Below are 53,037 nucleotides of genomic sequence, written 5' to 3'. Positions count from 1 at the left end.
GGTGAAGTCCTTGGAGAAAAAGTCAGGAGCGTCTTCAGGGAAAGCGTAGTCGTTACCGGGCCATCAAGCAGGCTTGCCGGTCGCGCGACCTGAGGCAAAGCGTGCGGCGTCCGCGCCACTGGCGGCCAGCGTAAGCGCCAGCACCATGCCGAATGACACCATCGCCGGCACCGCGGCGGCCGAGAACAACGCCGGGCCGCTCCATTGCATGGCAATCAACTGGCCGCCGATCACCGGGCCGATGACAGAGCCGATGCGGCCCACGCCCAGGCTCCAGCCGATGCCGGTGGCCCGCAGCGTGGTGGGGTAATACGTGGCGGCGAGCGCATTTACCGCAGGCTGTCCGCCGACGATGCAGAAGCCGGCCACGAACACCACCGTCACCAGCACGGGCAGCGCAGCCGCCACATGGCCGATCCACCCGACGGTGACGCAGGCGACCAGGAAGCACACGGCCAGCACGCGCACAAAGCCGAGGCGATCGATCAATCGGCCCAGCGTGAGCGTGCCGATCACACCGCCCACCTGCAGCGCGGTCGCCACCAGCACAGCGGTATCCGTGGGGTAACCGGCATCGCGAATCAGCGTCGGCAGCCAGTTCGACAGGAAGTACAGGTCGATCAGGTTCATGAAGTTGATGACCCACAGCACGAGCGTGACCTTGGCGCGGCCTTCCGTGAACAGCGCGGAGACCGGCATGCCACGCGCGGCTGCCTCGGGCACCACGAATTGCGTTTGCGCGTTCACCTGCAGTTGCGGCGCCAGCTTGCTCAGCCACCGAGCCAGACGCTGATGGCGCGTTTGTGGATCGCCCTTGAGCACCAGGTATTGCAGGGATTCCGGCAGCCACAGCACCATCATCACGCCAATGGCGAGGGGCACCAGCCCGCCCACCAGGAACACTGCCTGCCACCCAAAGCGTGAGAGCAGCGCCGCGCTCACAAAGCCGCCAAGTGCCGCGCCCACGGTAAAGCCGCACGACACCAGCATCATCCACGTGACGCGAGAGCGTGCGGGGCTGAACTCACCGGCCAGCGCCATTGCGTTGGGCATGATGCAACCCAGGCCCAGACCCGTGATGAAGCGAAGAACGAGCAGCGCCTCCACCGTTGCCACCTGCGTTGTGGCCAGCATGCACGCCGCAAAAAAGAACGTGGCGACGATCAGTACCGGCCGCCGCCCGAAGCGGTCGCCCAGCACGCCAAACACCAGCGAGCCGACCAGCATGCCGAACAGCCCCGCGCCGAATACCGGCCCGAGGCTCGCCTTGGTGATGTTCCAGTCCTTGATGATGGCTGGCGCCACATAACCCATGGCCTGCACGTCGAAGCCGTCGATGATCAGGCACAGCCCGCAGATGGCCAGCAACAGAATCTGAAAGCCGCCAACCTTGCCCTGATCGATCAGCCGGACGAGGTCGATGGGCGTTGACGATGTGTCACGTGCGGCGTGGGCAGGGCGCATGGTGGTCTCCGGTGGCGGGGTCGCCGCTCAGTTTTGGATTCTTGGTATGCGCGTATTGTCCGGATCGGATGAGAATTTGGAATATCAATGCGAGAATGCATGCTATTGATATTGTGAATGTCGAGGCGTCGTCATGCTGAATCTGCGGGATGTGGACCTGAACCTGCTGGTGCTGTTTCAGGAAATCCTGCGCGAAAAGCGCATCTCCGTCGTGGCCGAGCGGCTGGGCCTGTCGCAGCCGGCGGTCAGCAACGCGCTGTCGCGCCTGCGCCGGACCTTTGATGACGAACTCTTCGTGCGCACGCCGCGCGGCATGATGCCGACCGCACTTGCCGAGCAACTGGCCGAACCGGTGGCCACGGCGCTCGACACGTTGCAACGCGCCTTCGGCCAGCGCACGCACTTTGAAGCCGGCACGTCCACGCGCACCTTCACCATTGCCATGAGCGATGTGGGCGAGGTGTATTTCATGCCGGTGCTGGCGCAGTTGTGTGCTGAGCAGGCGCCCGGCGTGCGTATCGACACGCTGCGTGCGGGCGGGTTCGACATGAAGGCCGAAATGGAGGCCGGCGCCATCGACCTTGCCATTGGCGCGTTCGATGATCTTTCCGGCGAGAGCATCTTCCAGCGCCGCCTGTTCCAGCAGGATTACGTGACGATGTTCCGGCGCGGCCATGCGCTGTCGGAAGGCAGGCTCACGCTGGAACGCTTTCGCGCCGCGTCGCATCTGGTGGTGGCGAGTTCGGCCAGCCCTTACAACGCCATCGGGCCGCTGCTGGACAAGGCGGGGATCACGCAGTCGGCGCGTTTTTCAGTGCCGCACTTCGTGGCGGTGCCGTACATCGTCAGCACGACCGATCTGGTGGTGACGGTACCGCGCAAGCTGGCCGAGCGGGCAGCGCCGCCGTTCGGGCTCGAGTTCGTTGCGCCGCCGCTCAAGCTTCCGGCACTGCAGACCAATGTGTTCTGGCACCGGCGCTTCCATCAGGACGCCGGCAACCAGTGGCTGCGCAACCTTGTCGCGCAGCGCTTTGCAGAGCTGGAACGCTAGGCATCAGCTTGCCCAGGCCGTGCGCTGCAGTCTTCCGCGGGATGACCGGTAGGCTTGCCTAGCCTGGTCTTCTCCTTGCGCCTGGGCCATCACCCTGCATCCGACTGAGCGCTCTGCAGGATCAGCCGGTCCGTCTTATCCTCTGCGTTGTCTTTCGCATCTGAGCCTGTGCGCTCAGCATTCCATTCCCACCGTATTGGAGTCGATCACATGCGTTACAACCGACTGGGCCGGACCGGCCTGTTTGTTTCTGAGCTATGCCTCGGCACGATGACCTTCGGCGGCAGCGATGGCATCTGGCAGCACATCGGCGATTTGCAGCAAGCCGATGCCGAGCGCCTGATCGGGCGCGCCCTCGACGCCGGCATCAATTTCATCGATACGGCGGATGTGTACGCCAATGGCGTCGCCGAGCAGTTGACGGGGCAGGCGCTCAAGAACCTGAAGGTGTCGCGCGACAGCGTGGTCGTCGCCACCAAGGTGTTCGGGCAGACCGGCGACAGCGTGAACGCGCGCGGCGCCTCGCGGTTCCACATCATGGACGGCATCAAGGCGAGCCTGAAGCGCATGCAGCTTGACCATATCGATCTTTATCAGATCCATGGTTTCGATCCCGCCACGCCGATCGAAGAAACCGTGCGTGCCCTCGACACGCTGGTCCAGCATGGCCACGTGCGCTATGTGGGTGTATCGAACTGGGCGGCGTGGCAGATCGTCAAGGCGTTGGGCATTGCCGAGCGGCTGGGCTGCGCTCGCTTCGAAAGCCTGCAGGCCTATTACACAGTTGCCGGCCGCGACCTGGAGCGCGAGTTGGTGCCGATGCTCAAGAGCGAAGGCCTGGGCCTGATGGTGTGGAGCCCGCTGGCCGGTGGCCTGCTCAGCGGCAAGTACACACGCGAGCAGCATGGCGAGCAGGACAGCCGCCGCAACAAATTCGATTTCCCGCCGGTGGACCGGGCACGTGCCTACACGTGCGTGGATGCCATGCGCGTCATGGCCAATGCGCGCAGCGTGTCGGTCGCGCAGATTGCGCTGGCGTGGCTGCTGCATCAGCAGGCAGTGACCACCGTGATCGTCGGTGCCAAGAAGATCGAGCAGCTCGACGACAACATCGCGGCCACCAAGGTTGAACTGACGGCGGAAGAACTCGCGCAGCTCGACGAGCTGAGCAAACTCCCGGCCGAATACCCGGGCTGGATGCTGGAGCGGCAAGGGGAGTACCGGCGTGGCCAGCTTGCCGGAATGCGGCAAGCTGTGCGCTAGTCTGCCGGCTCAAATCGTTCGCCTTTGAACACGCGGCGCGGATTGCCGCGCTCCACCTTGTGATGGAGCGCGCGCCGTTGCGCACGCTGCGCCGCATCGGCCGCCGCGTTATCGTTTTGGCGGAGCGCGTTCCTCTTCGCGCCCACCCCAGCCGCAAGTACGATCAAGCGGAAGCGTTGGAATGATGAAACGTGATGACGCTCAGGTTGCCGTTGCCGCCGGCAATGCAAGCCGCGCCGCCGCCAGCGCTTCACGCAATACCGCCATGTCGCCGATATGGTTCGCGAGCAGCAGGATGAGCTGCGAGTTGAGCATCGCGCTGTGCTCCTCGTCGAGGTTGCGGTGTGCGTCGATCAGCGCTTCGTAAAAGTCATCGGGGCGCGGCAGGTTCGGTTGCGTATTCAGCGGCATGGCGATCGGTGATCGGTATTCAACTCACGCGGAGACAGTGGCATGCGGCTCTGCTGCCGGCGCCGTTTGCCCGGTGGCGCGAAGCAACGCAGCGGCCAGCTTGGCAGCCTCAAGCGCGCGCCAGCGTGCGCAGACGTGCTGATCTGGGCGGATCAGGTAGGTCGTGCCGGGGCGTGCGTCATAGCGTTGTGCGACCAGGCCATCGATGTCTTCCAGCGCCGTCACGTTGGCTGAAGCGGTGCCGATGCCGCCGGCCGGGAAGACTGCCAGCGTACGAAGCGGTAGCGCTTCGACGCGTTCTCCGGCACCGCAGAAACGCAGCGCCGTGAAGCCGCTGTGCAGATGACCGAGGAGCCAATCGGCGCGGCCATCGGCGGTGCGCACCGGCGCGTCGAGTGCGACAGCGCCGGGTACGAGCGTGCAGGCAAAGGGCGCTTCATCTTCGGTCTGCAATGCAGAGCCCTCGAGCACTGTCGGCGTAGACAACCGTCCGCTGTTGACCAGGGTTCGCGCAAACGGATAGTGCTTGGCCAAGCGCAGTGTGGCATCGCGAAAGAGCCGGCTGACCGCGCTCTTGGGCGTGATGAAGTCGGTCGAGCGGGTGGAGTGGCGGATGTTGTCGTCGGCAGCGAACTCGCGCTCGCTCGCGTACGTGTCGAGCAGGGCGTCGGGCGCATCGCCGGCAAGCACCATGCGCAATTTCCACGCGAGGTTCTCGGCATCCTGCAAGCCGCTGTTGGCGCCGCGCGCACCGAACGGCGACACCCGGTGCGCTGCATCGCCGATGAAGAGCACGCGGCCGTGGCGGAAGCGGTCCATGCGTTCGCATGAAAACGTATAGACGCTGACCCATTCCAGCTCGAAATCGACGTTTTCGCCCAGAAGCGCGCGCACGCGTGGAATGACGCGCTCCGGTTGTTTCTCGGCGACGGGGTCGGCGTCCCAGCCGAGTTGGAAGTCGATGCGCCAGACGTTGTCGGGTTGATGGTGCAGCAGCACCGACTGATTCGGGTGGAACGGCGGATCAAACCAGAACCAGCGCTCGCTCGGGAACGGCGCATCCATACGCACGTCGGCGATCAGGAAGCGGTCTTTGAAGGTCTGGCCGCGGGCTTCGAGGCCCATCATGTGGCGTACCGGGCTGCGCGAGCCATCGGCGGCGACGACGTACCGCGCGCGCTGTGCGTACGTGCCATCGGGCGTCTCAATGCTGAGCGTCACGCCATCGGCATCCTGCGTGAGGGCCGTCACCTTGTTCTTCCAGCGCAGTTCGATGTTCGGCAAGGCTTGCGCGCGTTCAACGAGAAAGCCCTCGACGTAGTACTGCTGGAGGTTGATGAACGCCGGCCGGCGGTGGCCGGTTTCGGGCAGCAGGTCAAAGCTGTAGAGCAGCTCGTCCTTCAGGTAGACCTTGCCGACGTTCCAGCTCACGCCCTTGTCGATCATGCAGTCGCCGCAACCGAGCCGATCGAAAATCTCCAGCGAGCGCTTGGAGAAGCAGATCGCGCGTGAGCCGGTCGACAGCGTGCAATCGTCGTCGACGACGACCACGGCCACGCCCTGCTGCGCCAGATCGATGGCCGTGGCCAGCCCCACCGGCCCGGCGCCGACGATGACAACGGGGCGCGCTTTAGTGGCCGCGCCGGGTTGCTGTTCGGCGCACGGCGCATACGCGAAGACGCGGTTCTGGAAGTCGGGATTCATGTTCAGCCTTGCAGGGCGGCCCACATTTCCTTGTCGCGCTCGGCGGTCCAGATGCGCGGGTGCTTGATGCCGCTGGCCTCGTCAAAGGCGCGCGTTACGTCAAACGGCAGGCAGTGCTCATAGATGAAGACGCTGCCAAATTTCGGGTCCATGGCCGCGCGGGTATGCGCCATGGCGGCCTTCAGGTCCATCTTCTGCGCGACGGCTTCCTTGCCACGTTGCAGCAGCGTAGACACGAAATCGCGTGTATAAGCGAGGCCCTTGTCGACTTCGCCCGGGTTGAGCAACGCGGGGCCACGGCCCGGCACGAGCTTGTCGGCGCCGAGCGCGCGCAGTGCATCCAGCGTGGCGGGCCATTCTTCGAGTTGGGCGTCACCGCAGTAGCAGGCGGCGTCGTATTCGACGAGGTCACCGGAAAAGAGCACCTTCTGCGACGGAATCCACACCACCGTGTCGCCCTTCGTGTGGCCGGGGCCAAGGTGCAGGATCTTCACTTCCAACTTGCCCAGAAACAGTGTCAGCTCGCGCTCGAACACCAGCGTCGGCCACGTCAGGCCCGGCACGGTTTCCACGCCGGCAAACAGGCGCGGGAAGCGCTCGATTTCGGACTTCATATCGGCCTCGCCGCGCTCGACGATCATTTCGTACGTGCCGCGGCTGGCAATGATGTTCTGTGCGCCCTCGGCAAAGTAGGCCGACGCGCCCAGCACGCGCACCGCGTGATAGTGCGACAGCACCACGTGCTTGATCGGCTTGTCGGTGATGGCGCGGATGCGTGCGATCAGGTCTTGCGCCATCGCGGGCGTGGCGGTGGTGTCGACGATCAGCACCGAGTCGTCGCCAATGATGACGCCGGAGTTCGGGTCGCCCTCGGCTGTATAAGCGTAAGCGTTGGGGGAGAGCTGGGTGAAGGTGACTTGTTTGGCCTCGAGGTCGGCTTGCGAGGCGAAGGCTTTGGCCATTCTGTCACTCCTGGTGTAGTGGATTACGGTTGGGGGAATTACGTTTCAACATGCGTGGCTCGGGAAGCCTGCGTTGGGTTGGGCTGAGGGCAAGCCATGCCGAACGCTGGCAATCATAGACCGCACGGTCTGGAGACGCGCCTAGGGTATACGTTGATTATGGTTAGAAGCATTGTTTATACAATGCATAAAAACCAAAAACGGCCGTCTACGCGTTGCTGCGTGCTACGCTCGCAGCACTTTGTCGGCCCCGTCCAGCCAATACGCCCCGAGACATGGAGACCACGGAAGTCGAAGACGACCTGCCCACCGATGGCGATGCAGAAGACGCGCGCGCAAACCGCGACCGTTCGGGCATCCAATCCATCGAAGTCGGCTCTCAATTACTGGTGGCGCTCACGCGTGCCATGCGGGCAATGGCGCTCGGCGATCTCGCGCGCGCCGCCGGTATGCATCCCTCCAAGGCGCATCGTTATCTGGTCAGCCTGCAGCGCGTGGGCGCGGTGTCGCAAGATCCGCTGACCGGCCGCTACGAACTGGGCCCGTTTGCGCTTCGCCTGGGCCTGGCCAGCCTCAACCGTTCCGATGCCATCGTCCGCACGCGGCCGTTGCTGGCCGGCCTGCGAGACCAGACCGGTCACACCATCGGCATTGCCGTGTGGAGCGATCGCGGCCCGACTGTCGTGCATTGGGAGAAGGCGGGTGGTGCGCCGGGTGTGAACCTGCGTATTGGCGACGTCCTGCCGATGCTCAATTCCGCCACCGGGCGATTGTTCGGCGCCTATCAGCCGATGGAACAGACGCTGCCCTTGGTGGAACGCGAACTGCACGAGCGTGCCGGTGACGATCTCCCCGGTTTGCCGCGGTCTCTGACGGATTACTACCGCCTGTGCGAAGACGTCCGCACCGAAGGCGCATCGTGGGTGTCGGGCAGCCTGCTGCCGGGCGTGAACGCGCTGTCGTTGCCGGTGTTCGGTGCACGCGGGCAGCTCGTGCTGGTGTTGATCGCGCTGAACCTGCAACCGCTGTTTCACGCGCAGCGCGGCGGCGAGCTGGAGCACACGTTGCGCACGTTCGTGATGCGCTTGTCTGCCATGCTGCAGGCACCCGCGGAACGCCCTGCGAAAGCCGGCAGCCGTCGAAGCAGGGCGGTGCGTTAGGGTTGTCGCCAATTTCATCCTGTCGTAAGAAATTTACTATCTCGTAACGCGTGGCGCCCCCTCGCCCGGCTCACATCCGGCGCGAACTCCACGATTACAAGAACGAGGAGCTTCATGGATTTGTCGATTGCCGCCATCCTGGCGCAAGACGGCGTGACATCGGGCGCGATCTACGCGCTGCTGGCACTGGCGCTCGTGCTGGTGTTTTCCGTCACGCGCGTGATCTTCATCCCGCAGGGCGAATTCGTCGCGTACGGCGCGCTCACGCTGGCTGCCATCCAGGCCAACAAGGCGCCGCTGTCGGCCAGCATGCTTGTAGCGCTGGGCGTGCTGACGTTCCTCGTCGAGATGGGGCGTACGCTGCTGCAACCGGAACTGCGCCTGCATGCGCTGCGAACGGGCGCCGTCTATGCAGGCAAATACCTTGTTTTTCCGGTTGCCGTGTACGTCGCCGCTCGCATGCTGGGCCCGATGACGCTGCCCATGCTTGCGCAGGTGGCGTTGACGCTGCTGATCGTCATTCCGATGGGCCCCATGATCTACCGCCTGGCCTATGAGCCGTTGGCCGAAGCCAGCACGCTCGTGCTGCTGATCGTTTCGGTGGGCGTGCACTTTGCGATGGTCGGCCTGGGCCTCGTGATGTTTGGCGCAGAAGGCTCGCGCACGGAGGCGTTTTCCGATGCGCGCTTTGATCTGGGCGCGCTCAGTGTGTCGGGCCAGAGCCTTTGGGTGGTGGCTGTATCGGTGCTGATGATCGTGGCGCTGTACTTCTACTTCGGCCGCACGGTCTCGGGCAAGGCGCTGCGGGCCACGGCGGTGAACCGGCTGGGTGCGCGGCTGGTCGGCATCGGGACCACACAGGCCGGGCGATTGGCTTTCACGCTGGCGGCGGCGCTCGGTGCGCTGTGCGGCATCCTGATTGCGCCGCTGACCACGGTCTACTACGAGTCCGGTTTCCTGATCGGCCTGAAGGGCTTCGTTGGCGCCATCGTGGGCGGGCTCGTGAGCTATCCGGTGGCCGCGCTGGGTGCGCTTCTGGTGGGGCTGCTGGAGTCGTATTCATCGTTCTGGGCGTCGGCTTTCAAGGAGGTGATCGTGTTCACGCTCATCATTCCGGTGCTGCTGTGGCGATCGCTCACCACCAAGCATGTCGAGGAAGAGGAATAAGCCGATGAACACGCTGACCAAATCTTCCGAAGGCACGGCGCAGCGCGGCTGGCTTTCGCGCAACCGCGTGCTGACCGCGTTGTTCGTGGTCGTGCTCGTGCTGATCCCGATCGTGCCCACGCCCGAGTTCTGGATCACGCTTCTGAACTACATCGGGCTCTATAGCCTTGTCGCGCTGGGGCTCGTGCTGCTGACGGGTGTAGGCGGGCTGACCTCGTTCGGGCAGGCAGCGTTCGTTGGCCTCGGTGCATACAGCACCGCCTATCTGACAACGCAGTACGGTGTCTCGCCGTGGATCGGCTTGTGGGCCGGGTTGGTGATCACGGTGGTCAGCGCCTATGTGATTGGCCTGATCACGATGCGCATGTCAGGCCACTACCTGCCGCTGGCGACGATTGCGTGGGGCCTGTCGCTCTTCTTCCTGTTCGGCAACCTGGAATTCCTGGGCAAGTACGACGGGCTGAACGGCATTCCGGTGCTGAACGTGCTCGGCAAATCGCTGCAGACCGGCCGCGAGATGTTCTACCTGATCTGGGCCGTCGTTGTCGTGGCGGTGCTGGCGGTGCAGAACCTGCTGAATTCGCGCCCAGGCCGCGCCATCCGCGCGCTCAAGGGCGGCGGCACGATGGCCGAGGCGATGGGGGTGAACACCGCATGGATGAAGGTGGTGATCTTCGTGTTTGCGGCGGTGCTGGCGTGCATTTCGGGCTTTCTCTATGCGCATCTGCAGCGCGCGGTGAACCCGACGCCATTCGGCCTCAACTACGGCATCGAATACCTGTTCATGGCGGTGGTCGGCGGCGTGGGCCACGTGTGGGGCGCGGTGCTTGGTGCGGGTTTGCTGACCATCCTGAAAGACAGCCTGCAGAGCATCCTGCCGAAGCTGCTCGGCTCCAACGGCAACTTCGAAATCATCGTGTTCGGCGTGCTGCTCGTGCTGTTACTGCAGTACGCGCGCGATGGCGTCTGGCCCTTCATCCGCAAGCTGTTTCCATCGCCTCCGACGGCGCGCGCACCCGACGATGCACCGGCACTGAAGCAGCGCGAGAAGCCGCAAGCCGGTGAGCTGATCCTCGACGTGCGCGCCGCGCGCAAGGAGTTTGGTGGCCTGGTTGCCGTGAACGACGTCAGCTTCCAGGTGAAGGCCGGCGAGATCATCGGCCTGATCGGCCCCAATGGCGCCGGCAAGTCCACCACCTTCAACCTGGTGACGGGTGTGCTGCCGGTCACGCGTGGTGAGGTGCTTTACCGCGGCGAGCACATCAGCGGCAAACCTTCGCGCGAGATCGTCAAGCGCGGCATCGGTCGTACCTTCCAGCATGTGCAACTGCTGTCGGGCATGACCGTCTTGGAGAACGTGGCCCTTGGCGCCCACCTGCGCGGCGATTTTGCGGCGCAAGGCGGGGTGCTCGCAAGCGTGGTGCGCATGAACCAGGCCGAAGAGCAGAAGCTGCTGTTCGAAGCGCGCCGTCAACTGGAGCGCGTGGGTCTGGCCGATTGCATGTATCAGGAAGCCGGCAGCCTTGCGCTGGGCCAGCAGCGCATTCTGGAAATCGCCCGTGCCCTGTGCTGCGACCCCGCGCTGCTGCTGTTGGACGAGCCCGCCGCGGGCCTGCGCTACAAGGAAAAGCAGGCGCTGGCCGCGCTGCTGACCAAGCTGAAAGCCGAAGGCATGAGCGTGTTGCTGGTCGAGCACGACATGGACTTCGTCATGAACCTCACCGATCGGCTGGTCGTCATGGAATTCGGCACCAAGATTGCCGAAGGGCTGCCGCAGGAAGTGCAGCAGAACCCCGCAGTGCTGGAAGCCTACCTCGGCGGCGTGGAATAGGGAGAACGCGCATGTCAGTCATCCTGGAAGTGAAGGACCTGCACGTCCGCTACGGCAAGGTAGAGGCGCTGCACGGCGCCAACCTGAAGGTGGAGTCGGGCCAGATCGTGACGGTCATCGGCCCGAACGGCGCGGGCAAATCGACCATGCTTGGCGCCGTCATGGGTGCGCTGCCAACGACCGGCTCGGCCAGCGGCGTGGTCTCGTATCTCGGTCACAACCTGACTGGTCTGCCGGTGGAAAAGCGCGTGGCACGCGGTATGTGCCTCGTCCCGGAAAAGCGCGAGCTGTTTGCCACCATGAGCGTGGAAGACAACCTCGTGCTGGGCGCGTACCGCCGCAAGCGTGCGGGTGAGCGCAACTATCTCGACCAGATGGAGGTGGTGTACGACTTGTTCCCGCGCCTGAAAGAGCGTCGCGCGCAAGAAGCCGGCACGCTTTCCGGCGGCGAGCGCCAGATGCTCGCCGTGGGCCGCGCGCTGATGGCCAAGCCCCAGTTGCTGATGCTCGATGAGCCGAGTCTCGGTCTTGCCCCGCTCATCGTCAAAGAGATCTTTCACATCATCAGCGACCTGCGCAAAACCGGCGTGGCAACGCTGCTGATCGAACAGAACGCACGCGCCGCGCTGCAGGTCGCCGACTACGGCTACGTATTGGAAACGGGCGATATGACGCTCGAAGGCGCGGCGCAGGAATTGGCCGTCAACCCCCGCGTGATCGAAACCTACCTGGGCTTGGCGAAGAAGGCCGCCTGAGCGCTGCGGTGAGCCGGATCAATCGTCGTCGTCATGACGATGGTGCCGGCGCCATTCACGCTCACGCCAGCGTTGTTCGCGCCATTGACGTTCCTGCCATTCGCGGCCGCGCCCATCGTCGTAGTAGCCGGGGGCAACGATGACCGGCTGCGGCGCGACATAGACGGGGGCCGGCGCATAGTAGGCCGGCGGCGGAGGCGGGGCGTACACCGGCGCGGGCTCGACATAAACCGGTGCGACGGGCACACCGATTCCAATATCGACATTGACACGGGCCAGGGCCGCCTGCGACGACAGCGCTGCAGCGGCTGCCAGAACGTACAGCGCGAAGTTCTTATGCATGTGGGAATTCCTCAAGACGCTGCACTGTAGTAGAAGCGGGCGCGCGCAGTCTTACAGAAGCGATACGGGTGTTGCAAATTGTAACGGAGTGACGCCATGGCCGCTCACGGCAACGCGCGCTCCATCAGTTCTGCGTCCTCTCCGTACACCGCGCGCAGAGCGGCCAACGCGGCACCATCCACGTCGGCGGGCTGATACCCAAGGCGCCGCCAGAACACATCCGCGCCTTGCACCGCTACCAACCGGGATTGGCGCAGCCCCTGCGCATGGGCGCTGGCGGATGCCGTGGCGTAAAGCTGCTCGCCCAAACGCTGGCCACGGCCTGCCGGCGCGATGGCCATGTCGTGCACGAACCAGAGCACATCGGCCGCATCCGGGGCGGGGAGTGGCACGTGCAATTTTGGCGGCGTCCATGCGTGCCACGCATGCGAGAGCAGGTATCCCACCACGTCGGCCCCGTGCAGCGCGACCAGGCACACAGCCGGACTGCGCGCCCAGCGGCTGGCAAGCGCATCGCCCGGTTCCAGAAACCCCTCGCCGTAACAGGCCTGCTGCACGGCGAGGATGCCGGCCAGGTCGTCTGCGACGATCGGGCGGATGGTGATTTCGGACATGGGTGCGCGGTCGGACGAAAACGGCAGAGTTTAACGGAGCGGTATCGCGCTTCATGCCGTTTTCGCATAACGTGGGCACACATCGGTATTCGCAGGATCGCGCACGTATCCTGTAGATTCGTTGGCAGGGCAGTCCCGCCCACACTTGAATCCTCTCTCCCAGCATGTCGCGAATCATCTTCCTGAACGGCCAATACGTGCCGGCCGCCGAAGCCACCGTCTCTGTCATGGATCGCGGCTTCACCTTTGCCGATGGCATCTATGAAGTCACCGCCGTGGCGCGCGGCAAGCTCGTCGACAACGACGCGCACCTCGCCCGCCTGACACGATCGCTGTCCGAGATCGGCATCGACAACCCGTACACCGACGCCGAATGGACGCGCGTGTGCGAAGAGCTGGTGGCGCGCAATGGGCTGGACGAGGGTGTGGTCTACATGCAGGTCACGCGCGGCGTGGCCGAGCGCGATTTCGGCATACCGGCTGACATCTCGCCGACGGCCGTGGCATTCACGCAGGTCAAGTCCATCGTCGACAGCCCGCTCGCAAAGAAGGGCGCAACTGTGGCGACGGTGCCCGATCTGCGCTGGAAGCGTTGCGACATCAAAAGCGTGGGCCTGTTGCCGCAGGTGATGGCCAAGCAGATCGCCGCCCGCGCCGGCGCGCACGAAGCCTGGATGACCGACGGCGACCGCGTGACCGAAGGCGCGTCGTCGACCGCGTTCATCATCACCGCCGATAAGCGGCTGATCACGCGTCCGCTGTCGAACGCCGTGCTGCCGGGCATCACGCGTGTGTCGATCCTGGCGCTGGCGCGCGAACATGGCCTGACGCTGGAAGAACGCGCCTTCACCGTGGCCGAAGCCCAGCAGGCCGCCGAGGCGTTCTACACCAGCGCGTCGACGTTTGTGATGCCGGTGGTGTCCATCGACGGCGTGCAGATCGGCAGCGGCCAGCCGGGCCCGCTCACGCAGGCGCTGCGCACGCTGTATCTGCGTTTTGCCGGCGTGGACGTTGCCGAACCCGTCGACCAGATGTGACGTAAGCGGTTGCGCCAGCGCGGTAGAATCGCCCGCTCTGTTTTTTGCAGCAAGGCGAGACACCCCATGAAGACAGGAGGCTGGCGCTGGCAAAGCGCCATCGCGGCGACCGCTCTGGTTGCTGCGCAGTGGGCAGCGATGCCCGTATCCGCACAAACCATTTCTGCGTCGGCCGCTGCGCCGACGGGGGCCGCGCAAGCCGTTTCGGCCGATGCGGCACCCGCCCTCGAATCATCCTCCGCCGATTCCCGGTGGCGCCGCTTCGAGAGCATCAACGGCATTGTTTCGTATATCGATCGGCAATCGGTCAAGCCGCAGCCCGGTGCCGCGGCCGATGCCAATTCGCACACCGTGCACTTCCGGCTGCTGCGCAACGTGCTGCCCGACTTCACGATCAAGACAGCAGATGGGCAGCCGATCCGTTCGTCGGTCAAACAGGTTGTGCTCGACTGCGCGCGACATAGCTACACAGTGATTGCGCAAACGCTCTATCGCGCGCGCAACGCTACCGGCAAGCCGCTTTACCAGATCCATTACGGCGACGAGGCGCAAAGCCGCTCGCTGCGCGAAGGCAGCGTGTTCGAGTGGATCGCCGGGCGCTTTTGCGGCGCCGGCCATTAACGCTGGGGTCGGCATGGGCGGCGTCAATGCCGCCCCGGGCGTTCCCGTTCAGATGGGCGCAGCTTCGCGGCTGTCGCTTCCGTTCTCGCTTTCCTCGCGGCCCCGCGCGTAGGGCTGCCGCTCCTGCTCAAGCTCCGGATAACGGCGTGAGGCGAAGCCCATGGCGGCTTCGTACGAGCCAAACTGGTTCGATTCGGCGGCCACACCGTCGTTGACCAGGATTGCGTACCACTTCCCGTAGAGCGGGCCGTACACCACGACCTTGCTTTTCATCGTCTTGTCCCTGTTTCTTGTATCGATGGCCGACTACACGGTTTGCGCAAAGCGGCGGCTCGAGCCGTCCGGGCGTCAGGTCATGGCGCGCCGTCAGCGTTGTGGCGGACGATGATTACAGTGTGTTACACGCGCGTCAACGTTTGCGTTGGGCGCAATCCTCTAGTGGCGTTAGGCGCATTAGGCGGGGGCCAGCGTGCCGGCCACGCGGGCCCGCTGCAGTTCAGCGGGTTCCTGGCCTGATTCGACATAGTCGGCAAAGCGGCGGATGTAGTCGGCCACCCACTCGGGGCGACGCAGGGGCAGCCAGTGGCCGGCGTCGACCTCGTGGCGCCAGTAATGCGACACCCAGGCCTCCACAGCGCGCGTCACGGCGGGGCTGACGTAGCGATCGCGCGTTGGCACGATGAGCTGCACGGGCGCATGCGGCGCACGCGCCTGCGGGCGGGCCAGGCGGTCGCGAAAATTCGCGCGGTACATGCGCACGCCGTTGCAGGCATCGCGCACAAGCGTCGGTCGCTGGGCGTCGATGCGGATGCCTTCCGTTTTGTGCAGCCACCACGGCCAGGCGCGCGCGACCCACAGCCGCCACGACCATTCGGGCACCAGCGGCAAGTGGAAATACCCCACATACCAGGATTGCAGCCGCTGCTTCCACACCGCACGCCTGGCTGCAAATGTGCCGGCATCGAGCTGCGCGCGCATCCAGTGGCCGACGTGGTCCAGGCACGGGCCTGAGATCGACGTGTACGACGCGATGCGCCCTCGCAGCCGATCGGTCGTCACCGATTCCCAGCTGTGGATGGAGCCCCAGTCGTGCCCGACCAGATGAAAGCGCTCGCCGGGCAGCAACGCGTCGGCCACGGCGGCAAGGTCGTCGACAAACTGGGGGATGCGGTAACCGGTGGTATCTGCGGGGGCGTCTGACAGGCCGGCACCCCGCACGTCGAAGGTGAGCACACGGCGCTCGTGCGCCAGCGTGTCGCGCACGCCGTCCCAGACGGAGCTGTCGTCCGGATAGCCATGCACGAGAACGATGGCAGGGCGCTCCCGAGCGGAATGGTCGGCGGGCTGTGTCATGCGGGCATGCAGGCGAATGTCGCCGGAGCGCACCACGTGGCTGCTGTGCATCGAGAGGCCTCCTGGAAAAGGGATGCGGTGCAATCTCTGCAGCCTACGAAGTAACGGGGCGATACGACAACGCGTGTTTTTACCCGTTTCAAGCAGCGCCTGACGCACCCGCTGGAGGGTCGGCCTGCAACAACGGCGTGGCTGCGGTGAAAGCTGCCAGATACTCCAGCAACGTACGCACCTTGCGCGGCAACTGTTGTTGCGGCCACACCGCGTAGATGGGTCGCTGCGGCGTACGCCAATCGGGCAGCAGGCGCACCAGCCGGCCGGCCTCCAGCGCTTGATGGCAGAGTGTGCGAGGGCAGTACAGCAGGCCGAGGCCCGTTTCCGCCAACGTCACGCCCAGTTCGATGTCGTTCAGGTCGCAGCGTCCATGAGGCTGCAGTTCGATGGTCTCCTCGCCATCGGGTGAGGTGAAGCGCCATGTCGAGAGCGGCGACGACACCAACAGCCGATGCGCTTGTAATTCATGTGGATGGGTCGGCGCGCCATGCTCGGCCACGTACGCGGGCGACGCCACCAGCACCATCCCGATGACACCGAGCCGCCGCTGCCGCAGCTTCGGGTCGTCCTGCTGGCCGACGCGGATGGCAAGATCGGCGCCATGCCGCCACACGTCTTCATTGCGGTTGCTGAGCGATAGCTCCAGGCGGATCTCCGGCCACGCCGCCATGAAACTCGCATACGCGGGTGCGAGGAGCCCGCGCGACAGGTTCAACGGTGCAAGAACACGCAGGGTGCCCTTCACCTGGTTGAGATCGTCGTCGAGCGTGGCCGTTGTTTGCGCAAGCGCGGTCAACAGCGGGCGGCATTGCTCGTAATACAGCTGGCCCTCCGGCGTCGGTTTCAGGCTGCGGGCGCTGCGCAGCAGAAGCTGGCAACCCAGCGCTGTCTCGAGCTTCTGCAGGCGCCGTGTCAGCGTGGCGGGCGGCAGGTTGGCGTGACGCGCTGCGGCCTGGAGGCTGCCGTGGTCCACGATGGATACAAAGAGGGCCAGATCGTCGAGCATGATTCCATTTTCGGAATTTAAGTTTCAATAAACGTCTATAGTTTCTATAAAAGCGGTTGTCTAGCATACCGTCAATCACATTTGATGGCTTGCAAGGAGAACCGCCATGTCGATGCCAGTTTCCACCGCCACACGTCTTCGCATCATCTTTGCCTGGATGATGTCGGGCCTGATGTCGTTGTTGATGACGGGCTGGATCGGCTGGATCAACGCCGGTATCAGCTCCGACTTTCTCGCCCGCTGGGCGCATGCCTTCGTACTGGCGTGGCCGGCCGCCTTCACCATCGTGCTGATTGCGGCGCCGCTGGTGCAGCGGCTGACACAGCGCCTCGTGGTGCCCAGTCCGATGCAGCCCTGAAAAGAAAACAGCCCACCGGGAGGACGGCGGGCCGCAAGGTTGACAGCAGGAAAGACCGATTGAAGCGGACGCCGGACCGACATCCCGTTGGGTCCGCCGATATGGCTGGTACAACACCCGACCCTTATCGCAGTGACGCTGATGTGCGTGGAGATCGCACGGCCCGATATCGGGTCATGACCGGGCCATGGAGCGCACTGTAGAGCGCCGATGCTTTCAGCAAACTTTCTTCCGTCGGCCGGCCTTCTACGGACAATCCCTAGGTTCGGGCATGGCACGGGCGTTGCCGATGTCGTGCGCGGCACATAGCCGCTGCCGGGGCGAAGCAGCACGAGTAGGCGTAGTCAACATCAACGCGCCGTGCTGTTGGGCAGGTCCAATTCTCAACGCTAAGGGGCTAAGCCATCGGTAGGAAAGCCGGCTGCATGCGGGGCGGCCGGCTGGCAGAATGCCGGAGCGTTGCCACCCGTCCAGCCCACCATGTCCGCACCTGCCGACCTCCACATCCGCTCTGTTCACCAAGACGACTTCGCTGCGTGGAAACCGCTCTGGGATGGCTACAACGCCTTTTACGGCCGTGCGGGCGAGACGGGCTTGCCCGACATCGTCACGCAGACGACATGGCAGCGCTTCTTCGACGAAACGGAGCCGGTGCACGCGCTGGTGGCCGAGCGTGGGGGCGAGCTGCTCGGCATCGTGCATTTCCTCTACCACCGCAGCACCACGCAAATCGGCATGAGCTGCTATTTGCAGGATCTGTTCACTGCGCAGGCCGCGCGCGGGCAGGGCGTGGGGCGGGCCTTGATCGAAGCGGTCTACCGTCGCGCGCAGGCCGACGGCTTGCCGCGCGTCTATTGGCAGACACACGAAACCAACGCGACCGCCATGCGGCTGTACGACACGCTGGCGGACAAGTCGGGCTTCGTGGTGTATCGCAAATTGTTCTGAGCCGTTCCGGCCTCAACAATCGAGTTTCGGCACGTCGAAGTGCTTCCAATCGCTACCGCCTTCGGCTCCGTACCGCTAGCGCGGTGCCAAGACCTTTGTCCATTGCGCGATTTGGCGGATGGGTCGCCCACGGTGGACGCAATTTCCCGCAAGCCATAGGGTAATCCCGCATCTGCGATTTCGAAGACGCGGTCTATAGTTGCACCTGTGTTCCAGATATTAACAGACGTTTCATAGGTAAAACAAGCGAAACGTGATGGAGTCGACAGAAATGCAACCGCAATACAACCCCGACCTCGCTCCGTGGGAGCCCATTTCTCCGAACAACGTCGCTGGCAAGGGCCGTGTCGAACGCCCGGGTCACGTCGCCAATCTGGTGTGGCAAACACGCGCCGCCGAGCCGACGGCCTATGAGAACCAACTGGCCGATTCGCTGCAAGCGGCATTCCTCGGTGGTGCACAAACGCCGGCCGACATCGTGGCCGTGCTGAACGAGCGCGGCCCGCGCAATGCGGCCGGTGGGGAGACCTGGACGGAAGACAGCTTCCTGGCCGAGATGCGCCGCCTGGGTGCCTGAGCCGAGGCCGGTTCCAACACGATTCGACGCCGCTTTGCCCGCAGAGGCGCACGGCTCAAACCATCAGAAGAGGCAAGCAATGGAAGGCAACAAGGAAGCGCAGAAGGAAGCGCGCATCAACACCGGTCTGCGCAACTACTGGTATCCGGTGGCGGCGTCGTGGAATGTGAAAAACGCCCCGGTGGGCATCACGCGTTTGAGCCAGAACATCGTGTTGTGGCGTGACACCGCCGGCCAGGTGCATGCGCTGGAAGACCGCTGCCCGCATCGCGGTGCGCGCCTGTCGATGGGTTGGAACCTGGGCGACCATGTGGCTTGCTGGTACCACGGCGTTGAAGTGAACGGCCAGGGTACGGTAACCAGCGTACCGGCTGTCGACGCGTGCCCCATGGAAGGCAAGACCTGCGTGCGCAGCTACCCGGTGCAGGAGCGTGCCGGTGCCATCTTCCTGTGGTTTGGCGACAAGGCTCCGTCCGAGTTCGACGACGCGGTCGGCACGCTGCGCTTGCCCGAAGAGCTGACCAGCGACGAGCACAGTCACTTCCTCTGCTTTGCGCATTGGAACGTCAACTACCGCTACGCCATCGACAACGTCATGGACCCGATGCACGGCGCCTACCTGCACGCCGTGTCGCACTCGATGGCGAGCGGCGAGAAGAAGGCCGTGATGGAAGTGGTTGAAACCGACCACGGGATCATGTTCCAGAAGACCGGCCAGCGCGGCGTGAACTTCGATTGGACGGAGTTTGGCGAGACCGGCACGATGTGGCTGCGCCTGTCGATTCCGTATCAACCGAAGGTCGGCCCCGGCGGTCCGTTCACGATCATCGGCATCGTGACGCCAGTGGATGAGGAGCACTGCATCGTCTACTTCTGGCGCACGCGCCACGTGCAGGGTTGGCAGCGCGATGTGTGGCGCTTCCTGTATCGCAATCGCCTGGAAGGGCTGCACTGGGATGTGCTGGAACAGGACCGCGTGGTGCTCGAATCGATGGCCCCCGAGGCGCGCGATCACGAAACGCTGTATCAGCACGACATCGGCATCACGCGTATCCGCCGTGTGCTTGCACGCCGCGCCGCCGCTGAGTTGGCCGATGCGCCGGTTGCCATGATCAAGCCCGTTCCCACGGAAGCCCAACATGCCTGAGCGCAATTCAACCGCCGGGCTGCTGGCTGGCCGCAAGGTGCTCGTGACGGGCGCCGCGCGCGGTCTGGGGCTGGCCTTTGCCAAGTCGATTGCCGAAGCCGGTGGCGCGGTTGCGCTGGCCGACATTCTTGGCGAGCGAGTGCAGGAAGAGGCGGCGGCGCTGCGTGCGGCAGGTTTCGATGCGCATGGCTTCACGCTTGATCTTGGCGATCCGGCTTCGATTCAGGCGTGCGCTGCGGCAGCGGCGCAGGCATTGGGCGGGCTCGACGGTCTTGTCAACAACGCGGCCATTACCAACTCGGGCGGGCGCGACGCATCGTCGATCGACATCGAGACCTGGGACCGCGTGATGAACGTCAACGTGCGCGGCACATGGTTGATGACGACGGCTTGCCTGCCGGCACTCAAGGCATCGGGCCGCGGCGCCATCGTCAATTTGTCGTCAGACACCCCGCTGTGGGGCGCGCCGAACCTGTTGGCTTACGTGGCCAGCAAGAGCGCTGTCATCGGCATGACGAAGTCTCTGGCGCGCGAATGCGGCGCAGACGGCATCACCGTCAACGCCATCGCGCCGGGCCTGACGCTGGTGGAAGCCACCGAATACGTGCCGGCGCACCGCCATGCGCTGTACCGCGACCAGCGCGCCATTTCGCGCGATCAACTGCCGGACGACGTGTGCGGCGCCGTGCTGTTCGCGCTGTCCGACCTTTCCCGATTCGTGACGGGCCAGACGCTGGCCGTCAACGGCGGTTTTGTCATGCAGTAATGCATCCACACACCATTCAGAAGAGGTATTCAATGAGCGATCTCTCCGAACAACAGCAAGTGCAACGCACGTGGGACCGCCCGGAAGGCGCGTCGTTTGAAGACTGGATGAACAGCCGCGTGGCGCGTTTCTCCACCCGCCGCTACGACTGGGACGCCCTCAAGTTCCAGGCCGACTTCGACCCGAAATACCGCCGTGCGCAAATGCGCTACCTCGGCACGGGCGGCACGGGCGTGGCCGCAGACACCAACACGGTGCCGGCGGAGCACTTCACGTTTTCGACCATGGTCATTCCGGCGGGCCACGAAGGCCCGTCGCACCTGCATACCGATGTGGAAGAGGTGTTCTTCATCATTCGCGGCAAGCTGAAGCTGGTGCTGGAGAAAGACGGCGAGCGCTATGAAACCATCCTGACCGATCGCGACCTCGTCTCGGTGCCGCCCGGCGTGTACCGCGAAGAAATCAACATCGGCGATGAAGACGCGCTGATGTGCGTGATGCTCGGTGCCAAGAAGCCGATCACGCCGACGTACCCGCCCGAGCATCCGCTCGCCAAGATCAAGCGTTGATGCGATGAACGCGCAGGCTGTCATGTCCTCCCATCCGTTCCGCGTGGCCGACGCGCTTGCCGTGCTCGGCGCGGGGTTTGTCGAACGCACCGTCGCCATTAACGACCACGGCGATCGCATCGGCTATCGGCAATGGGGCGAGCGCGGACCGCTGGTGGTGCTATTGCACGGCATCAGCTCCAGCGCTGCGTCATGGCTGCCTTGCGCGCAGGTTCTTTCGCACAACATGCGCGTGCTGGCATGGGATGCGCCGGGCTACGGCAGCTCCACGCCGCTTGCAGACGTTGCACCGCGCGCTGCCGACTACGCTGGGCGATTGCAGGCGTGGCTTGCCGCGCTGGATGTGACGCCCGATGTGATCGTCGGTCATTCACTGGGCGCGCTGATGGCATCGGCGTATGTGGCCGCCGCACCAGCCGCGATGCAGCCGAAATGCCTGATGTTGCTGAACCCCGCGCAGGGCTATGGCCAGCCGGGGCAGGAAGATCAATCCCGCAGCGTGCAGGCCCAGCGTCTTGCAACGCTCGACCAGCTTGGCATCGACGGCATGGCGGAGTCGCGCCACGCGCATCTGCTGCGCCCGAATGCCACCGACGAAGAACGCGCCTGGGTGCGTTGGAACATGAAGCGCCTCAACGACGGTGGCTATCGCCAGGCCGTGGCGATGTTGAGCGGCGACGACATCGGCGCCTATCTGAGCAAACGCCCCGCATCCACACCCGCACAGATTGCTTGCGGCGACGTCGACGGCATTACACCGCCGGAAGGTTGCGAAGCGCTGGCCAAGATGTTCGATCTGCCGTTTGCGCTTGTGCCATCGGCGGGGCATGCCTCCTATATCGATGCGCCTGACGCTGTTGCAGGCTGGATCGAACACGCTGTTCTCTCCCAATCCCAAAACGCCTAAGCGCCAAGACGTATGAGCAACGACCTCATCCCAGAAGACGTGCAGGAAAAGTACATCGTGCCGGGGCTCGAACGCGGCCTGCGCCTGCTGTGCGAGTTCAGCCACAAAGACCGTGTCCTGTCTGCACCTGAACTGGCGCGCCGCCTGAAGGTGCCGCGCTCCACGGTGTTCCGCCTGCTGACCACACTCGAAGTGATGGGCTTCATCGAACGCGTTGACGGCGGCCGCGATTTTCGCCTCGGCATGGCGGTGCTGCGCCTGGGCTTTGAATATCTCGCGTCGCTGGAATTGACCGAGCTGGGCCGTCCGCTGCTCGATCGCCTGCGCGACGACATTCATTACCCATGCAACCTCGTCGTGCGCGATGGCCGCTCGATCGTCTACGTGGCGAAATCCGTCGCGCCCACGCCGTTCACCAGTTCGGTGAATGTCGGCACGCGCCTGCCGGCACACGCCACGGTGCTGGGCCGTGTGCTGCTGGCAGACCTGTCGCTGGCGGAATTGCGCCAGCTCTATCCGGAGCCGCAGCTGGAGGTGTTCTCCGCCAACACGCCGCGCACGGTGGAAGAACTGTTCGTGATGGTCCAGCGCGACCGCGAACACGGCTACGTGCTGCAGGAAGGCTTCTTCGAAGCCAACATCTCGACGATTGCTGCGCCAGTGCTCGACCGCGCCGGCAAGGTGGTGGCCGCGCTCGGTACGACGATTCCGTCGCCGCGCATCGAGGCAGCTCAGCTCGATCTGATGATCGACAAGGTGCGCGCTGCTGCCGGCGAGCTGTCTTACTTGCTGGACTACCGCCCCGCCAGCGGCAAGGTCGTCAACCTGTTCCGCGAATGACCATGCCGATGATCGACCTGACTGGCAAGACCGCCGTCGTGACGGGCGGCTCCTCCGGCATCGGCCTGGCCACCGTTGAACTGCTGCTGGAGGCTGGCGCCGCCGTGGCGCTGTGCGGCCGCAATGCCGAACGCCTCGCCCAAGCCGAACAAGGTCTGCGTAGCCGTTTCCCCAACGCCCGGCTCTCTGCTGCAACGTGCGACGTGCTCGACGCCGCGCAGATGGCAGCGTTTGCCGACGCCGTGGAGCAAGCCGTGGGCCCCGTCGACATGCTGGTCAACAACGCGGGCCAAGGCCGTGTCTCGACGTTTGCCGATACCGACGATGCCGCGTGGACGCAGGAGCTGCATCTCAAGTTCTTCTCCGTGATCCATCCCACGCGCGCTTTCATGCCGCAACTCGAGCGCTCGGCGCACGGCGCGATCGTCTGCGTGAATTCGCTGCTCGCGCAGCAGCCCGAGCCGCACATGGTGGCCACCTCTGCCGCGCGTGCGGGTGTGCTCAATCTCGTGCGTTCGATGGCGACCGAATTTGCACCGAAGGGCGTGCGCGTCAACGGCATCCTGATCGGCCTGGTGGAGTCCGGTCAATGGCGCCGCCGCTTCGAGGCACGACCTGAAGAAGACCGCCATCTCGACTGGGCCGCTTGGACGCGCCGCCTGGCCGCGCAGAAACATATTCCCCTTGGGCGCCTGGGCCTGCCCGAAGAAGCAGCCCGCGCCATTCTGTTCCTTGCCTCGCCGTTGTCTTCGTACACCACGGGCAGCCACATCGATATTTCCGGAGGACACTCCCGTCATGCTTAACAGACAACAACAGGAACAACAGCTGGTCACGGTGGGCCACGCAATTGCAGCCTTCCTGGAGGCCTGCGAGGTCAAGGCCGCTTTCGGTGTCATCTCGATCCACAACATGCCCATCCTCGATGCGATGGGCGAGCGCGGCAAGATTCGCTTCGTCATGGCGCGCGGTGAAGCCGGCGGCGCGAACATGGCCGACGCTTATGCCCGGACCACAGGCGGCCTCGGTGTCTGTCTGACCAGCACCGGCACCGCTGCCGGGAATGCGGCGGGCGCCATGGTTGAAGCCCTCACCGCCGGTACGCCGCTGCTGCACATCACGGGCCAGATCGAAACGCCGTATCTGGACCAGAGCCTTGCGTACATCCACGAAGCGCCGGACCAGCTCACGATGCTCAAGGCCGTCTCCAAGGCTGCCTTCCGCGTGCGCAGTGCGGACACGGCGATCAGCACGATGAAGCTGGCCGTGCAGACCGCGCTGACCGCTCCGGCCGGCCCGGTGAGCGTGGAGATTCCCATCGACATCCAGGCCGCGCTGATCCCCATGCCGGATGACCTGCGCCCGCTGCTGGTGCCGCAGCATGTGCCGTCTGCCCACGCGCTGGACGAACTGGCTGAGCGCCTGTCGCACGCGCGCCGTCCGATGCTGTGGCTGGGCGGTGGTGCCCGCCACGCCGCGAAGCAGGTCAAGCGCCTGATGGACCTTGGCTTTGGCGTGGTCACCAGCACGCAGGGCCGCGGCATCGTGCCGGAAGATGACCCGCGCTCGCTGGGCGCATTCAACCTGCACAAGCCGGTCGAAGCGTTCTACCAGACGTGCGACGCGATGGTCGTGGTCGGCTCGCGCCTGCGCGGCAATGAAACGCTCAAGTACGAACTGAAGCTGCCGCGCCCGCTGTACCGCATCGATGCGGATGCATCGGCAGAAGGCCGTTGCTACGCCAGCGACTACTTCGTGTGCGGCGATTCGGCGCTTGCGCTGGATGGTCTGGCCGACCGGCTGGAAAAGAAGATGCAGATCGACGCGACATTCGCGGCAGACCTGCGGGCGGCACACGAGGCGGCCGTAGGCGGGCTGATCGACGGCCTCGGTCCGTACGCCAAGCTGGTGGAGGCACTGCAAGCCGCCGTGGGGCGCGAGTTCAACTGGGTGCGCGACGTGACCGTGTCGAACAGCACCTGGGGCAATCGTCAGCTCCGCATCTTTGACTCGCGCGCCGGCGTACATGCGCTGGGCGGCGGCATCGGCCAAGGCTTGGCAATGGGCATTGGCGCGGCCATCGGCGCGGCGGCCACGGGTTCCGGCAAAACGACGTTCTGCCTGGCCGGCGATGGCGGCTTCATCCTGAATCTCGGTGAATTGGCAACTGCGGTGCAGGAGCGCGCCAATCTCGTCATCGTGCTGATGAACGACAAGGGCTACGGCGTCATCAAGAACATTCAGGACGCGCAGTACGGCGGCCGCCGCCATTACGTGGATCTGCACACGCCGGACTACGCGGCGCTCGCCCAGTCGCTGCAGCTGCGTCATCGCCGCGTGTCGGATCTGGCCGACGTGGGCAGCGCATTGAAGGAAGCCGCCAGCGGCGAGGGCCCGTTCCTGATGGAAATCGACATGCTCTCCATCGGCAGCTTCAAGACGATCTTCGCAGGCCCGCCGGTCAACCAGCAGGCCAAGGACGGCCGGGGCGAGCGCGCTGCTGCATGCGCCACGGACGGCACGACGGTGGTGGCGTGAACCTGCAACCGAGCCAATTGAAGGAGCCGGACATGCTGCATGTATCGATGGTCGGGTGCGGAGCGATCGGGCAGGGCGTACTGGAACTGCTCAAGAGCGATCCGGATGTGTGCTTTGACGCCGTGATCGTGCCCGAGCACGCGATGGACAAGGCGCGCGAGGCCATCGCCCCGTTCGCACCGAATGCGCGTGTCACGACGCATCTGTCGGCCGACGCGCATCCTGATCTGCTGGTCGAATGCGCTGGCCATGATGCGCTTGAAGAGCATGTGTTGCCGGCGTTGGAGCAGGGCATCGACTGCCTGGTCGTATCGGTGGGTGCGTTGTCTGAACCCGGCGTGGCTGAACGGCTGGAAGCTGCGGCCCGCCGTGGCAACGCGCGGGTGCAGCTGTTGTCGGGCGCCATCGGCGCCATCGACGCACTGGCTGCTGCGCGCGTCGGCGGGTTGGACGCCGTGGTTTACACCGGCCGCAAGCCGCCGCGCGCCTGGAAGGACACGCCGGCCGAGCAGCAGTTCGACCTCGATGCGCTGCGCGAGCCGACCGTGATCTTCGAAGGCAACGCCCGTGAAGCCGCGCGTCTGTTCCCGAAAAACGCCAACGTGGCGGCCACGCTGTCATTGGCGGGCCTCGGTCTTGAGCACACGCACGTCAAGCTGCTGGCCGATCCAACGGTGGATGAGAACATCCATCACGTCGAAGCGCGGGGTGCCTTTGGCGGCTTCGAGCTGACGATGCGCGGCAAGCCGCTGGCGGCCAATCCCAAGACTTCTGCGCTGACGGTGTTCAGCGTGGTGCGTGCGCTGGGCAACCGCGCGCACGCCGTTTCGATTTAAGCGAGGCCATTGCGCCATGACTGTTTCCAACCCGAACGCAACCGCAACGTCCGTGTTGCCCATCTGCATCGCCGGCGAATGGCGCCTCGGCACGGGTGAGCGCTATGTCACGCGCTACCCCGCCACCGGGGAAGTCGTTGCAGAACTCAATGCCGCCAGCGTCGCTGATGTGGAAGAAGCCGTGGCGGGCGCCTACCGCGCCTTCCTGTCCAGCGGTTGGGCGCAGCGCAAGCCGCACGAGCGCGCGGCCGTTCTGTACCGCGTAGCTGAGCTGATCCGCTCGCGCAGTGAAGCACTGGCGCAGCGCCAGCGGCTGGATAACGGCAAGCCGATCAACGAGACGCGCGCGCTGGTGGCGAGCGCTGCTGCCACGTTCCAGTTCTTCGGCGCCGCATGCGAGACGCTGGAAGAGTCGCTCACGCCCATGCGTGGCGATTGCCTGACGATGAGCGTGCATGAACCCATGGGCGTGGTGGCCGCCATCACGCCGTGGAATTCGCCGATTGCCAGCGAAGCGCAAAAGATGGCGCCCGCGCTGGCCGCGGGCAACGCCGTCGTCGTCAAGCCTGCGGAAGTCACGCCGCTGATGGCACTGGAACTTGCCGCCATCTGTGAAGAGGCGGGCGTGCCGAAGGGCATGATCAGCGTGCTGCCGGGCAAGGGCTCCGTGATTGGCGATGCGATCACCAAGCATCCGCTGGTGCGTCGCGTGTCGTTCACGGGAGGCACGAACACGGGCCGCCATATCGCGCACATTGCGGCCGACAAGATGATGCCGGTGTCGCTCGAACTCGGCGGTAAATCGCCGACGATGGTGTTTGAAGATGCCGACCTCGACCACGCCGTGAATGGCGTGCTGTACGGCATCTTCAGTTCATCGGGCGAATCGTGCATCGCAGGTTCGCGCCTGTTTGTGGCGCGCTCGCTCTACGAGCCGTTCATGGATCGTCTGGCCGCTGCCGCGGCACGCCTGCGTGTCGGCAATCCGGCCGATGAATCGACGCAGATGGGCCCGCTGATCACCGATCGTCACCGCGAGACCGTCGAGTCGTACGTTGCGATGGGCGTGGGAGAGGGCGGCCACCTGCGCACGGGCGGCTTGCGCCCAGCAATCGCGGGCTGTGAGTCGGGTTACTTCTACACGCCGACCATCATCGAAGGGCTCACCAACAGCGCGCGCATTTGCCAGGAAGAAATCTTCGGCCCGGTGCTCGTCGCCATGCCGTTCGACGATGAAGACGAATTGATCGAACAAGCCAACGACAGCGTCTACGCATTGGCCGCCGGCATCTGGACGCGCGACTACAAGCGCGCATGGCGCATCGGCCGCGCGGTGCAGGCCGGCAACGTGTGGATCAACACATACAAGCAGTTCTCGATCTCGACGCCTTTTGGCGGCTGGCGCGACAGCGGCCTCGGCCGCGAGAAGGGCCGCCTCGGCATCCTGCAATACATGGAGCAGAAGAGCCTCTACTGGGGCTTGAATGAACAGCCGCTGGCCTGGGCCAACGCCAACTGAAGCTGAAACAAAACACCCAGACCACAGGAGATCAAGATGAACACGATTCGAGGCATCGACGAAATCGTCTACGGTGCCGACGACCTCGCCGCCTGCAAGCAGTTCTTCCTGGATTGGGGCCTCGCCTTGCAATCGGAAGACGCCAGCGGCCTGCTCTTCGAAACACTCAACGGCTGCCGCGTACGCGTCAAACGCAGCGACGATGCCACGCTGCCGGCCGCCATGGAAGCCGGCCCGACGCTGCGCGAGGTGATCTGGGGCACCGATTCGCAGGCTGTGCTCGATCGCCTGGTCGACAAACTGGCTGACCAGCCCGGTTATGTGCACGCCGACGGCCGCGTCGGCTGTGCCGACCCGAACGGCCTGGCAGTGCGCGTGCAACTGACCACCAAGCGCGATGTCGACGTGCAATGCGCTGCCATGAACACGTGGACAGACAAACCGCGCCGCAACCAACCGAGCCCCATCTACGAACGTGCCACGCCCATCGAAGTCGGCCACGTGGTCTTCTTCGTCAAGGACGTGGCGGCCACGGAGCGCTTTTATATCGACAAGCTCGGCTTTGTACCGTCCGACCACTACCCGGGCCGCGGAGCGTTCCTGCGCTGCGAGCCGGAAGGTGGCCATCACGACCTGTTCCTGCTGCAGACGCCGCAGGCCAAGAGCGGCCTTAACCACGTCGCCTTCACCGTGCGCGACATCCACGAAGTGTTCGGCGGTGGCATGCATGTGTCGCGCTGCGGCTGGGAAACGCAACTAGGCCCGGGTCGTCACCCGATTTCGTCGGCGTACTTCTGGTACTTCAAGAACCCGGCTGGCGGCCTGATCGAGTACTACGCCGATGAAGACCAGCTCGACGCCGACTGGCAGCCACGCGATTTCGAGCCCGGCCCGACCGTGTTTGCCGAGTGGGCCATCGATGGCGGCATTGACGGCAACACCCGCCGTCAGAGAAACGTCGTCAGCCCGGAAGGCAAGTTCCTGACGGAAAAGCGCTGAAACGTTGCAGAGAGACGTGCTATGAATCCCCCCCTCAACCTGCGCGTGCACGCCATGCGCTACGAAGCCCAAGGCATCGTGAGCGTGGAGCTGCGCGATGTCGACGGCAAAACGCTGCCCGAGTACGCACCCGGCGCGCATATCGAACTGCATCTCGGCAACGGGCTGGTGCGCAGCTATTCGCTGTGCGGTGCACCGGAGGTGCGTGACCGTTATGTGGTCGGCGTGCTGCTCGACCGCAACAGCCGCGGCGGCTCGCGCTATGTGCACGAGCAGTTGCGCGTGGGTTCGACGCTGAAGATCGGCGGCCCGCGCAATCACTTCGAGATGGACGAAACCGCGCCGTACACCGTGCTGGTTGCAGGCGGCATCGGCGTGACGCCCATCGTCTGCATGGCGCGTCGTCTGGCCGAGCAAGGCAAGGCGTTCTCGATGCTGTACTGCGCCCGCTCGCGCGCCGACGCTGCGTTTGCCGATGAGCTTGCCGGGCATGGCGATGCAGTGCGCTTCCACTTGGACGCGGAAGCCGGCGGCCCGCCCGATCTGAAAGCGCTGCTTGCAGGGCATTCGACCGATACGCATTTCTATTGCTGTGGCCCTGGCCCGATGCTGCGCGCTTTTGAGGCCGCATGTGAAGCGCTCGGCTACACCAACGTCCATATCGAGCGCTTTGCCGCGGACCCGGGTGTGGAGTCGGTGCAGGACGGTGAGTACCAGGTCAAGCTCGCGCGCAACGGCGCTGAACTGTGCGTGCCGGCTGGCAAGTCGCTGCTCGACGCGCTGCTGGAGATTGGCGTCGAGGTGGAACACAGCTGCAAGGAAGGCGTATGCGGTTCGTGCGAAACGCGCGTGCTGGAAGGGGAACCCGACCACCGTGACAGCGTGCTCTCCAAGAGCGAGCGCGCATCCAACCAAACCATGATGGTTTGCGTGTCCGGATGCAAAGGCAAGCGCCTGGTGATTGATCTGTAAGCGCAGGATGGTTTAGGCGTTGGCCTGACCAGCCGCGCCCTCTTTTTTTACGCCGTGTTTTTCTTTTAAACGCCGTTTCACATACGGAACAACGCAAGTACCACAACCAGCTCGTCCACCAAGACGGCGATAACAACTGGCGGGGCGGACACCTTGTCCAGTGGAGGAAACAGCAAATGAAGACAACCTTGTTCGCCATTGCGGCGATGAGCCTGGCGGGCACGGCAGCGGCCCAGAGCAACGTGACGCTGTACGGCAGCATTGATGAAGGCGTGGCCTACATCAACAGCCTCAAGAGCGGCGCGTCGAGCGGCTCGGCTTTGCGCATGGACCCCGGTACGATGCAGCCGGACCGCTTCGGCCTGCGCGGCTCGGAAGATCTCGGCGGCGGTACGCAGGCCATTTTCCAATTGGAGTCGGGATTTCTGGGCGACACCGGTAGCAGCGTGGTCGCCGGCAAGCTGTTCAACCGCACGGCGTGGGTGGGCCTGACGAACGATCGCCTGGGTAATATCCAGCTTGGCCACCAGGCGGACTTCATGTTCGACTACCTCGGCCGCTTGAGCAACGGGTTCCAACTCACCAACTTCTACCTGTTCCACCCCGGTAACTTCGACAACCTGGCCAACCAGTTCCAGATCGACAACGCTGTGCGTTACGTCTCGCCCATCTTCGGCGGGCTGCAGCTGGGCGGCATGTACGGCTTTGGCGAGGTACCCGGTTCGCCGTCGAAGAGCCGCAGTTACAGCCTCGGGGCGTACTACACCAATGGCGGTTTCCGCGCAGCCGCGGCCTATACCGCATCCAATGATCGCGCGCTGGATGTTGCTGGGCGCCTGGGCATCACCAACACACTGGGCACGACACTGGTGCCCGGCGTGATGACGCCGATGAGTTCGGTCAAGTCGTTCGGTGCTGGCACGCTGTATCAGTTCAGCGGCCTGCCGCTCCAGATCAACGCGGTCTATACGCAGACGCGCATCACGCTCGGTGGCGCCAACGCCCGGGCGCAAAACGTCGACCTCGGTACCGCGTGGCATTACAGCGCCGCCAACACGCTCAACGTGGGCTATACCTTCAGCAAGTACGAGGGCGCCCGTTGGAACCAGTTCAGCCTGGGCAACGTGTATGCGTTTTCCAAGCGCACGCAGGTGTATGTGCAAGGCACGTATCAGCGTGCGTCCGGCGATGCGCAGTCTGCTGCCATCAACGGCGTGGGTGTAGCGGCGCAGCGCAACCAGCTCGTTGTCAGCACCGGGGTGCATCACTCGTTCTGACGTCCTGACCCAACGCGCGCCGCTGGGCAGCGACCCAGTGGCGCATCAACTTCCTCCGGAAGGAGCTTCACATGAAGCCAGGTGTTTTGATTGATAGCGGAATTGACCACGATGCGTCGCCGGGCACGATGAGCCTCGGCAAGATCGTTGCCCGCATCGAGCGGCTCAAGAGCAACGGCATGCATGTGCGTGCGCGTTTGCTGATCGGGCTGGCGACGTTCTTCGATGGCTTTGACGTCATCGTCATCGCGGCTACGCTGCCGCTGCTGATTGCGCAGTGGCATCTGACCCCGGCGCAGATTGCTTTTGTGATTGGCGCCCCCGGCATCGGTCAGTTGATCGGCGCATTGGTGTTTCCCATGCTTGCAGAGCGCTTCGGCCGCGTGCGCATGATCGGCTACAGCGCGGGCATCATCGGTTTGATGAGCCTGCTGTGCGGCGTGGCGCCCAGTTTTGCCGTGTTTGCAGCGCTGCGTATCGTGCAGGGCATCGGCTTGGGTGGCGAGCTGCCCGTAGCGGCCACATACATCAACGAAGTCACGCGTGCCCATGGCCGCGGGCGCTTCGTGCTGCTCTACGAGGTGGTGTTCCCGATTGGTTTGCTGGTGTCTAACGCGCTTGGGGCCTGGCTTGTACCGCATTTCGGCTGGGAGGTGATGTACTTTCTCGGCGGCATTCCGCTGGTTCTGTTCTTCACGCTGCCCAAGGCCGTGCCGGAATCTCCGCGCTGGCTGGCCACCCATGGGCGCATGGCCGAGGCCGATGCCGCGCAGGCACGCTTTGAAGCCAAGGCGAAGGGGCCGCTGCCTCCACTGGGCGATACCTCGGCCTTCGAGCAGATGTCGCACCGCCACCCGAAGCGCGGCATGCGCGATCTGTTCGGCCCCGTGTGCGTCAAGCGCACGGTGGTCGTGGCCATGCTGTGGGCGACGTGCGGTTTCATCCAGTACGGTCTGTCGACCTGGCTGCCGACGGTCTACAAGACGATCTATCACGCACCGCTCCAACTGGCGCTGAACCTGGCGGCGCTGGCTTCGGTGCTGGGTGTGGTCGGCTCGTTGGTCTGCGCGATGATCGTCGACAAGGTGGGCCGCAAGCCCGTGATGGTGGTGTCGTTTGTGCTGTGCGGTTTGGCGCTGGGGCTGGCTGGGCTGCTGCACGAGCAGTCGCTCTATGTGGTGGCGGGGTTGTGCTCGTTGGCGCTGGGGTTGATGGCGTGCGGCTTCATCACTGCCTATGTCTATACGCCGGAGCTGTACCCGACCAATATCCGTGCGATCGGCTGCGGCATGGGCGGCGCATGGTTGAAGATTGCGGCCATCTTTTCGCCAATGCTGATCGGTTCGACCATCGGCTCGGGCAACGTCAGCAATGCGTTTCTGCTCCTGGCCTTGGTGCCCATCCTGGCGGCAATCACCATCCACTTCCTCGGCATCGAAACCAAGGGGAAAGTGCTGGAGCAACTTGAGCTGTAAGCCGGAGGCGGTTGAAGGTCGTATACGGCGAGGGGCGGCTCTTGTGCGGCCCCCTCCCGTTTTGCTTCAGGCAATGGTGTGATCTGCCATCAATTCCAGCGCGCGCACCATGGCGGAGTGGTCCCACGCCTTGCCGCCATTGGCCGCACATACGTTGAAAAGCTGCTGCGCGGCGGCAGTGTTGGGCAAGGCGATGCCGAGCTTGCGGGCGCCTTCCAACGCGAGGTTCAGATCTTTCTGATGCAGCTCGATGCGGAAGCCGGGATCAAACGTCCGCTTGATCATCCGTTCACCGTGCACTTCGAGAATGCGCGAGGAGGCAAAGCCGCCCATCAACGCTTGGCGCACACGTGCCGGATCGGCCCCGGCCTTCGATGCGAACAGCAGCGCCTCGCCCACGGCTTCGATGGTCAATGCCACGATGATCTGGTTGGCCACCTTGCAGGTCTGTCCGGCGCCGGATTCGCCCACGTGCGTGATGTTCTTGCCCATCAGGGTGAACAGCGGTTTGGCGCGCTCGAACGCCGCTTCCTTGCCGCCGACCATGATCGTGAGGGTGGCATCGCGCGCGCCGACTTCACCGCCTGAAACGGGCGCATCGAGGTAATCCGCCCCCAGCGCTTCGACGCGCTTGGCAAAGTCCTGCGTTTCAATCGGCGAGATCGAGCTCATGTCGATGAAGAGCTTGCCTGCCGCCAGGCCCTGAGCGACTCCGTCTTCCCCAAACAGTACTTCGGCCACCTCTGGCGTATCCGGCACCATGGCGATAACGATGTCGGCTGCCTGCGCAACCGCCGCCGAATTCGCGGCAACGGTGGCTTGCGAACGCAGATCTTCCGGCACGGAATGTTTGCCGTTGACGATCAGGGTGTGGTCGCCCTTGAGCAGGTTGCGAGCCATGTGGGCGCCCATGATGCCCAGGCCGATGAATCCGATGGTTGCCATGATGTTCTTCCGAAAGGGTCTAGGTGGATGTGGATGAGGAGGGTGGGTCACGCCGCGGCGCTTGTCACAAGCGTAGATCAGATGCAGCAATGAAGACCAGCCGGAGCCCGATGCTGTGCGTTCCAAGATGCATGCGAGCCGCGCTCGGCGGGCGTTTGCGACGCGCGATGCTATACGGAGATGAGGTCCCGAAATAGGGACCAAGAAGCGTCATTGCTCTTGCAATGGTTTTGGGGCCCCCTCTCATAGACTGGAAACGTGCCGATAAGAAGCGATCGGACCGACGAGATGGGAGGAAATATGTCCACCGCAGCAGCCAACTGGATCGTCGTCCTGACATGCGCGTACATGGAGTACAGCACGTGGCGCGGCATGAGCGTCTACCGCCGCACGGTCGGCTATGAAAGCGTGGTGTGGTGCTGACTAACGCACTGCGGGGCGGGGCAGCAACCTCCGGATGAGATCGCCATGTGCCGAATACTTTGCCAGCAGCGCGCTATCGTCGGCGAGTTCGAACTCGCTGAACTCGAACCCCGGCGCAACGGTGCAGCCAGCAAGCGCATACCCATGTTCACCCGGCACGCGCTCGGCTGCAAACCAGCGGCCAGCCGGGACCACCGCCTGGTACACCGCCATCGCATCCTCGGCCGCGTGGCCCAGGCGATGCGTGCTCATCGTACCGTCAGCCTCCAACACATGCACATTGAGTGAGTCCCCCGCATGGAAGTGCCACAACTCGTCCGACTGGATCCGATGCCAGGCGGAATATGCATCATCCGCCAACAGGTAATAGATGGCGGTGGCAGCCGCACATTCGACGGGCGGGATGCCTCGTTGGATGCGCTCCTCACTGCGATAGGTTTCGCGATAGAAGCCGCCTTCCGGGTGCGGTTCGAGCCCGAGGCGGGCGATGAGGATCTGGGCGGCGAGGGCGAGCGGCATGATGGGAAACTTTCGACTCAGTTCTGCTGACGCCGGAACGGAAAGCGCTGCTGGTTGACGAAACCGTCGGGCATGTAGTCGCCTACCACGCCGTACTTCTCGGGGAAGGCCTTTTTCGATTTCACCGCAGTACCGAACAGATAGTCGATGAAGGCGAAATGGGCGGCGTAGTTCTTGTCGATCGCTTCGTCTTCCGATGAATGGTGCCAGTGGTGAAAATCCGGCGTCACAAAGATGTACTTCAATGGCCCCCACGGCAAATGCACGTTGGCGTGATTGAACACCGCCTGGAAGCCCACGATGATGATGTAGACATCGACAACGGCCTTGTCGAATCCCAGCACGAACAGCGGGCCCAGCACGGCTACCCGCGTGACAATCAGTTCAAGAATGTGCTGACGCGAACCGGCCAGCCAGTCCATCGTCTTCACGCTGTGATGAACGGCGTGGAAGCGCCAGAGGAAAGGCACCTCGTGATACGCGCGGTGCGTGACGTACTCCATCAGGTCGGCCACCAACATGCACAGCAGCAACTGCGGAATGGACCAGATGTGCTGCACCATCTGCTGGAAATCCGCATGCACCATCCATCCGAACACCCGGTGAATCAGGAAATTCACCACCAGCAGCACCAGCCCCACGATGAAGTGGTTCACCGCGAAGTGCACCATGTCGGTCTGCCATTCGGCGCGGAACACCGGCTGCTTCTTGTAGAGCGGGAACAGCTTCTCAAGCAGCACGAAAATCGCTGTCGAACCGAGCAGGTCGAGAATGAACCAATCCATGCCGATGTACGGTGTGTGATCCGGAAAATCGCCCACCGGCACGCGCGAGCCGCCCAGCGCAACGGCAACCACCACAAACAGGAATGCCAGGCCATTCAGGCGACGGCGGTTATCCAGCACGATATTCGCCAGCGATAATCCGCCTGAAATCAACAGCGAGACAAACAGAATCTGCCGAATGACATCCACGGAATATGCGCGCCGCAATTCGGGCGTCGTCAGATACTGCGGGAAGTGAAACGCCAGCACGCCCAGCAAGCACAGAAAGCCCAGCACCAGCGCCAGGATGGTTCCGATCATGCCCCGGCCAAACTTCAGGCCGCCGTTGGCATGGAGCAGCGCATTGGCATCGCGGATCGTCGCGTCGGCCACGCGAACGATGGCAGGGTGGTGTTCCTCTTCGGGCAATGGCGCCAAAGGCTTTTGGGACGCATCCATGGATCTGACTCGCAGTATTGTTTTGTTTTATTAACAATGCGATTGCCAATCGAATATTGGCCCTCATTCGCACTGCTGCGCGATTATACGGACCAGTTTTGCGTATTCAACGGCGCTATTCTTCTGCGTACAAATGATTTGCGATTGCTGCACTTTTTTCCCGTGTGCGTCAATGTCGGGAAATCGCGTCTGCAGCGTTGGCGGCGCACCGCAGGGCGTTGCCTTTCCGTGCAAGGCCATGCATTGTGAGGCCCGTGCCTGACGGGCGCACGACGGTACAAGACCAGATAAAAAGGGGAGCAACCATGTCAGAGGAATTTCACGTGCACGGCGCGCACGATCATGCGCTTGAGCACGCAGCAGAAAGCGGCCACGCCGACAGCTTTGCCGGGCGGATTGCCGTCATGACGGCGATTCTCTCGACGGCCGGCGCTATCTTCGGTTACCAGGGCGGTGCCACGCAAAACGCCGCGCTACTGGCCAAGAATGAAGCCGCCATCCACAAGACCGAGGCCGCAAACCGCTGGGCCTACTACCAGGCCAAAGGTCAGAAGCAGGCGATTGCCGAGCTGACCGCCCAACTGCCCGGCACCGATCAGGCCGCCGCCAGGCGCGAAGCCCAGCGTTACGCCGCCGAAAAGGAAGACATCCGTCGCCAGGCCGAAGACCAGGAGCGCTTGGCCAAAGAGGCCGACGACGCCAGCGAGCTCGCCGTGCACCATCATCATCGGTGGGCGCAAGCGGTGGTCGCCATTCAGGTGTCGATCGCGCTGGCGGCTATCACGTTGCTTTCCCGCCGGCGCTGGATGCAGGTGCTTTCGTATGGCGTGGCCGCTGTCGGTGGTGTCGTGGCTGTTCTGGCGCTGCTTCACATCTGACAGCCTCGGGCGCGCTCTTCGTCCGATAAGTTGCGTGCCGACATGCCGGATAGCCAGAACGGCGCTCGTGCAGGAGGCACCGTCCGCCAGGAATCCGGAATGAACGCCATGACACTTCGAATGGGGATGCGGCGCACATGGATGATGGCCGGCTTGTTGGCTAGCACGTGCGTCATGGCGGCCGGCCCTGCCGTCGAGCCGGGCGAGTATGTCTACATTCTGGGTGGCAGCGCAAGCGGCACGATAAGGGTCAAGGGCGGTAGCTTCAACATCACGACGATTGGCAGCAACTGCCACACGTGCGCGATCGAAGACACGTTCCGGGGGGGGGCGCGTTGGCGTCGACAAGGATGAGGGCGAGTGCCACATCGCCGTGTCAGGTAATAAGGATGGGCTCAAGCTGGATTCATCTGCGACCGCCGAAGCCTGCCGAGAATTCTGTGGCATGCGCGCTCTGTTTGATGGCGACTACCGCCGCGCACCCGCCGCCTGCACTGACCGCCAGCGGCAAGCCCGCATCGGCCACGCCCACAAGCAATATGCCGCCAAGGATTACGACGCAGCACGTACAACGCTGCGTTCGCTGCTCGCCGATTGCGATCCCTTCATGGACTGGATCGAGCGCGACAAGGCTCGCAGCGACTTGGCCGTGACTGAATACCATCGTGACGACACCGCCCAGTTCCTCACTGTGCTGTCCGAGACGACTGCGATCACAGCGCAGAAGGACGCATCGCTGATCCTTCCGCCGTGCGACGCCGACAATGACGCGTCCACCAGCAAGGCCATCCTCTACAACCAGAAGCTGTGCCAGTCGCCGGGCAAACATTGATGCCAACTGCATCTCTATGAGTAACGAAGCGGCGGGCGATGGCCAGGCCCAATCCGTGTCGCAGGTTGGTCGGGCGCGGCGTTCGGTGGCCTCTCAACCTGCCATAACGCAAGCGGCCCACGGCGAAGCGAGCAGGCGATCAACAAGATTTTTGCAAGTGACTCACAAAAGTGCTTGCCAGCCGCGCTTCCGCACATTAGTATTCGCCCCTCGCTGCAAAACACAGCGCCGAAACGCAGGTGACGGTGGTGGTGTTGAGTGGTGGAGAAGCAGGTGTAGAGCGGGTTTGCGGTCGATTGGGTGGTTGACGGTTGGCTGGGGATTCGGTGGTGGTTGGCGGCGCGTTGGTGGATAAAAATTCTTCGACGAGTTGTTGACAGCGACAAAAAAGCTCTGCATAATCTCGTTTCTCTGCTGCAGACAATGCAGCGACGCGGTGAACAAAGTTAATCGCGAAGTTCTTTAACAAGCAAACAGCCGATAAGTGTGGGCGCTTAATACTGGGTGCGGCGGATTTCGATCCGCTAGCTAACAAGTAATGAAGTGCTCGCACAGAAGTAAGGTTTGAACGAAAGTTCAAGTCAGATTCTGAGAGTGAGCGACCGCTCGTAAAGAGCGAAAACAGCAGATTGAACTGAAGAGTTTGATCCTGGCTCAGATTGAACGCTGGCGGCATGCCTTACACATGCAAGTCGAACGGCAGCATGATCTAGCTTGCTAGATTGATGGCGAGTGGCGAACGGGTGAGTAATACATCGGAACGTGCCCTGTAGTGGGGGATAACTAGTCGAAAGATTAGCTAATACCGCATACGACCTGAGGGTGAAAGTGGGGGACCGCAAGGCCTCATGCTATAGGAGCGGCCGATGTCTGATTAGCTAGTTGGTGAGGTAAAGGCTCACCAAGGCGACGATCAGTAGCTGGTCTGAGAGGACGATCAGCCACACTGGGACTGAGACACGGCCCAGACTCCTACGGGAGGCAGCAGTGGGGAATTTTGGACAATGGGCGAAAGCCTGATCCAGCAATGCCGCGTGTGTGAAGAAGGCCTTCGGGTTGTAAAGCACTTTTGTCCGGAAAGAAATGGCTCTGGTTAATACCTGGGGTCGATGACGGTACCGGAAGAATAAGGACCGGCTAACTACGTGCCAGCAGCCGCGGTAATACGTAGGGTCCAAGCGTTAATCGGAATTACTGGGCGTAAAGCGTGCGCAGGCGGTTGTGCAAGACCGATGTGAAATCCCCGAGCTTAACTTGGGAATTGCATTGGTGACTGCACGGCTAGAGTGTGTCAGAGGGGGGTAGAATTCCACGTGTAGCAGTGAAATGCGTAGAGATGTGGAGGAATACCGATGGCGAAGGCAGCCCCCTGGGATAACACTGACGCTCATGCACGAAAGCGTGGGGAGCAAACAGGATTAGATACCCTGGTAGTCCACGCCCTAAACGATGTCAACTAGTTGTTGGGGATTCATTTCCTTAGTAACGTAGCTAACGCGTGAAGTTGACCGCCTGGGGAGTACGGTCGCAAGATTAAAACTCAAAGGAATTGACGGGGACCCGCACAAGCGGTGGATGATGTGGATTAATTCGATGCAACGCGAAAAACCTTACCTACCCTTGACATGCCACTAACGAAGCAGAGATGCATTAGGTGCTCGAAAGAGAAAGTGGACACAGGTGCTGCATGGCTGTCGTCAGCTCGTGTCGTGAGATGTTGGGTTAAGTCCCGCAACGAGCGCAACCCTTGTCTCTAGTTGCTACGAAAGGGCACTCTAGAGAGACTGCCGGTGACAAACCGGAGGAAGGTGGGGATGACGTCAAGTCCTCATGGCCCTTATGGGTAGGGCTTCACACGTCATACAATGGTGCATACAGAGGGTTGCCAAGCCGCGAGGTGGAGCTAATCCCAGAAAATGCATCGTAGTCCGGATCGTAGTCTGCAACTCGACTACGTGAAGCTGGAATCGCTAGTAATCGCGGATCAGCATGCCGCGGTGAATACGTTCCCGGGTCTTGTACACACCGCCCGTCACACCATGGGAGTGGGCTTTACCAGAAGTAGTTAGCCTAACCGCAAGGAGGGCGATTACCACGGTAGGGTTCATGACTGGGGTGAAGTCGTAACAAGGTAGCCGTATCGGAAGGTGCGGCTGGATCACCTCCTTTAAGAGCGTGCATCCGACGTTAGGCGTCCACACTTATCGGTTTGTTTGATGTTACAGCCAAGGGTCTGTAGCTCAGGTGGTTAGAGCACCGTCTTGATAAGGCGGGGGTCGTAGGTTCAAGTCCTACCAGACCCACCAAGTTACGGACGGTGGAAGATGTTCTCTGCCGTGACTGGGGGATTAGCTCAGCTGGGAGAGCACCTGCTTTGCAAGCAGGGGGTCGTCGGTTCGATCCCGTCATCCTCCACCATTACCTTTTGGTTACCAAACGCAAGCATCGACGCGGTGTCGATGGTGTTTGCGTTTGGCCTAGCCAAGACGAGCGTAAAAGTTCGGCTGTTCTTTAACAATATGGAATGTAGTAAAGGTGTCGCGGTGCGTTGATGAGGCGCACATATAAAACGCGACACTGGGTTGTGATTGTATCAACCAGTATTACCAGAGCAATCGATGAGATTGTCTTGGAATACGGCACAACGCGAGAACTCAGCCTATAGCGAGACATACTCGTTATAGGGTCAAGCGAATAAGTGCATGTGGTGGATGCCTTGGCGATTACAGGCGATGAAGGACGTAGTAGCCTGCGAAAAGCTGCGGGGAGCTGGCAAACGAGCTTTGATCCGCAGATATCCGAATGGGGAAACCCGGCCCGAATGGGTCATCCCTTGCTGAATACATAGGCAAGGGAAGCGAACGCAGTGAACTGAAACATCTAAGTAGCTGCAGGAACAGAAATCAACCGAGATTCCCAAAGTAGTGGCGAGCGAAATGGGATCAGCCTTGTACTCTTTAGCAGTATTGTTAGCAAAGCGGAATGGAAAGTCCGGCCATAGTGGGTGATAGCCCCGTATGCGAAAACAGTATTGTGGAACTAGGTGTACGACAAGTAGGGCGGGACACGTGAAATCCTGTCTGAAGATGGGGGGACCATCCTCCAAGGCTAAATACTCGTAATCGACCGATAGTGAACCAGTACCGTGAGGGAAAGGCGAAAAGAACCCCGGGAGGGGAGTGAAATAGATCCTGAAACCGCATGCATACAAACAGTCGGAGCCTGGAAACGGGTGACGGCGTACCTTTTGTATAATGGGTCAGCGACTTACATTCAGTGGCAAGCTTAACCGATTAGGGAAGGCGTAGCGAAAGCGAGTCCGAATAGGGCGTTCAGTCGCTGGGTGTAGACCCGAAACCAAGTGATCTATCCATGGCCAGGTTGAAGGTGCGGTAACACGTACTGGAGGACCGAACCCACTAACGTTGAAAAGTTAGGGGATGAGCTGTGGATAGGGGTGAAAGGCTAAACAAACTTGGAAATAGCTGGTTCTCTCCGAAAACTATTTAGGTAGTGCCTCGTGTCTCACCTTCGGGGGTAGAGCACTGTCATGGTTGGGGGGTCTATTGCTGATTACCCCGCCATAGCAAACTCCGAATACCGAAGAGTGCAATCACGGGAGACAGACATCGGGTGCTAACGTCCGGTGTCAAGAGGGAAACAACCCAGACCGCCAGCTAAGGTCCCTAAATATTGCTAAGTGGGAAACGAAGTGGGAAGGCTAAAACAGTCAGGAGGTTGGCTTAGAAGCAGCCACCCTTTAAAGAAAGCGTAATAGCTCACTGATCGAGTCGTCCTGCGCGGAAGATGTAACGGGGCTAAGCAATATACCGAAGCTGCGGATGCACGTAAGTGCATGGTAGGAGAGCGTTCTGTAAGCCTGTGAAGGTGTCTTGTAAAGGATGCTGGAGGTATCAGAAGTGCGAATGCTGACATGAGTAGCGATAAAGGGGGTGAAAGGCCCCCTCGCCGTAAGCCCAAGGTTTCCTACGCAACGTTCATCGGCGTAGGGTGAGTCGGCCCCTAAGGCGAGGCAGAGATGCGTAGCTGATGGGAAGCAGGTTAATATTCCTGCACCGTCGTATGATGCGATGGGGGGACGGATCGCGGAAGGTTGTCCGGGTGTTGGATGTCCCGGTCCCTGCATTGGAGATGGCACTTAGGCAAATCCGGGTGCGTGATTCAAGGGTGTGGGGCGAGCGACTTTAGGTCGCGAAGCAATTGGAAGTGGTTCCAAGAAAAGCCTCTAAGCTTCAGTCATACGAGACCGTACCGCAAACCGACACAGGTGGGCGAGATGAGTATTCTAAGGCGCTTGAGAGAACTCGGGAGAAGGAACTCGGCAAATTGGTACCGTAACTTCGGGATAAGGTACGCCCTTGTAGTTTGACTGGCTCGCGCCAGAAGGACGAAGGGGTTGCAATAAAATGGTGGCTGCGACTGTTTAATAAAAACACAGCACTCTGCAAACACGAAAGTGGACGTATAGGGTGTGACGCCTGCCCGGTGCCGGAAGATTAAATGATGGGGTGCAAGCTCTTGATTGAAGTCCCGGTAAACGGCGGCCGTAACTATAACGGTCCTAAGGTAGCGAAATTCCTTGTCGGGTAAGTTCCGACCTGCACGAATGGCGTAACGATGGCCACACTGTCTCCTCCCGAGACTCAGCGAAGTTGAAGTGTTTGTGATGATGCAATCTCCCCGCGGCTAGACGGAAAGACCCCATGAACCTTTACTGTAGCTTTGCATTGGACTTTGAACCGATCTGTGTAGGATAGGTGGGAGGCTTTGAAACCGGGACGCTAGTTTCGGTGGAGCCGTCCTTGAAATACCACCCTGGTTTGTTTGAGGTTCTAACCTTGGCCCGTGAATCCGGGTCGGGGACAGTGCATGGTAGGCAGTTTGACTGGGGCGGTCTCCTCCCAAAGTGTAACGGAGGAGTTCGAAGGTACGCTTGGTACGGTCGGACATCGTACCTAAAGTGCAATGGCAAAAGCGTGCTTAACTGCGAGACCGACAAGTCGAGCAGGTGCGAAAGCAGGACATAGTGATCCGGTGGTTCTGTATGGAAGGGCCATCGCTCAACGGATAAAAGGTACTCTGGGGATAACAGGCTGATACCGCCCAAGAGTTCATATCGACGGCGGTGTTTGGCACCTCGATGTCGGCTCATCTCATCCTGGGGCTGTAGCCGGTCCCAAGGGTATGGCTGTTCGCCATTTAAAGAGGTACGTGAGCTGGGTTTAAAACGTCGTGAGACAGTTTGGTCCCTATCTGCCGTGGGCGTTGGAATCTTGACGGGGGCTGCTCCTAGTACGAGAGGACCGGAGTGGACGTACCGCTGGTGTACCTGTTGTCTCGCCAGAGGCATCGCAGGGTAGCTATGTACGGAAGAGATAACCGCTGAAAGCATCTAAGCGGGAAACTTGCCTGAAGATGAGGATTCCCTGGAGACTTGATCTCCCTGAAGGGTCGTTCGAGACCAGGACGTTGATAGGCTGGGTGTGGAAGCGCAGTAATGCGTTCAGCTAACCAGTACTAATTGCCCGTGCGGCTTGATCCTATAACCGGTATGTTTCCGGCTGGGTCCGCCTTGTGCCTGATACACATCACTCACAACCCCAAATCTACATTCCCATATTGGTCGCGTTGACCCCGTCAACGTGGCAACAAGTCATAGCCTGGTGACCATAGCGAGTCGGTACCACCCCTTCCCATCCCGAACAGGACCGTGAAACGACTCCGCGCCGATGATAGTGCGGATTCCCGTGTGAAAGTAGGTCATCGCCAGGCTCTCCCATCAACACCCCAGCTCTCTCTGAGCTGGGGTGTTTGCTTTTAGGCGCTCAGATCCGATACCCAGCTTCCCCTGGCGCATCCGAGTCCCGGAGTCAGAGCCCAAACCTCCCAGCCAAATCTCATTTAAAAAGTGATCTTTACGCCAATTTTGTTGGCAAGGAAAGACCATCACTTTTCGCGATGTTCGGTTTGAATCACCTCAATGCTAGTGCTTGAGGTGGGTTATCGCTGTCTCGCGACACATTCGCAAAACTAGGCTGCGTTGAAGAAAAGTTGTGATACTGTATATTTATACAGTGTCCATCGGCTTGCCCTGGCGTCTCCATGTTTGCGTTGTCTCCGTCTCTTTCCGTCGCCGAAGATGTGGCGAAATGCCATGCCCCCGCCGTGCGCGAGGTGTCTAGGTTGCGTTCGCCCGCGCCGAAAGCCTCGACGGCGCCATTGCCGGAAACGCTGCATCCCGCATTGTGGAGTGCAGGCCGTCTGGCGCGAGGCGGCGGGCGCGTTCTGACCACTGGATATGATTTACTGAATGCCGAGTTGCCCGGTGGTGGCTGGCCCCTCGGCGGATTGACCGAACTGCTGTGTCCACAATCCGGTATTGGTGAATGCCGGTTGCTGCGCCCGACGTTGTCTACGCTGTGCGCGGGCGCAGGGCGCATCGCGCTGATTGCTCCACCGCATCTGCCGAATGCAGTGAGGCTGGTGGGCTGGGATTTCTCTCCTGAACAAATCGTATGGGTGCGGGCTGACAAGCCCGCTGACCTTCTGTGGGCAGCCGAGCAGGTTCTACGCAGCAAGGCTTTCGGCGGAGTACTGGTCTGGCTGAACCGGGCACGCCCAGGAGAGCTTCGCAGGCTGCAAGTGTTGGCCCAGGCTGGAGAGAGCGCCATCTGGTTGTTCCGGCCGGCCCAGGCGCAGCGTGAGTCGTCGCCGGCGGTACTGCGGCTGGGGCTGGAGCCGGCTGGCGCCGATGTGCTGTCCATCCTCTTCCACAAGCGGCGCGGGCCGTTGCGTGAATCTCCATTGCTGCTGCCGTTGGCGGATCCGATTCGGGCCGGTCGCGCTTCTGTGCGTCCGTTGCCTGTGCCGCCCGTCGAGCCGTTCATCATGGATCCGGCCACGGCGAAATTGCTGGCCGCGCTTTCGTCTCCTTCGTCTTCTGTGGCGTTCGACGCTTTGTCGGACGTTTTCGATCCAAACACTCCCGATCATGCCGTTCTGGATCGCAGTGCATCTGCCCTGTCTCCCTCTCGACGCGCTTCGACCCCGGTGGTCTGATCCGGCCGCGCTGCCTTTGCCGGTGGTGGTGTTGGAGCAGGAGCGCGTGGTGTCGGCCAACCGTTTGGCGATGCGCGAAGGCGTACATGCAGGCCTGCGGCGGGCGGGTGCCCAGGCGCTGGCGCCGCACGCTATACAGCTTGATCGTGACGTTGCGGCCGAGACGCGGTTGCTGCAATCGCTGGCGCTGGCGCTGCTGGCATTCACGCCGCACGTCACGTTGGGCGTGGCGGATGAGGCGACCGTGTTGTTGGAGGTGGAGGCCAGCTTGCGCCTGTTCGGTGGGCATCGCGCGCTGTGTCGGGCGGTGAGGTATTGCGCGTTTCGCTTGGGTGCCATGCCGCAGCTTGGCACCGGGCCGACGGCGCGCGGTGCGGCATGGCTTGCCAGTGCACAGCCGGCGCCGATACGTGGCCGGCGTCGCGCAGCAGCCCGTCAGGGGCGCGTGCGGAGGGCGGTGCGGCAGGAGAGGTTGTCGACGTTGCTTGATCAATTGCCGGTCGATGCGGTGGCGCGTCTTACACGGCCTGATTGGCTTGAGGGCCTCGGCTGCCGCACGCTGTCCGATTTGCGCGAGTTACCGCGTAGCGGATTGCGGCGGCGCTGCGGGCCGTTGCTGATGGATACGCTCGACGCGGCTTATGGCAACGGGCACGAGAGCTTCACGTGGTTCACCGCGCCGTTGTGCTTTGATGTGCCGTTGGAATTATCTGGCCGCATCGATAACGCGGAAGGTGTGCTGGCGGCCGCGGAGCAGTTGTTGTTGCAGCTGGTTGGCTGGCTGTCGGCGCTTCAGTTGGGCGCCAAGACGTACCGACTCACGCTGGAGCACGAACGCCGGCGCGGCCGGAGCAGTGAAGATGCCGCCTCCTCCACTCCGGTGGAGATCGCGCTGGCGCAGCCGGTTCGCACGCTGGCGCACTTGTCGCGGGTGCTGCACGAGCGCGTGCATCGGCTCACGCTGATCGCTCCGGTGGTCGAACTGCGTCTGACGGTGACCGACGCTACGCCGCTCGCGCCGCCTACGGAATCGCTGTTTCCCGAGCCCGGTGGTCGCGCTGAAGACGCTGCACGCCTGATCGACACGCTGATCGCTCGACTGGGTGCCGAGAACGTACTTCACCCGCAGCCGTGTGCCGACCATCGCCCCGAGCGCGCCAACCACTGGGTCGAGGTGAATGCCGCGACCACCGCGCAGAGCCGTGCCGCCGCGCGTCAGGCATTGGCGCAATGGCATGCGCAGCAGCCGGAGCGGCCGCTTTGGCTGCTGGAGAAACCGATCGCGCTGCTGACACGTCAGCATTATCCGTATTACCGAGGGCGGTTACGGCTGGTGTCGATGCCCGAGCGCATCGAATCCGGCTGGTGGGATGACGTCCTCATCAAGCGCGATTACTTCATCGCCGAAGGAGAAAAAGGCGAGCGTTACTGGGTATATCGCGAGCGCGTTTCCGCAAGCAAGGTCAATGCGGGAGATGAGGACGCTCGTTGGTATCTGCACGGCTTGTTCGGTTAAGCACGTCATGACTTCGGCCACGCCACCCCCCGTTCTGCCCGACTATGCAGAGTTGCATTGCATCAGCAACTTCACGTTCCTGACAGGCGCGTCGCACCCGAGCGAGCTGGTGGAGCGCGCCAAACTTTACGGTTATCAAGCGCTGGCGCTGACTGACGAATGCTCTGTAGCAGGCACCGCGCGGGCGCTTGTGGCTTCGAAGGAGCACGAACTGAAGCTCATCATCGGCAGTCGCTTCACGGTGCGCAATGCCGATGGCGAACCCTGGCTGCGGCTGGTGCTGCTGGCGCAGAACATCGAGGGTTACGGCAACCTGAGCGAAATCATCACGCACGCGCGGTTGGCCGCATCCAAGGGCGAATACCGCTTGCTGGCTGACGATTTGGCCTCGCCCCAAGGCGAACTCGCGCACCTGCGCGGCGCGCCCGATTGCCTGGCGATTCTGCTGCCTGATTACGATCCTGACCCGCAGCAACTGTTGGCTCAGGCGTGGTGGTGCCAACGCGTGTTCGGGGATCGGCTATCGATTGCGCTGGAGTTGCCGCTGCGGCACGCGGATGACCGCCATCGCGGTACGGTCTTGGCGGTGTCGGAACAGATCGATGTGCCCATGGTCGCGACCGGCGGTGTTCAGATGCACACGCGCCAACGCAAACCGCTGCACGACGTGCTGACCGCCATCCGTCTATCCAAGCCGCTTTCCGAGTGCGGTTTGGAACTTGCGCCCAGCGCTGAACAAGCAATGCGCACGCGCATGCAGCTCGCGTTCCTCTATCAAGGCGAGGGGGGCGAGAAGATCCTGCGTCGCACGGTGGAGCTGGCCGCGTTGTGCAATTTTTCTCTCGACGAAATCGAATACGAATATCCGAGCGAAGTCGTGCCGGAAGGCATGATGCCGGCGGAATACCTGCGCGCCGAAACGTTCGCTGGCGCCGCGCGACGCTATCCGAATGGTGTATCGGACAAGGTGCATGCGCAGATTGAGGAGGAACTCGGGCTGATTGCCGAGCTGGGTTACGAGCCGTTTTTCCTGACCGTCTATGACGTGGTGAAGTTCGCGCGCAACGAAGGGATTCTCTGCCAGGGGCGAGGTTCGGCGGCCAACTCGGCGGTGTGCTATTGCCTGGGGATTACCGAGGTGAACCCGGACAGCGGCAACACGCTGTTCGCACGCTTTCTTTCGCGTGCGCGCAATGAGCCGCCCGACATCGACGTCGATTTCGAGCATCAGCGTCGCGAAGAGGTCATCCAGTACATCTACAAAAAATACGGTGTGACACGTACAGCGCTGGCAGCAGCGCTCATCACTTACCGCACGCGTAGCGCACTGCGTGACGTCGGTCGCGCGTTGGGTATCGACCTGGGCATCGTCGAGCAGGTGGCCAAGGGGCAGGCGTGGTGGGATAGCCGTAAGGAATTTGCGCAGCGCGCAGGCCAGCAAGGTCTGGATCCGGAATCACCGTTGGTGCTGCGCTGGGCGCAACTGGTGGATCAGTTGCGTGGTTTTCCGCGCCATCTGTCGCAGCACGTGGGCGGGTTCGTGATTGCGCAGGGCAAGCTTTCGCGCCTGGTGCCGATCGAGAACGCCGCGATGGAAAACCGCCGCGTCATCCAGTGGGATAAAGACGATCTCGAATCGCTGCGCCTGCTGAAGGTGGACGTACTGGCGCTGGGCATGCTGACGGCCATTCGCCGCACGCTGGACATGGTCGATGCGTTGCCCGGGCGGCGCGAGCACTACGGCGCGACGGCCAAGCTCGCCATGCAGCACCTGCCCGATGACGATACCGAAACCTACGACATGATCTGCCGAGCCGAGACTATCGGCGTGTTCCAGATCGAATCGCGTGCGCAGCAATCGATGCTGCCGCGTCTGCGTCCGCGCGAGTATTACGACTTGGTGATCCAGGTGGCCATCGTACGGCCGGGGCCGATCCAGGGCGGCATGGTCCACCCGTATCTGCAGCGGCGCGAGGCAAAGCGCAATGGCAACACCGATTGCGTGACCTACCCCGGCCCCGAGGTGAAAGCCGTGCTCGAACGCACGCTGGGTGTGCCGATCTTCCAAGAGCAGGTGATGGAGATCGCCATGAAGGCCGGCGATTTCACTGCGGATGATGCTGACCGCCTGCGCCGCGACATGGCCGCCTGGAAGCGCAAGGGGAATCTCACGCAGCATCAGGAGCGCCTGGTGCATGCGATGGTCGTCAAGAGGCGCTACGACCCTGCTTTTGTCGAAGCGCTGTGCAAACAGATGGAAGGTTTTGCCGAATACGGCTTCCCTGAAAGCCACGCGGCAGGCTTTGCCAAGCTGGCTTACGTCAGCAGCTTCCTGAAATGTCACGAGCCGGCGGCGTTTTTTGCGGCGTTGCTCAACAGTCAGCCGATGGGGTTCTATTCACCGTCGCAACTGGTGCAGGAGGCGCGGCGCAGCCATGTGCGCGTGCTGCCGGCGGACGTGACGGCCAGCGTCTGGGACAGTACGCTGCATCCCCGCGCCGATGGCGAGACCGGTGAAGATGGCCTAGTGCAACCCGATATCCGGCTCGGGTTGAATCGCATTCGGGGCATGCGCAAGCCGGCTGCCGAGCGCATCGAAGCGGCTCGCGCCCAAGCGCCATTTACCAGCGTGGAGGATCTCGCCCATCGCGCTGCGCTCGACCGCCACGATCTGAACGTGCTGGCCGCAGCCAATGCGCTCAAGTCGCTGGCCGGCCACCGTCGTCAGGCGCTATGGCAAACGCTCGCACTGCAGGAGCCGGGCCGCGATCATGCGCTGCTGCGCCAGGCTCGTCCGGTGGAAGCGCCGCTGGAACTGCCTGCACCGCCCATAGGCGAAGAGGTGATGGCTGATTACGGCAGCCTTGGGTTGTCACTGCAGAGCCACCCGGTAGGGTTGCTGCGCGCACGACTCGACCGCATGCGTTTTGCCACCGCCGCCACGCTGGCCGGCTATCGCAACGGACAATTGGCGCGCGCTTGCGGCATTGTCACGGTGCGGCAGCGGCCGGGCACGGCCAAGGGCACGATCTTCGTTTCCATTGAAGACGAAACAGGCGCTATCAACGTCATCCTCTGGCCGCACTTGATCGAGCGTCAGCGACGCGAAGTGCTGAACGCCCAGTTGCTGGGCGTCTACGGTAAATGGCAATGTGAGCGCGAGACCCGACACCTTGTCGCCCAGCATCTGGTGGATCTGACCCCACTTCTGGGGCGCCTCGCCACTTCCAGCCGCGACTTCCATTAATTTCCTGTCCACCGGCAACTGACCGCCGCGTCACCTTCGGCACGGCAATTGCGTGATGAGAGGCACGCGCGCTCGCCCCACCGTGACGCAGGAGGCACAGGCGGTTCTCTCCCGCCGGGCACCCTCCGATTGGTGGTTAGGGCAAGCGCGGATCGACGAAACGCAATGCGGATGCAAGGATTTGCGCTTGAGGCGTCACAAACTTGGCCTGCCAAGCGAAGAAAACGGCATCTGTGAGGGAACTGACCCGCAAGCCGCCTTGTCACCATAAACAGGTTGATGAGATGCGCTTTCATCACGCGTCGATATTGGGTGCAGTCGAAATTACGTCTACTCTGTAGAAAACACATCACGGAGGCCGCCCCCAAAAACCTATGCAGCGGCGTGCATACATGACAGCCGCCGCCGTTGCCGTGCTGTGTATGACCGCGGACGAAGGTGCAGCCACCCGATCCGCATATTTTCAGCCCATCGTTCGGGTCCAGACCCGGCGGTGTTTCCCATCTCAGGTGCAGGAGCGAACAGATGGAACAGCCTTTCAAGCAGTTACACAGTCTGCGCAAGTCGCGCAAGCTCAAACAGGAAGATGTCGCCAAGATGGCTGGTATCTCTCGCGAAGCGTATCTGCGCGCGGAATCCGGTCGTGCCGATCCCCGCCTGTCGACGCTGATGGCCGTGGCGGGCGCGCTGGGGCTGGAGGTCGTTCTGGCGCCGCGAGAAGCCGTTGCCGAGATCGAGCGCGTGATTGCCAATCACCCGACGCAGCCAACGCAAGCGGGCGGCGGTGGGGCAGAAGCAGGCCACGAGCGCTCGGAGCAAGGCTCAATGGGCGGCACGGGCGGTGGTCATGGCCTGGCGGGCCAATACCGCGGGCCGGAGCGCCATCCGCAGTCGGCCTATCATCCGGGTGCCTCGCATAGCCAAGCCGGCCAGCAAGGCGCACCGCATGCTGGCAGCAGTGCAGAAGATCGCTCGCGCATGACGTCTTCGGACCGCCCAGGCGCTGGCGGCTCGTCGGGCGGCTCGGATCGTCCAGGCGGTTCGGGGTCCCGCGAGTCGTAAGCGGATCTTTCTATCACAGGCCGGGCGCGCAAGCGCCCGGCTTGCGATTGAGCGCAGGAGGCAGTCGCACTACAATCGGCCGGGCAAACCGCGCCGAGGATATGTGTGCGCGTTTGCGCCAACGTTTCCTTTTCTTTTCATATGAACGGCGATCCGCCACGCAACCAGATGGCGAAAGCCATGCCGCAACACCCGCCGTTCTGGCACCACCTCAAACAAGACGTTTTCTTCTGGTCGCTGCTGGCCATTTGCGGCGCGCTGACCCTGGTGGCGCCCAAGCGCATTGTTGAATATCCGGCGCTGATTGACTGGCACACCATTGCCGCATTGGCCGGCTTGCTCATCCTGACCAAGGCGGTTGAGGCCAGCGGCATGCTGCAGTTGCTCGGCCGGCGCCTCGTCGAGGTGGTTAGCAGCCAGCGTGTACTGGCACTCAGCCTAGTAGCGGCTTCGGCGGCGCTGTCCACCGTATTGACCAACGACGTGGCGTTGTTCGTGATCGTGCCGCTCACCGTCGGTTTGCGGCAGGTCGCCAGCTTGCCGGTGGCGCGGCTGGTGATATTCGAGGCGCTGGCGGTCAACGCGGGTTCTGCACTCACGCCGATCGGCAATCCGCAGAACCTTTTCCTGTGGCATCAATCGGGGCTGTCGTTTGGCGCATTTGTCTGGCAGATGGCGCCGATGGTCGTGCTGTTGATGGCCTTGCTGCTGCTGGTGACGTGGCTGGCCTTTGCCTCGCACGAAATCCATCTGCATGCCGAAACCGCCGACGTGGAATTGCACAAGCGCCTGCTGGTGCCGGCACTCGCGCTGTACGTGCCGTTTCTGGTGTTGACCGATCTGGGCCACCCCCTGGTGGCGGCGGCCGGATTGATCGTGCTGTACCTCATCGGTGCGCGCTATGTGCTGGCGCGGGTGGACTGGGGTCTGCTGCTCGTGTTCATGTTGATGTTCATTGACCTGCGGCTGGTGGCGCAGCTTGATGTTGTGCGGCAAGCGCTGGATGCGCTGGCGTTGAACAATCCAATGCATCTGTACTGGGCCGGCATTGGCGTGTCGCAGATCATCAGCAACGTGCCGGCGGCGATCCTGCTGGCCGAGTATTCGCATGACTGGCCTATGATCGCCTTTGCGGTCAGCGTGGGCGGTTTCGGCACGCTGATCGGGTCGCTGGCCAACCTGATTGCGTTGCGCATGCTGGGCGATCGCCGTGCCTGGTGGGTGTTTCACGCGTACTCGATGCCGTTTCTATTGGCTGCGGGGGGCATCGTGTACGCGTGGCTGATGTGGCTGCGTTAGGCGGGCACCGCATCCCAATCGGGCGAAAAGGCCGGTTGTACATGGCGCAACGTCTTCGGCAACGCGGCAATGGCGGCATGGTCCGTCATACAGGCGCAGGCGCAATGCATCGAGGCCGGATGAGCGTTTTGCGTTGTACGCGCTGTATCCGTCGCGTCGTTTCCTGCCGGTGAAGGTGCATGCGTTTATCGATTTTCGGCGTAGAAAACCTGCCTGCGGGCTAGCGCACAAAGCACTGCGGCCGCACTCGGCGGCCGCAGCGGATGAAGCAAAAAAACGTTAGACCTTCTTGGCCGCCATCACGGCTTCCGACACATTCCGCGGAGCTTCAGCGTAGTGCTTGAATTCCATCGTGTACGTCGCGCGGCCCTGGCTGAGCGAACGCAGGTTGGTGGAGTAGCCGAACATTTCAGCCAGCGGCACCTCGGCATGCACGACCTTGCCGCCGCCACCCGGAATGTCTTCCGTGCCTTGCACCATGCCGCGCCGTGACGAGAGATCGCCGATCACGTTGCCCATGTAGTCTTCCGGCGTTTCCACTTCTACGGCCATCATCGGCTCAAGCAGGATGGGACCGGCCTTGCGCATGGCCTCTTTGAAGGCCATCGAGCCAGCCATGCGGAACGCGTTTTCGTTCGAATCCACGTCGTGGTACGAGCCGAAGGTCAGCCGCACCTTCACGTCCACCACCGGGTAGCCCGCCAGCACGCCCGTGTTGAGCGTGTCACGGATGCCCTTGTCCACCGCCGGAATGAACTCACGCGGGATCACGCCGCCCTTGATCTCGTCGACGAACTCGTAGCCCTTGCCGTCGTTCGGCTCCAGCGTGATGACCGCGTGGCCGTACTGGCCGCGTCCGCCTGATTGCTTGACGAACTTGCCTTCGACGTCTTCAGCGGCCTTCTTGATGGTTTCGCGGTAAGCCACCTGCGGCTTGCCGACGGTCGCTTCCACGCCAAACTCGCGCTTCATGCGGTCGACCAGTATTTCCAGGTGCAGCTCGCCCATGCCCGAAATGATGGTCTGGCCGGATTCTTCGTCCGTCTTCACGCGGAACGACGGGTCTTCCTGCGCCAGTCGGTTCAGGGCGATGCCCATCTTCTCCTGGTCGGCCTTGGTCTTGGGCTCGACGGCCTGGCTGATGACGGGCTCCGGAAATTCCATGCGCTCCAGCACGATGACGTGCTCGGGGTCGCACAGCGTCTCGCCGGTCGTCACGTCTTTCAGGCCCACGGCGGCGGCGATGTCGCCGGCCAGCACTTCCTTGATCTCTTCGCGCTGGTTGGCGTGCATCTGCAGGATGCGGCCCAGGCGTTCCTTCTTCTGCTTGACCGAGTTGTAGACCGTGTCGCCCGAGTTGATCTTGCCCGAATACACGCGGAAGAACGCGAGCTGGCCGACGAACGGGTCGGTCATGATCTTGAAGGCCAGGGCGGCGAAGGGCTCGCTGTCGCTCGGGTGGCGCTCCAGCGGCTCGTCTTTCTCGCCGT

At 62.6% G+C, this 53,037-nt stretch carries 44 protein-coding genes, 2 tRNA genes, 3 rRNA genes and 1 pseudogene (1 of these 50 only partly in view); 37 read left to right on the top strand and 13 right to left on the bottom strand.

Annotated elements, in window-relative coordinates:
- Positions 1-63: 63 nt before the first annotated feature.
- Positions 64-1,464, bottom strand: coding sequence for an MFS transporter (locus tag RP6297_RS22320; protein WP_009239777.1), 1,401 nt, complete (start codon positions 1,462-1,464; stop codon positions 64-66).
- 133 nt (positions 1,465-1,597) lie between these two features.
- Between RP6297_RS22320 and RP6297_RS22315 the strand changes: the two genes are divergently transcribed.
- Together RP6297_RS22315 and RP6297_RS22310 are read left to right on the top strand one after the other, a co-directional pair.
- Positions 1,598-2,515, top strand: coding sequence for a LysR family transcriptional regulator (locus tag RP6297_RS22315; protein WP_009239776.1), 918 nt, complete (start codon positions 1,598-1,600; stop codon positions 2,513-2,515).
- Between the two features lie 210 nt (positions 2,516-2,725).
- Positions 2,726-3,778 (top strand): aldo/keto reductase, encoded by a 1,053-nt coding sequence (locus RP6297_RS22310; RefSeq protein WP_009239775.1) that lies wholly within the window; start codon positions 2,726-2,728, stop codon positions 3,776-3,778.
- Positions 3,779-3,979: 201 nt separating this feature from the next.
- Here RP6297_RS22310 and RP6297_RS22305 read toward each other — a convergent pair whose 3' ends face one another.
- Genes RP6297_RS22305 through RP6297_RS22295 form a run of 3 tightly spaced genes read right to left on the bottom strand, consistent with a single transcriptional unit; the run spans position 3,980 to position 6,855 of the window.
- Entirely contained in the window at positions 3,980-4,189 is a 210-nt protein-coding gene (locus RP6297_RS22305; protein ID WP_009239774.1) for a DUF2783 domain-containing protein, read from the bottom strand.
- Positions 4,190-4,213: 24 nt separating this feature from the next.
- Positions 4,214-5,893 (bottom strand): FAD-dependent oxidoreductase, encoded by a 1,680-nt coding sequence (locus RP6297_RS22300; RefSeq protein ID WP_009239773.1) that lies wholly within the window; start codon positions 5,891-5,893, stop codon positions 4,214-4,216.
- Positions 5,894-5,895: 2 nt separating this feature from the next.
- Positions 5,896-6,855, bottom strand: a complete 960-nt coding sequence (locus tag RP6297_RS22295) for an MBL fold metallo-hydrolase (RefSeq protein ID WP_009239772.1) — start codon at positions 6,853-6,855, stop codon at positions 5,896-5,898.
- Between the two features lie 275 nt (positions 6,856-7,130).
- Between RP6297_RS22295 and RP6297_RS22290 the strand changes: the two genes are divergently transcribed.
- The 4 genes from RP6297_RS22290 to RP6297_RS22275 all read left to right on the top strand — a co-directional run bounded on the left by RP6297_RS22290 (position 7,131) and on the right by RP6297_RS22275 (position 11,768).
- Entirely contained in the window at positions 7,131-8,015 is an 885-nt protein-coding gene (locus RP6297_RS22290) for an IclR family transcriptional regulator (protein WP_009239771.1), read from the top strand.
- Between the two features lie 114 nt (positions 8,016-8,129).
- Complete coding sequence (locus tag RP6297_RS22285) at positions 8,130-9,182, top strand: branched-chain amino acid ABC transporter permease (RefSeq protein ID WP_009239770.1); 1,053 nt, start codon at positions 8,130-8,132, stop codon at positions 9,180-9,182.
- A 4-nt stretch (positions 9,183-9,186) separates the two neighbouring features.
- A complete protein-coding gene (locus RP6297_RS22280; protein WP_009239769.1) occupies positions 9,187-11,013 on the top strand; it encodes a branched-chain amino acid ABC transporter ATP-binding protein/permease in 1,827 nt (608 codons plus the stop codon).
- Positions 11,014-11,024: 11 nt separating this feature from the next.
- On the top strand, positions 11,025-11,768 hold the full coding sequence (locus RP6297_RS22275) for an ABC transporter ATP-binding protein (protein WP_009239768.1): 744 nt from the start codon (positions 11,025-11,027) through the stop codon (positions 11,766-11,768).
- Positions 11,769-11,786: 18 nt separating this feature from the next.
- Here RP6297_RS22275 and RP6297_RS22270 read toward each other — a convergent pair whose 3' ends face one another.
- Both RP6297_RS22270 and RP6297_RS22265 read right to left on the bottom strand, forming a co-directional pair.
- Positions 11,787-12,110, bottom strand: coding sequence for a hypothetical protein (locus tag RP6297_RS22270; protein ID WP_004634841.1), 324 nt, complete (start codon positions 12,108-12,110; stop codon positions 11,787-11,789).
- A 104-nt stretch (positions 12,111-12,214) separates the two neighbouring features.
- Positions 12,215-12,724: a GNAT family N-acetyltransferase gene (locus RP6297_RS22265; protein ID WP_009239767.1), complete on the bottom strand. Its 510-nt coding sequence runs from the start codon at positions 12,722-12,724 to the stop codon at positions 12,215-12,217.
- A 164-nt stretch (positions 12,725-12,888) separates the two neighbouring features.
- Here RP6297_RS22265 and RP6297_RS22260 point away from each other — a divergent pair, with 164 nt between their 5' ends.
- Together RP6297_RS22260 and RP6297_RS22255 are read left to right on the top strand one after the other, a co-directional pair.
- Positions 12,889-13,761 carry a D-amino-acid transaminase gene (locus RP6297_RS22260; protein WP_009239766.1) on the top strand — a complete coding sequence of 291 codons (873 nt, stop codon included), beginning with the start codon at positions 12,889-12,891 and terminating at the stop codon, positions 13,759-13,761.
- A gap of 66 nt (positions 13,762-13,827) precedes the next feature.
- Positions 13,828-14,382, top strand: coding sequence for a surface-adhesin E family protein (locus tag RP6297_RS22255; protein ID WP_009239765.1), 555 nt, complete (start codon positions 13,828-13,830; stop codon positions 14,380-14,382).
- A 48-nt stretch (positions 14,383-14,430) separates the two neighbouring features.
- On the opposite strand, the gene RP6297_RS22250 is transcribed toward RP6297_RS22255, so the two are convergent.
- The 3 genes from RP6297_RS22250 to RP6297_RS22240 all read right to left on the bottom strand — a co-directional run bounded on the left by RP6297_RS22250 (position 14,431) and on the right by RP6297_RS22240 (position 16,795).
- The gene (locus RP6297_RS22250; protein ID WP_009239764.1) at positions 14,431-14,655 is read right to left on the bottom strand and encodes a hypothetical protein; all 225 of its coding nucleotides are present in this window, start codon (positions 14,653-14,655) and stop codon (positions 14,431-14,433) included.
- A gap of 180 nt (positions 14,656-14,835) precedes the next feature.
- The gene (locus tag RP6297_RS22245; protein WP_009239763.1) at positions 14,836-15,786 is read right to left on the bottom strand and encodes an alpha/beta fold hydrolase; all 951 of its coding nucleotides are present in this window, start codon (positions 15,784-15,786) and stop codon (positions 14,836-14,838) included.
- A gap of 88 nt (positions 15,787-15,874) precedes the next feature.
- A complete protein-coding gene (locus tag RP6297_RS22240) occupies positions 15,875-16,795 on the bottom strand; it encodes a LysR family transcriptional regulator (RefSeq protein ID WP_009239762.1) in 921 nt (306 codons plus the stop codon).
- Positions 16,796-16,901: 106 nt separating this feature from the next.
- Here RP6297_RS22240 and RP6297_RS22235 point away from each other — a divergent pair, with 106 nt between their 5' ends.
- The 16 genes from RP6297_RS22235 (at position 16,902) to RP6297_RS22160 (ending at position 32,523) form a co-directional block, all read left to right on the top strand.
- Positions 16,902-17,153 carry a DUF2798 domain-containing protein gene (locus tag RP6297_RS22235; RefSeq protein ID WP_004634828.1) on the top strand — a complete coding sequence of 84 codons (252 nt, stop codon included), beginning with the start codon at positions 16,902-16,904 and terminating at the stop codon, positions 17,151-17,153.
- 480 nt (positions 17,154-17,633) lie between these two features.
- Complete coding sequence (locus RP6297_RS22230; RefSeq protein ID WP_009239761.1) at positions 17,634-18,101, top strand: GNAT family N-acetyltransferase; 468 nt, start codon at positions 17,634-17,636, stop codon at positions 18,099-18,101.
- A 271-nt stretch (positions 18,102-18,372) separates the two neighbouring features.
- A complete protein-coding gene (locus RP6297_RS22225; protein WP_009239760.1) occupies positions 18,373-18,678 on the top strand; it encodes a recombinase-like helix-turn-helix domain-containing protein in 306 nt (101 codons plus the stop codon).
- 79 nt (positions 18,679-18,757) lie between these two features.
- The gene (locus RP6297_RS22220) at positions 18,758-19,825 is read left to right on the top strand and encodes an aromatic ring-hydroxylating oxygenase subunit alpha (RefSeq protein WP_009239759.1); all 1,068 of its coding nucleotides are present in this window, start codon (positions 18,758-18,760) and stop codon (positions 19,823-19,825) included.
- On the top strand, positions 19,818-20,591 hold the full coding sequence (locus tag RP6297_RS22215; protein WP_009239758.1) for an SDR family oxidoreductase: 774 nt from the start codon (positions 19,818-19,820) through the stop codon (positions 20,589-20,591). Before RP6297_RS22220 ends, RP6297_RS22215 begins: the two co-directional genes overlap by 8 nt.
- 32 nt (positions 20,592-20,623) lie before the next feature.
- Positions 20,624-21,160 carry a cupin domain-containing protein gene (locus tag RP6297_RS22210; protein ID WP_004634817.1) on the top strand — a complete coding sequence of 179 codons (537 nt, stop codon included), beginning with the start codon at positions 20,624-20,626 and terminating at the stop codon, positions 21,158-21,160.
- Between the two features lie 4 nt (positions 21,161-21,164).
- Complete coding sequence (locus RP6297_RS22205) at positions 21,165-22,067, top strand: alpha/beta fold hydrolase (RefSeq protein ID WP_009239757.1); 903 nt, start codon at positions 21,165-21,167, stop codon at positions 22,065-22,067.
- Between the two features lie 12 nt (positions 22,068-22,079).
- On the top strand, positions 22,080-22,907 hold the full coding sequence (locus RP6297_RS22200) for an IclR family transcriptional regulator (protein WP_009239756.1): 828 nt from the start codon (positions 22,080-22,082) through the stop codon (positions 22,905-22,907).
- 2 nt (positions 22,908-22,909) lie between these two features.
- A complete protein-coding gene (locus RP6297_RS22195) occupies positions 22,910-23,713 on the top strand; it encodes an SDR family oxidoreductase (RefSeq protein WP_037028679.1) in 804 nt (267 codons plus the stop codon).
- The gene (locus tag RP6297_RS22190) at positions 23,706-25,445 is read left to right on the top strand and encodes a thiamine pyrophosphate-binding protein (RefSeq protein WP_009239754.1); all 1,740 of its coding nucleotides are present in this window, start codon (positions 23,706-23,708) and stop codon (positions 25,443-25,445) included. Before RP6297_RS22195 ends, RP6297_RS22190 begins: the two co-directional genes overlap by 8 nt.
- A gap of 32 nt (positions 25,446-25,477) precedes the next feature.
- Positions 25,478-26,281, top strand: a complete 804-nt coding sequence (locus RP6297_RS22185; protein ID WP_009239753.1) for an aspartate dehydrogenase — start codon at positions 25,478-25,480, stop codon at positions 26,279-26,281.
- Positions 26,282-26,297: 16 nt separating this feature from the next.
- Entirely contained in the window at positions 26,298-27,800 is a 1,503-nt protein-coding gene (locus RP6297_RS22180) for an aldehyde dehydrogenase (protein ID WP_009239752.1), read from the top strand.
- Positions 27,801-27,836: 36 nt separating this feature from the next.
- Entirely contained in the window at positions 27,837-28,799 is a 963-nt protein-coding gene (locus RP6297_RS22175; protein ID WP_009239751.1) for a VOC family protein, read from the top strand.
- Between the two features lie 21 nt (positions 28,800-28,820).
- Positions 28,821-29,771 carry a PDR/VanB family oxidoreductase gene (locus RP6297_RS22170; protein WP_009239750.1) on the top strand — a complete coding sequence of 317 codons (951 nt, stop codon included), beginning with the start codon at positions 28,821-28,823 and terminating at the stop codon, positions 29,769-29,771.
- Between the two features lie 176 nt (positions 29,772-29,947).
- Complete coding sequence (locus tag RP6297_RS22165; protein ID WP_009239749.1) at positions 29,948-31,048, top strand: porin; 1,101 nt, start codon at positions 29,948-29,950, stop codon at positions 31,046-31,048.
- A gap of 71 nt (positions 31,049-31,119) precedes the next feature.
- Positions 31,120-32,523, top strand: a complete 1,404-nt coding sequence (locus RP6297_RS22160) for an MFS transporter (protein ID WP_009239748.1) — start codon at positions 31,120-31,122, stop codon at positions 32,521-32,523.
- Between the two features lie 66 nt (positions 32,524-32,589).
- Here the strand turns inward: RP6297_RS22160 and RP6297_RS22155 are convergent, their stop codons facing one another.
- Positions 32,590-33,468 (bottom strand): 2-hydroxy-3-oxopropionate reductase, encoded by an 879-nt coding sequence (locus RP6297_RS22155; protein ID WP_009239747.1) that lies wholly within the window; start codon positions 33,466-33,468, stop codon positions 32,590-32,592.
- 300 nt (positions 33,469-33,768) lie between these two features.
- On the opposite strand from RP6297_RS22155, the gene RP6297_RS22740 reads away from it, so the two are divergent.
- On the top strand, positions 33,769-33,891 hold the full coding sequence (locus RP6297_RS22740) for a hypothetical protein (protein ID WP_009239746.1): 123 nt from the start codon (positions 33,769-33,771) through the stop codon (positions 33,889-33,891).
- Here the strand turns inward: RP6297_RS22740 and RP6297_RS22150 are convergent, their stop codons facing one another.
- Complete coding sequence (locus tag RP6297_RS22150) at positions 33,892-34,410, bottom strand: cupin domain-containing protein (RefSeq protein ID WP_009239745.1); 519 nt, start codon at positions 34,408-34,410, stop codon at positions 33,892-33,894.
- A gap of 17 nt (positions 34,411-34,427) precedes the next feature.
- Positions 34,428-35,633, bottom strand: a complete 1,206-nt coding sequence (locus RP6297_RS22145) for a sterol desaturase family protein (RefSeq protein ID WP_009239744.1) — start codon at positions 35,631-35,633, stop codon at positions 34,428-34,430.
- Between the two features lie 305 nt (positions 35,634-35,938).
- Between RP6297_RS22145 and RP6297_RS22140 the strand changes: the two genes are divergently transcribed.
- From RP6297_RS22140 to RP6297_RS22085, 12 genes and pseudogenes are all read left to right on the top strand, one after another.
- Positions 35,939-36,511, top strand: coding sequence for a DUF4337 domain-containing protein (locus RP6297_RS22140; protein WP_009239743.1), 573 nt, complete (start codon positions 35,939-35,941; stop codon positions 36,509-36,511).
- A gap of 126 nt (positions 36,512-36,637) precedes the next feature.
- Positions 36,638-37,343, top strand: a pseudogene (locus RP6297_RS22135) (hypothetical protein).
- A 631-nt stretch (positions 37,344-37,974) separates the two neighbouring features.
- Positions 37,975-39,512 (top strand): 16S ribosomal RNA (locus RP6297_RS22130).
- Between the two features lie 60 nt (positions 39,513-39,572).
- Positions 39,573-39,649: transfer RNA gene (locus RP6297_RS22125), tRNA-Ile, on the top strand.
- Positions 39,650-39,685: 36 nt separating this feature from the next.
- A tRNA-Ala gene (locus RP6297_RS22120) sits at positions 39,686-39,761 on the top strand.
- 266 nt (positions 39,762-40,027) lie between these two features.
- Positions 40,028-42,906: ribosomal RNA gene (locus tag RP6297_RS22115) — 23S ribosomal RNA — on the top strand.
- A gap of 117 nt (positions 42,907-43,023) precedes the next feature.
- A 5S ribosomal RNA gene (gene rrf / locus RP6297_RS22110) occupies positions 43,024-43,136 on the top strand.
- Together the 16S, 23S and 5S rRNA genes with 2 tRNA genes alongside form the textbook arrangement of a ribosomal RNA operon.
- A gap of 330 nt (positions 43,137-43,466) precedes the next feature.
- On the top strand, positions 43,467-44,423 hold the full coding sequence (imuA, locus tag RP6297_RS22105; RefSeq protein WP_009277650.1) for a translesion DNA synthesis-associated protein ImuA: 957 nt from the start codon (positions 43,467-43,469) through the stop codon (positions 44,421-44,423).
- Positions 44,356-45,939 (top strand): Y-family DNA polymerase, encoded by a 1,584-nt coding sequence (locus RP6297_RS22100; protein WP_009241872.1) that lies wholly within the window; start codon positions 44,356-44,358, stop codon positions 45,937-45,939. The genes imuA and RP6297_RS22100 overlap by 68 nt, the downstream gene beginning before the upstream one ends.
- Positions 45,940-45,946: 7 nt before the next feature.
- Positions 45,947-49,186, top strand: a complete 3,240-nt coding sequence (locus RP6297_RS22095; RefSeq protein ID WP_009241871.1) for an error-prone DNA polymerase — start codon at positions 45,947-45,949, stop codon at positions 49,184-49,186.
- Positions 49,187-49,711: 525 nt separating this feature from the next.
- Entirely contained in the window at positions 49,712-50,248 is a 537-nt protein-coding gene (locus tag RP6297_RS22090) for a helix-turn-helix domain-containing protein (protein WP_009241870.1), read from the top strand.
- 141 nt (positions 50,249-50,389) lie between these two features.
- Positions 50,390-51,547 (top strand): SLC13 family permease, encoded by a 1,158-nt coding sequence (locus RP6297_RS22085; RefSeq protein ID WP_009241869.1) that lies wholly within the window; start codon positions 50,390-50,392, stop codon positions 51,545-51,547.
- 279 nt (positions 51,548-51,826) lie between these two features.
- On the opposite strand, the gene fusA is transcribed toward RP6297_RS22085, so the two are convergent.
- Positions 51,827-53,037 carry the 3' portion of an elongation factor G gene (gene fusA, locus RP6297_RS22080; protein ID WP_009241868.1) on the bottom strand. 892 nt of this gene lie beyond the right edge of the window, so the window shows 1,211 of its 2,103 coding nt (coding positions 893-2,103); the start codon falls outside the window, past its right edge; the stop codon is at positions 51,827-51,829.

Origin of the sequence: Ralstonia pickettii (genome assembly GCF_016466415.2) — a bacterium.
Taxonomy (GTDB): domain Bacteria; phylum Pseudomonadota; class Gammaproteobacteria; order Burkholderiales; family Burkholderiaceae; genus Ralstonia; species Ralstonia pickettii.
The sequence above is the reverse complement of the archived record's forward strand: the minus strand, read 5'-3'. Positions and strand labels throughout refer to the sequence as shown.

Excerpts from the sequence above, each read along its gene's own strand:
- RP6297_RS22195 (WP_037028679.1), top strand. The coding sequence starts at position 22,910 with ATGCCGATGATCGACCTGACTGGCAAGACCGCCGTCGTGACGGGCGGC.
- RP6297_RS22220 (WP_009239759.1), top strand. The coding sequence starts at position 18,758 with ATGGAAGGCAACAAGGAAGCGCAGAAGGAAGCGCGCATCAACACCGGT.
- RP6297_RS22250 (WP_009239764.1), bottom strand. The coding sequence starts at position 14,655 with ATGAAAAGCAAGGTCGTGGTGTACGGCCCGCTCTACGGGAAGTGGTAC.
- RP6297_RS22170 (WP_009239750.1), top strand. The coding sequence starts at position 28,821 with ATGAATCCCCCCCTCAACCTGCGCGTGCACGCCATGCGCTACGAAGCC.
- RP6297_RS22175 (WP_009239751.1), top strand. The coding sequence starts at position 27,837 with ATGAACACGATTCGAGGCATCGACGAAATCGTCTACGGTGCCGACGAC.
- RP6297_RS22290 (WP_009239771.1), top strand. The coding sequence starts at position 7,131 with ATGGAGACCACGGAAGTCGAAGACGACCTGCCCACCGATGGCGATGCA.
- RP6297_RS22240 (WP_009239762.1), bottom strand. The coding sequence starts at position 16,795 with ATGCTCGACGATCTGGCCCTCTTTGTATCCATCGTGGACCACGGCAGC.
- RP6297_RS22140 (WP_009239743.1), top strand. The coding sequence starts at position 35,939 with ATGTCAGAGGAATTTCACGTGCACGGCGCGCACGATCATGCGCTTGAG.
- RP6297_RS22280 (WP_009239769.1), top strand. The coding sequence starts at position 9,187 with ATGAACACGCTGACCAAATCTTCCGAAGGCACGGCGCAGCGCGGCTGG.
- RP6297_RS22270 (WP_004634841.1), bottom strand. The coding sequence starts at position 12,110 with ATGCATAAGAACTTCGCGCTGTACGTTCTGGCAGCCGCTGCAGCGCTG.
- RP6297_RS22305 (WP_009239774.1), bottom strand. The coding sequence starts at position 4,189 with ATGCCGCTGAATACGCAACCGAACCTGCCGCGCCCCGATGACTTTTAC.
- RP6297_RS22275 (WP_009239768.1), top strand. The coding sequence starts at position 11,025 with ATGTCAGTCATCCTGGAAGTGAAGGACCTGCACGTCCGCTACGGCAAG.
- RP6297_RS22260 (WP_009239766.1), top strand. The coding sequence starts at position 12,889 with ATGTCGCGAATCATCTTCCTGAACGGCCAATACGTGCCGGCCGCCGAA.
- RP6297_RS22210 (WP_004634817.1), top strand. The coding sequence starts at position 20,624 with ATGAGCGATCTCTCCGAACAACAGCAAGTGCAACGCACGTGGGACCGC.
- RP6297_RS22145 (WP_009239744.1), bottom strand. The coding sequence starts at position 35,633 with ATGGATGCGTCCCAAAAGCCTTTGGCGCCATTGCCCGAAGAGGAACAC.
- RP6297_RS22185 (WP_009239753.1), top strand. The coding sequence starts at position 25,478 with ATGCTGCATGTATCGATGGTCGGGTGCGGAGCGATCGGGCAGGGCGTA.
- RP6297_RS22225 (WP_009239760.1), top strand. The coding sequence starts at position 18,373 with ATGCAACCGCAATACAACCCCGACCTCGCTCCGTGGGAGCCCATTTCT.
- RP6297_RS22180 (WP_009239752.1), top strand. The coding sequence starts at position 26,298 with ATGACTGTTTCCAACCCGAACGCAACCGCAACGTCCGTGTTGCCCATC.
- RP6297_RS22310 (WP_009239775.1), top strand. The coding sequence starts at position 2,726 with ATGCGTTACAACCGACTGGGCCGGACCGGCCTGTTTGTTTCTGAGCTA.
- imuA (WP_009277650.1), top strand. The coding sequence starts at position 43,467 with ATGTTTGCGTTGTCTCCGTCTCTTTCCGTCGCCGAAGATGTGGCGAAA.
- RP6297_RS22285 (WP_009239770.1), top strand. The coding sequence starts at position 8,130 with ATGGATTTGTCGATTGCCGCCATCCTGGCGCAAGACGGCGTGACATCG.
- RP6297_RS22295 (WP_009239772.1), bottom strand. The coding sequence starts at position 6,855 with ATGGCCAAAGCCTTCGCCTCGCAAGCCGACCTCGAGGCCAAACAAGTC.
- RP6297_RS22155 (WP_009239747.1), bottom strand. The coding sequence starts at position 33,468 with ATGGCAACCATCGGATTCATCGGCCTGGGCATCATGGGCGCCCACATG.
- RP6297_RS22100 (WP_009241872.1), top strand. The coding sequence starts at position 44,356 with ATGCCGTTCTGGATCGCAGTGCATCTGCCCTGTCTCCCTCTCGACGCG.
- RP6297_RS22265 (WP_009239767.1), bottom strand. The coding sequence starts at position 12,724 with ATGTCCGAAATCACCATCCGCCCGATCGTCGCAGACGACCTGGCCGGC.
- RP6297_RS22165 (WP_009239749.1), top strand. The coding sequence starts at position 29,948 with ATGAAGACAACCTTGTTCGCCATTGCGGCGATGAGCCTGGCGGGCACG.
- RP6297_RS22215 (WP_009239758.1), top strand. The coding sequence starts at position 19,818 with ATGCCTGAGCGCAATTCAACCGCCGGGCTGCTGGCTGGCCGCAAGGTG.
- RP6297_RS22320 (WP_009239777.1), bottom strand. The coding sequence starts at position 1,464 with ATGCGCCCTGCCCACGCCGCACGTGACACATCGTCAACGCCCATCGAC.
- RP6297_RS22235 (WP_004634828.1), top strand. The coding sequence starts at position 16,902 with ATGTCGATGCCAGTTTCCACCGCCACACGTCTTCGCATCATCTTTGCC.
- RP6297_RS22315 (WP_009239776.1), top strand. The coding sequence starts at position 1,598 with ATGCTGAATCTGCGGGATGTGGACCTGAACCTGCTGGTGCTGTTTCAG.
- RP6297_RS22230 (WP_009239761.1), top strand. The coding sequence starts at position 17,634 with ATGTCCGCACCTGCCGACCTCCACATCCGCTCTGTTCACCAAGACGAC.
- RP6297_RS22255 (WP_009239765.1), top strand. The coding sequence starts at position 13,828 with ATGAAGACAGGAGGCTGGCGCTGGCAAAGCGCCATCGCGGCGACCGCT.
- RP6297_RS22085 (WP_009241869.1), top strand. The coding sequence starts at position 50,390 with ATGAACGGCGATCCGCCACGCAACCAGATGGCGAAAGCCATGCCGCAA.
- RP6297_RS22095 (WP_009241871.1), top strand. The coding sequence starts at position 45,947 with ATGACTTCGGCCACGCCACCCCCCGTTCTGCCCGACTATGCAGAGTTG.
- RP6297_RS22090 (WP_009241870.1), top strand. The coding sequence starts at position 49,712 with ATGGAACAGCCTTTCAAGCAGTTACACAGTCTGCGCAAGTCGCGCAAG.
- RP6297_RS22160 (WP_009239748.1), top strand. The coding sequence starts at position 31,120 with ATGAAGCCAGGTGTTTTGATTGATAGCGGAATTGACCACGATGCGTCG.
- RP6297_RS22300 (WP_009239773.1), bottom strand. The coding sequence starts at position 5,893 with ATGAATCCCGACTTCCAGAACCGCGTCTTCGCGTATGCGCCGTGCGCC.
- RP6297_RS22190 (WP_009239754.1), top strand. The coding sequence starts at position 23,706 with ATGCTTAACAGACAACAACAGGAACAACAGCTGGTCACGGTGGGCCAC.
- RP6297_RS22200 (WP_009239756.1), top strand. The coding sequence starts at position 22,080 with ATGAGCAACGACCTCATCCCAGAAGACGTGCAGGAAAAGTACATCGTG.
- RP6297_RS22205 (WP_009239757.1), top strand. The coding sequence starts at position 21,165 with ATGAACGCGCAGGCTGTCATGTCCTCCCATCCGTTCCGCGTGGCCGAC.
- RP6297_RS22245 (WP_009239763.1), bottom strand. The coding sequence starts at position 15,786 with ATGCACAGCAGCCACGTGGTGCGCTCCGGCGACATTCGCCTGCATGCC.
- RP6297_RS22150 (WP_009239745.1), bottom strand. The coding sequence starts at position 34,410 with ATGCCGCTCGCCCTCGCCGCCCAGATCCTCATCGCCCGCCTCGGGCTC.
- RP6297_RS22740 (WP_009239746.1), top strand. The coding sequence starts at position 33,769 with ATGTCCACCGCAGCAGCCAACTGGATCGTCGTCCTGACATGCGCGTAC.